Origin of the sequence: Treponema lecithinolyticum ATCC 700332 (assembly GCA_000468055.1) — a bacterium.
GTDB lineage: Bacteria > Spirochaetota > Spirochaetia > Treponematales > Treponemataceae > Treponema_C > Treponema_C lecithinolyticum.
The window spans coordinates 1-57,671 of record KI260569.1; the positions used below are offsets into that span (position 1 = coordinate 1).

General features: G+C 42.2%; 44 protein-coding genes and 2 tRNA genes (1 of these 46 running past the window's edge). 10 read left to right on the plus strand and 36 right to left on the minus strand.

The genetic code is table 11. The features are described 5' to 3' along the window. Positions 1 to 384 precede the first annotated feature (384 nt). Genes HMPREF9193_RS08205 through HMPREF9193_RS08220 form a run of 4 tightly spaced genes read right to left on the minus strand, consistent with a single transcriptional unit; the run spans position 385 to position 8,677 of the window. A complete protein-coding gene (locus HMPREF9193_RS08205) occupies positions 385 to 699 on the minus strand; it encodes a hypothetical protein (RefSeq protein ID WP_021687649.1) in 315 nt (104 codons plus the stop codon). A gap of 15 nt (positions 700 to 714) precedes the next feature. Next, positions 715 to 5,670 carry a SpoIIE family protein phosphatase gene (locus tag HMPREF9193_RS08210; RefSeq protein ID WP_021687650.1) on the minus strand — a complete coding sequence of 1,652 codons (4,956 nt, stop codon included), beginning with the start codon at positions 5,668 to 5,670 and terminating at the stop codon, positions 715 to 717. A 2-nt stretch (positions 5,671 to 5,672) separates the two neighbouring features. After that, complete coding sequence (locus HMPREF9193_RS08215) at positions 5,673 to 8,087, minus strand: hypothetical protein (RefSeq protein WP_021687651.1); 2,415 nt, start codon at positions 8,085 to 8,087, stop codon at positions 5,673 to 5,675. Then, positions 8,069 to 8,677, minus strand: coding sequence for a hypothetical protein (locus HMPREF9193_RS08220; protein ID WP_021687652.1), 609 nt, complete (start codon positions 8,675 to 8,677; stop codon positions 8,069 to 8,071). The genes HMPREF9193_RS08215 and HMPREF9193_RS08220 overlap by 19 nt, the downstream gene beginning before the upstream one ends. Positions 8,678 to 8,853: 176 nt before the next feature. On the opposite strand from HMPREF9193_RS08220, the gene HMPREF9193_RS08225 reads away from it, so the two are divergent. Further along, the gene (locus HMPREF9193_RS08225) at positions 8,854 to 10,167 is read left to right on the plus strand and encodes a UPF0164 family protein (RefSeq protein ID WP_040848026.1); all 1,314 of its coding nucleotides are present in this window, start codon (positions 8,854 to 8,856) and stop codon (positions 10,165 to 10,167) included. 74 nt (positions 10,168 to 10,241) lie between these two features. Here the strand turns inward: HMPREF9193_RS08225 and HMPREF9193_RS08230 are convergent, their stop codons facing one another. From HMPREF9193_RS08230 to HMPREF9193_RS08240, 3 genes are read right to left on the minus strand one after another with little or no spacing between them, the layout of a single operon-like run. Beyond that, positions 10,242 to 11,825 carry a 1,4-alpha-glucan branching protein domain-containing protein gene (locus HMPREF9193_RS08230; protein WP_021687654.1) on the minus strand — a complete coding sequence of 528 codons (1,584 nt, stop codon included), beginning with the start codon at positions 11,823 to 11,825 and terminating at the stop codon, positions 10,242 to 10,244. Positions 11,826 to 11,828: 3 nt separating this feature from the next. Continuing rightward, complete coding sequence (locus HMPREF9193_RS08235) at positions 11,829 to 12,503, minus strand: DUF4912 domain-containing protein (RefSeq protein ID WP_021687655.1); 675 nt, start codon at positions 12,501 to 12,503, stop codon at positions 11,829 to 11,831. A gap of 56 nt (positions 12,504 to 12,559) precedes the next feature. Then, positions 12,560 to 13,309, minus strand: a complete 750-nt coding sequence (locus HMPREF9193_RS08240) for an RluA family pseudouridine synthase (RefSeq protein WP_021687656.1) — start codon at positions 13,307 to 13,309, stop codon at positions 12,560 to 12,562. Positions 13,310 to 13,396: 87 nt separating this feature from the next. Between HMPREF9193_RS08240 and HMPREF9193_RS08245 the strand changes: the two genes are divergently transcribed. Then, a complete protein-coding gene (locus tag HMPREF9193_RS08245; protein ID WP_021687658.1) occupies positions 13,397 to 14,668 on the plus strand; it encodes a hypothetical protein in 1,272 nt (423 codons plus the stop codon). Here HMPREF9193_RS08245 and HMPREF9193_RS08250 read toward each other — a convergent pair. Then, on the minus strand, positions 14,665 to 15,360 hold the full coding sequence (locus tag HMPREF9193_RS08250; RefSeq protein WP_021687659.1) for a PTS sugar transporter subunit IIA: 696 nt from the start codon (positions 15,358 to 15,360) through the stop codon (positions 14,665 to 14,667). The two genes, HMPREF9193_RS08245 and HMPREF9193_RS08250, sit on opposite strands and share 4 nt — an antisense overlap. A gap of 177 nt (positions 15,361 to 15,537) precedes the next feature. Continuing rightward, the gene (gene ppdK, locus HMPREF9193_RS08255) at positions 15,538 to 18,210 is read right to left on the minus strand and encodes a pyruvate, phosphate dikinase (protein WP_021687660.1); all 2,673 of its coding nucleotides are present in this window, start codon (positions 18,208 to 18,210) and stop codon (positions 15,538 to 15,540) included. Between the two features lie 84 nt (positions 18,211 to 18,294). Here ppdK and HMPREF9193_RS08260 point away from each other — a divergent pair, with 84 nt between their 5' ends. Together HMPREF9193_RS08260 and HMPREF9193_RS08265 are read left to right on the plus strand one after the other, a co-directional pair. Beyond that, complete coding sequence (locus tag HMPREF9193_RS08260) at positions 18,295 to 19,500, plus strand: CapA family protein (RefSeq protein ID WP_021687661.1); 1,206 nt, start codon at positions 18,295 to 18,297, stop codon at positions 19,498 to 19,500. Further along, entirely contained in the window at positions 19,488 to 22,100 is a 2,613-nt protein-coding gene (locus HMPREF9193_RS08265; RefSeq protein WP_021687662.1) for a helicase-related protein, read from the plus strand. The genes HMPREF9193_RS08260 and HMPREF9193_RS08265 overlap by 13 nt, the downstream gene beginning before the upstream one ends. Before the next feature lies 1 nt (position 22,101). Here the strand turns inward: HMPREF9193_RS08265 and HMPREF9193_RS08270 are convergent, their stop codons facing one another. Together HMPREF9193_RS08270 and lepB are read right to left on the minus strand one after the other, a co-directional pair. Then, the gene (locus HMPREF9193_RS08270; protein ID WP_021687663.1) at positions 22,102 to 23,349 is read right to left on the minus strand and encodes a coproporphyrinogen-III oxidase family protein; all 1,248 of its coding nucleotides are present in this window, start codon (positions 23,347 to 23,349) and stop codon (positions 22,102 to 22,104) included. Continuing rightward, complete coding sequence (lepB, locus tag HMPREF9193_RS08275; protein WP_169720461.1) at positions 23,349 to 24,080, minus strand: signal peptidase I; 732 nt, start codon at positions 24,078 to 24,080, stop codon at positions 23,349 to 23,351. The genes HMPREF9193_RS08270 and lepB overlap by 1 nt, the downstream gene beginning before the upstream one ends. 114 nt (positions 24,081 to 24,194) lie before the next feature. Here lepB and HMPREF9193_RS08280 point away from each other — a divergent pair, with 114 nt between their 5' ends. Further along, complete coding sequence (locus tag HMPREF9193_RS08280) at positions 24,195 to 25,466, plus strand: glucose-1-phosphate adenylyltransferase (RefSeq protein WP_040848028.1); 1,272 nt, start codon at positions 24,195 to 24,197, stop codon at positions 25,464 to 25,466. 16 nt (positions 25,467 to 25,482) lie between these two features. Here the strand turns inward: HMPREF9193_RS08280 and HMPREF9193_RS08285 are convergent, their stop codons facing one another. Next, positions 25,483 to 26,706 carry an SPOR domain-containing protein gene (locus HMPREF9193_RS08285; RefSeq protein WP_021687666.1) on the minus strand — a complete coding sequence of 408 codons (1,224 nt, stop codon included), beginning with the start codon at positions 26,704 to 26,706 and terminating at the stop codon, positions 25,483 to 25,485. Continuing rightward, positions 26,703 to 27,233, minus strand: coding sequence for a hypothetical protein (locus tag HMPREF9193_RS08290; protein WP_040848030.1), 531 nt, complete (start codon positions 27,231 to 27,233; stop codon positions 26,703 to 26,705). Before HMPREF9193_RS08290 ends, HMPREF9193_RS08285 begins: the two co-directional genes overlap by 4 nt. 130 nt (positions 27,234 to 27,363) lie before the next feature. On the opposite strand from HMPREF9193_RS08290, the gene HMPREF9193_RS08295 reads away from it, so the two are divergent. Continuing rightward, a tRNA-Val gene (locus HMPREF9193_RS08295) sits at positions 27,364 to 27,437 on the plus strand. 38 nt (positions 27,438 to 27,475) lie between these two features. Here the strand turns inward: HMPREF9193_RS08295 and HMPREF9193_RS08300 are convergent. The 7 genes from HMPREF9193_RS08300 to HMPREF9193_RS08330 all read right to left on the minus strand — a co-directional run bounded on the left by HMPREF9193_RS08300 (position 27,476) and on the right by HMPREF9193_RS08330 (position 34,714). After that, entirely contained in the window at positions 27,476 to 27,793 is a 318-nt protein-coding gene (locus HMPREF9193_RS08300; RefSeq protein WP_021687668.1) for an addiction module antidote protein, read from the minus strand. Beyond that, positions 27,780 to 28,085: a type II toxin-antitoxin system RelE/ParE family toxin gene (locus HMPREF9193_RS08305; protein WP_021687669.1), complete on the minus strand. Its 306-nt coding sequence runs from the start codon at positions 28,083 to 28,085 to the stop codon at positions 27,780 to 27,782. Before HMPREF9193_RS08305 ends, HMPREF9193_RS08300 begins: the two co-directional genes overlap by 14 nt. 133 nt (positions 28,086 to 28,218) lie before the next feature. After that, on the minus strand, positions 28,219 to 29,265 hold the full coding sequence (locus HMPREF9193_RS08310; protein WP_021687671.1) for a LacI family DNA-binding transcriptional regulator: 1,047 nt from the start codon (positions 29,263 to 29,265) through the stop codon (positions 28,219 to 28,221). 5 nt (positions 29,266 to 29,270) lie between these two features. Next, on the minus strand, positions 29,271 to 30,800 hold the full coding sequence (locus tag HMPREF9193_RS08315; RefSeq protein WP_021687672.1) for a sulfatase-like hydrolase/transferase: 1,530 nt from the start codon (positions 30,798 to 30,800) through the stop codon (positions 29,271 to 29,273). 167 nt (positions 30,801 to 30,967) lie between these two features. Beyond that, the gene (locus HMPREF9193_RS08320) at positions 30,968 to 32,401 is read right to left on the minus strand and encodes an FAD-dependent oxidoreductase (protein WP_040848032.1); all 1,434 of its coding nucleotides are present in this window, start codon (positions 32,399 to 32,401) and stop codon (positions 30,968 to 30,970) included. Further along, a complete protein-coding gene (locus HMPREF9193_RS08325; RefSeq protein WP_021687674.1) occupies positions 32,398 to 33,396 on the minus strand; it encodes a cation diffusion facilitator family transporter in 999 nt (332 codons plus the stop codon). Before HMPREF9193_RS08325 ends, HMPREF9193_RS08320 begins: the two co-directional genes overlap by 4 nt. 121 nt (positions 33,397 to 33,517) lie before the next feature. Next, on the minus strand, positions 33,518 to 34,714 hold the full coding sequence (locus HMPREF9193_RS08330) for an MFS transporter (RefSeq protein ID WP_021687675.1): 1,197 nt from the start codon (positions 34,712 to 34,714) through the stop codon (positions 33,518 to 33,520). 91 nt (positions 34,715 to 34,805) lie between these two features. On the opposite strand from HMPREF9193_RS08330, the gene HMPREF9193_RS08335 reads away from it, so the two are divergent. Then, a tRNA-Leu gene (locus HMPREF9193_RS08335) sits at positions 34,806 to 34,887 on the plus strand. 98 nt (positions 34,888 to 34,985) lie between these two features. On the opposite strand, the gene fusA is transcribed toward HMPREF9193_RS08335, so the two are convergent. From fusA to HMPREF9193_RS08395, 12 genes are all read right to left on the minus strand, one after another. Further along, complete coding sequence (gene fusA / locus HMPREF9193_RS08340) at positions 34,986 to 37,043, minus strand: elongation factor G (RefSeq protein WP_021687676.1); 2,058 nt, start codon at positions 37,041 to 37,043, stop codon at positions 34,986 to 34,988. 24 nt (positions 37,044 to 37,067) lie between these two features. Then, complete coding sequence (locus tag HMPREF9193_RS10900) at positions 37,068 to 38,759, minus strand: helix-turn-helix domain-containing protein (RefSeq protein WP_051306050.1); 1,692 nt, start codon at positions 38,757 to 38,759, stop codon at positions 37,068 to 37,070. 154 nt (positions 38,760 to 38,913) lie between these two features. Further along, complete coding sequence (locus tag HMPREF9193_RS08350; RefSeq protein ID WP_021687678.1) at positions 38,914 to 40,596, minus strand: ABC transporter substrate-binding protein; 1,683 nt, start codon at positions 40,594 to 40,596, stop codon at positions 38,914 to 38,916. Positions 40,597 to 40,653: 57 nt separating this feature from the next. After that, positions 40,654 to 41,577 (minus strand): carbohydrate ABC transporter permease, encoded by a 924-nt coding sequence (locus tag HMPREF9193_RS08355; RefSeq protein WP_021687679.1) that lies wholly within the window; start codon positions 41,575 to 41,577, stop codon positions 40,654 to 40,656. Next, a complete protein-coding gene (locus HMPREF9193_RS08360; RefSeq protein ID WP_021687680.1) occupies positions 41,571 to 42,485 on the minus strand; it encodes an ABC transporter permease in 915 nt (304 codons plus the stop codon). The genes HMPREF9193_RS08355 and HMPREF9193_RS08360 overlap by 7 nt, the downstream gene beginning before the upstream one ends. Positions 42,486 to 42,620: 135 nt before the next feature. Further along, positions 42,621 to 43,595, minus strand: coding sequence for an ABC transporter ATP-binding protein (locus tag HMPREF9193_RS08365; protein WP_021687681.1), 975 nt, complete (start codon positions 43,593 to 43,595; stop codon positions 42,621 to 42,623). A 1-nt stretch (position 43,596) separates the two neighbouring features. Continuing rightward, positions 43,597 to 44,385 carry an ABC transporter permease gene (locus HMPREF9193_RS08370; RefSeq protein WP_040848035.1) on the minus strand — a complete coding sequence of 263 codons (789 nt, stop codon included), beginning with the start codon at positions 44,383 to 44,385 and terminating at the stop codon, positions 43,597 to 43,599. 1 nt (position 44,386) lies between these two features. After that, positions 44,387 to 45,019 carry a hypothetical protein gene (locus HMPREF9193_RS08375; RefSeq protein WP_156882488.1) on the minus strand — a complete coding sequence of 211 codons (633 nt, stop codon included), beginning with the start codon at positions 45,017 to 45,019 and terminating at the stop codon, positions 44,387 to 44,389. Between the two features lie 149 nt (positions 45,020 to 45,168). Continuing rightward, positions 45,169 to 46,269: a hypothetical protein gene (locus HMPREF9193_RS08380; protein WP_021687684.1), complete on the minus strand. Its 1,101-nt coding sequence runs from the start codon at positions 46,267 to 46,269 to the stop codon at positions 45,169 to 45,171. After that, on the minus strand, positions 46,263 to 46,892 hold the full coding sequence (locus HMPREF9193_RS08385) for an HAD family hydrolase (protein ID WP_169720462.1): 630 nt from the start codon (positions 46,890 to 46,892) through the stop codon (positions 46,263 to 46,265). Before HMPREF9193_RS08385 ends, HMPREF9193_RS08380 begins: the two co-directional genes overlap by 7 nt. 4 nt (positions 46,893 to 46,896) lie before the next feature. Then, positions 46,897 to 49,137 (minus strand): phosphoketolase family protein, encoded by a 2,241-nt coding sequence (locus HMPREF9193_RS08390; RefSeq protein WP_021687686.1) that lies wholly within the window; start codon positions 49,135 to 49,137, stop codon positions 46,897 to 46,899. Beyond that, complete coding sequence (locus HMPREF9193_RS08395; protein ID WP_021687687.1) at positions 49,134 to 50,183, minus strand: hypothetical protein; 1,050 nt, start codon at positions 50,181 to 50,183, stop codon at positions 49,134 to 49,136. The genes HMPREF9193_RS08390 and HMPREF9193_RS08395 overlap by 4 nt, the downstream gene beginning before the upstream one ends. A 188-nt stretch (positions 50,184 to 50,371) precedes the next feature. On the opposite strand from HMPREF9193_RS08395, the gene HMPREF9193_RS08400 reads away from it, so the two are divergent. Together HMPREF9193_RS08400 and HMPREF9193_RS08405 are read left to right on the plus strand one after the other, a co-directional pair. Beyond that, positions 50,372 to 51,838 carry an alpha-L-fucosidase gene (locus HMPREF9193_RS08400; protein WP_021687688.1) on the plus strand — a complete coding sequence of 489 codons (1,467 nt, stop codon included), beginning with the start codon at positions 50,372 to 50,374 and terminating at the stop codon, positions 51,836 to 51,838. An 84-nt stretch (positions 51,839 to 51,922) separates the two neighbouring features. Continuing rightward, the gene (locus HMPREF9193_RS08405) at positions 51,923 to 52,720 is read left to right on the plus strand and encodes a helix-turn-helix domain-containing protein (protein ID WP_021687689.1); all 798 of its coding nucleotides are present in this window, start codon (positions 51,923 to 51,925) and stop codon (positions 52,718 to 52,720) included. Positions 52,721 to 52,760: 40 nt separating this feature from the next. Here HMPREF9193_RS08405 and HMPREF9193_RS08410 read toward each other — a convergent pair whose 3' ends face one another. The 4 genes from HMPREF9193_RS08410 to HMPREF9193_RS08425 form a co-directional block, all read right to left on the minus strand. Then, a complete protein-coding gene (locus tag HMPREF9193_RS08410) occupies positions 52,761 to 54,242 on the minus strand; it encodes a M81 family metallopeptidase (RefSeq protein ID WP_021687690.1) in 1,482 nt (493 codons plus the stop codon). 9 nt (positions 54,243 to 54,251) lie between these two features. Continuing rightward, positions 54,252 to 55,097 (minus strand): carbohydrate ABC transporter permease, encoded by an 846-nt coding sequence (locus HMPREF9193_RS08415; protein ID WP_021687691.1) that lies wholly within the window; start codon positions 55,095 to 55,097, stop codon positions 54,252 to 54,254. A gap of 9 nt (positions 55,098 to 55,106) precedes the next feature. After that, complete coding sequence (locus HMPREF9193_RS08420) at positions 55,107 to 55,847, minus strand: carbohydrate ABC transporter permease (protein ID WP_503465791.1); 741 nt, start codon at positions 55,845 to 55,847, stop codon at positions 55,107 to 55,109. A 159-nt stretch (positions 55,848 to 56,006) separates the two neighbouring features. Continuing rightward, positions 56,007 to 57,317 (minus strand): ABC transporter substrate-binding protein, encoded by a 1,311-nt coding sequence (locus HMPREF9193_RS08425; protein ID WP_040848039.1) that lies wholly within the window; start codon positions 57,315 to 57,317, stop codon positions 56,007 to 56,009. A 270-nt stretch (positions 57,318 to 57,587) separates the two neighbouring features. Here HMPREF9193_RS08425 and aspA point away from each other — a divergent pair, with 270 nt between their 5' ends. Next, positions 57,588 to 57,671, plus strand: partial view of an aspartate ammonia-lyase gene (aspA, locus tag HMPREF9193_RS08430; protein ID WP_021687694.1) — the beginning only. The gene runs 1,308 nt beyond the window's last position; only the first 84 of its 1,392 coding nucleotides appear in the window; its start codon is at positions 57,588 to 57,590; its stop codon lies beyond the right edge, outside the window.

Genomic DNA, 57,671 nt, shown 5'->3' on the forward strand with positions numbered 1-57,671 from the left:
CCATCTTAAAAAAAAAGACAAAATAAAAAAAAAGACGTATTGTTTTATCGATTATCCTGTACGTCGTCAGCGTTTTCACGCATAACGATATTGAACCTCTTTGCTGTTTTTATACAATTTACATTGCATAAAAGCGGTAAAACACATTGCTGTTTTTTACCGCAGCTTTCTTTTCCGTCCCTATTTATTTCAAATTACCCTGTGCTTTACGCACATATTTTACGGGAAACGCTGTGTAAGCGCACCGTCCGCCCGTAAGGGCGAGTGGGATGACTATAGCATATTACTTTATTTTATGTCAAGCACTTTATCGCTCTTTTTCATAAATTTATCGATTTTTTTTCGCTATGCTCATGCTACAGTCCGCAAGGCAAAGCAAAAATTTCAGTTTCCGGTTTCTTTAACGGAACGTTTATCTATTTCCGCTTTTAAACGCGTAATTTCCGCAACAAGGGGCACAACATCGGTATTTTTTGCACTTACCGACGCTTTTTGCTGCAAAGCAAATAAATCGTACACCAATAATCCCAAATGAGCGATTTCTTTTTTCATCTGATGTTCAAGGCGGCTTAATTCGATTTTTGTTACGCCTTTATCGCCCAATTCTTGAACTTTAGTGCCCGCTTTAAGCAGAGCATCCTGCGAAACGTCGATACCTTTATCGAGCCAGCCTTTCATTTTATTAAAAAAATCATTCATAGTAATCTAAATATACTACTTTTTTTTAATTGCGACTAGCGTAAGATCGTCGAATTGTTCATCTTCTTTTACATCTGTGTATATCATATATTCAGTGCGTAAAGCAGGCTGCGGATGTTCGCTTTGATGCGCACAATACACGGGATATTGCTTAAAATGCTTTTTTAAAAACGCATCGACTTTTTTATCAACTGACGCATGATCGTAAGAACCGGCAAGCGGGTCTTTGTACAAGCGGAACACTTTTTCCACCGCTACAAGCGCCATAACGGCATCTTCCGGAGAGCTCTCGCAATTTGAAAAATCAAAATCGAATCCGTAATCCTGATACGTTTCCGGATCGCTTTTTTTAACCAAAGAATATATGCCTTTTTTAAACACAGCTTCAATAACGGCGTTTACCCGTTCGGCGGACATTTCTTCTCCGTCAACAACGCTCGCTCCTCTAGTATGCATATACATAATGTAATCGTACAAAGCGTTATCCATTTTACCAATAAAGCTCAGCATTTTTTCAGGACAGGTTAAATCGATAAAGCGTTTAACTGACGAAATAATATGGGCGCGGTATTTTTTTTCTTGCGGAAAAAGCCGCACATATTCGCTTGCCGCCTTTTGAGGCTTTTTGCAAAAATCGGCATATAAGTGCGGGTCTGCAATCAGCCGCGCTTTTTTTAATAAAAACTCTTTTAGATCGGCGCTCAAGGTTTTTTCAAAATCCGTATAATGTGTACTTGAACGCAAATCCCGGCTTAGCGAAGTCAGTTTTAAGTATTCGCTATAGCCTGCTTCCTGCTCTTTGCTAACGGCTATATTTGTTCCGTCGCGGAATCTGAGCGTTTTGCCGTTTTTGTCGCGGTACAAGCGCTTTGCTTCTTCAATACCGTCGGTATACAAAAATAATACGTCTCCTTTATCCACGTGCAGTTTTTCAATCGGATAGCCGCCTTTCATTTCAACCAAGTCCGAAGAAAACACCCCTGCGGTAGGAGTACTGGGCAATACGATTGTCTTTTTTTGTTTACTTGAAGCATCGTAAACGTGAATTAAATTATCGCCGGCATTGCAAAAATAAAAATCTCCGGCAACACTGTCAAACACGGCTAAGGTAAAGGCTGCGAATTTGCCGAACAAATTTCTGTTTACCAAGTGGTCGTTTATTTTATATACGAGAGGCGCCAAATTCGTTCCGTTTTTTTGAAAGTTCCAATCATTAAAATATTCGGTAAATAAAGCGGCAACTTCCGCCATAATAAGGGCTGCAGGAGAACCTTTACCCGATACGTCGACTTTTATAACGGCGTAGTGGCGATCGTCCAATTTGCGGAAATCGAAGTAGTCTCCGGAAACGCCTTTTGCTCCTTCGTAGTATCCGAAAAACTGCGCATTTTCAGTGTCTAAATGACCGACCGATTGTTTTATTTTTTTACCGTCAACCACAACTTCATCAAGCGGCAAAAAAGCTCTTTGCACTTCCTTACCACCGAGAAGCATATTTTCATTTACCGCAGCTTCCACCAATGCGCGGGTCATATCGTTTACATTTTCTCCCAGCAAACCGATTTCATCTCGTGTTAAAACTTCCAATTCCTTTTGGGCTAAAACCGTTTTATCTCCGGTATCGCGTATCATTGCTACGTGAAAAGCTATGCGGCGGATCGGATTTATAATAACCGTTGCAAGCACTAAAGAACCGGCAATTCCCATAACGATGGCTATAAAAGTTATAATCGCGGCAGTAAAAATAACGGTAAATGTAGCTTTACGCATAGATTCTATAAGCTGTTCGGTGCTTATTCTCATCAGCACAACAGATCGCACGTACACGCGCTCGGTCCCTTTGCGGTACAATACCGGTTTATAAAACAAATAATCGCTTACATCGGTGTCCAAACGGATATTATTAAACCGGGGCATGGAACCGGCGCCTTTATCCGACAGTTTGCTCAATTTATCCGTAAGCGTTTGCGTAAGGGCTGCGTTTGCCGTTTGAATGTCGGTGCGCCGTGCAATCGATACAGGATCCGTTTTTAAAGCAAGGGCAATACCTTCTGCAGTTAAAGAAGCAATGTCATTGGTAATTACACTCACTTGATCTTCAGCTTCGGCATTCAATTCAGCAATTTTTTGCAATATGGGAAGCACTCCGGCATCGGTAAAACGCGAAGAACCGAGCGTAAGGGTGCTGCTGTCTATTTTTTTTTCGATATCCGGATCATTTGATGCCCACACATAATTGACGTTTGTGTTTGTACCGTCCGCAGGCAATCCTAAAATAGTTGCATAGCGTATTTCTTTCATCGATTGAATTTGATTTAATAAAAGTCCCAATTCAAGGACGTTTTGACCGGGCATATAATTTTTTACACCGGAAGAAAAACTTTCCATAAGGACGGCTACCCGCTCTTCCAATCCTTTTGCAAGCGTCGTTTCTTGCGTGCGCACAAACACAAAGCCCAAGGGGATTGAAACCGCAGCGGCAATCAGTAAAACCAATATCGAAATAAAGTACATCATTTTATATTTTAAACTTATTCCGCGCTGTTTTAATTCAATAGCTTTTTGTTTTTGTTCCGTCGACATAACATCTCCTGTAATCAAAAGCCGCACTTCCCGTCCGACCAGCAGAGTATCTTTAAGTAGCGCAAGCAAACCGCGAAGTGTAAAAAAAAGTCCTGCAAGTGTAAATACAAATATCGTCCACAATACGATATCGCTCATTTGAACTGTATACCGGTAAAACGATATATACTCTTTCCAAGCCGGTATAAAGCGGTACGTATAATTTCCCGTTTTTACCGTTCCCGTTTGAGTAATTGTTACCAAGGGGTCGGACACATACAAACCGCGCTGCGGATGACGTAACAGTATGCGGTATGTACCGCTGTCCAAATCAAAAAATTGAATGTCTTCTATTTTTCTGTCCGAAACGACTTTAAAATCGCCGGCGTTCAAATCAAACACTTTATCGTAAGGAGCTTTTCCGTCTTGATCCAAATAAACGGCTGTAATCGTACCGCCTGCGGTAAAGCCTTTGCCTAAAATATCGAGCGCAACACGTCCGTATGAATCGGTTTGGGTATATGCAGCCGTAATTGCGGTAAACGGTATGTATTTATTCAAATAAACGGGTATACGGGATACTTTACCGATATTTCCTGCCGTATCGACTGCCGCAACCGAAAAAAGGTATATGCCGTTTTCATGATTTTTCCAATCCGCCCTCGGATATACACTCATAATTTTTGAAGGAAGTTTTTCCGAATATGCGCCCAATGCGCTTTCGGTATAAGATTTGGGGCGCTTTCGGTAATCCTGCAGCGACGCAATGTACTGCAAAGAATATGTATAGCCTGCAATTACATCGTCGTCGTCCGCCGCTGTCCAGTCTATATGAAAACTGTTCGACTTAACATAGCCTTTATCGTCCAAATCGGGTGCGGTTATCTGCGGCGCTTCCGGCGGTGTAGTATCGCGGTAATAAGTTAACAAAGCGCTTTTTGACCAGTTTCCCGCATTGTCCGCTATTTTTACTTTTAAGTACCACAATCCGTCTTCGCCGGCAAGAGCAACAACATTCGGATGCAGTAAAAAATTCATAATTTGTTCAGGCGGCTCTTCTTTCGGATCTTTACTCATCAGCCATGAATAGCCGGCAATACCGGAAGAATCTTCAGGTACGCTGATATGGGCACTGATTTTTTCGCCGGGAGCGCGCTCTGCGTTTTTAAAAGACAGCGGCGTTAACGACGGCGGCAAAACCGAATGATCCGCCGAAAGACGGGCGACTCTATAGCCGCGCGGCATTTTTTGCTCCCAAAAAATATGCAATTCCCTACCCTTATCAGTAACGAGCGGACAGCCGAAAGCGGAAGATACTCCGTTTAACGAAATGGGTGATTCTTCCCACAGCATACCGTTTTGGCGGGCAAGATAAATCTTTTCAACACCGCGCCGCGTGTCTCCCCATAAAGCAAACAGTTCGTTTCGGTAAGAAAACAAAACAGGCTGGTGCGAAGCGACATTATCGGGAGAAAGCTGTTGAATCTTTCCGCTTATGCGACCTTCTTTTGTCAGCTCCGCCAAAACGATAACCGATTTATCAGATAAAGGTTTTGAGCGCTCCCATATTAAATAGGTTTTGCCGTCAAACACGTACAAAAACGGACGCTGGTTTGTATACCCGCTTAAGGGAACATCGGACGAAGAGTCCGCTGTAACCAACACCGGTTCGCTCCATCGAAAACCTCCGTTGTCCGTATACGAAGAATACAGCTGATAGGTAATGCGGTTATTTGCAGTATAGGTAGATTGAAACACAATCATTTCCCGTTTTCCGGAAACGGAACTAAAATGCGGAACAAACGAATTGGGTAAATTTTTGGACGGTGCAAAAGCTTGCAATTCCGACCATGTTTTACCGTCGGCAGATAAAGCGAACTTTAACGAAAAGTTTTGTTCGTTTCCCTGCGCTGCAAACAGCATAAAATCGCCCGAAACGGTACTGAAAACGCGCGGTGCAACAACAGAAGGTCCGCTTTGTTCAAACTGCGTTTCAACAAAATTTTGCCCCAAATTGTCCGATGTAAATACCGAAATGCTTTTACTGCCCGAAAGCGCACATACACAAATACGCCCCTTGCGCCCTACGGCAACGGAAAATAAATTGGGAACTTTGCCGGTATAGGGAAAAGGACCTGCAAAACGCGGCCTCATAACCCATTGCAAAGCAGAGCCGTCTACCGAAACGCATGCGGAAAGCCATATTTCGCCTTTATTGCCGCCCGTTTCCTGAACTTCTTGCCACACCACAACGGACACGCCTTCGTTTTCCGCCGCCGCGGGAAAACGTCCCGCAGACGAACCAAGCGGCACAGGGCTTTCCCAATACAATTCTTGCGCGCTTAAAGGCAACAGCAATGAAAAAAATAAAACAATATATAAAACCGTTTTAAAAAACGAAGCACGCATGTTCACAGCAGTGAATCCACCTTTTGTTTTAAATCGATAATTTTTGCCGAGCGGCGCAATTTGGGGTCCTGCCACAAAGCACCGACTATAGCGGCAGCAGTAATGGTATTGCCTTTGGAAAGTTCCAATATCGCTTGCTGGTACATTTCTTCTTTTTCCGCCGTAAGAACAACAAGTGATTGCCCGCCCATCGCCGTTTTAATCCGGTCTGCCAAAACCATCGCATCGGTATTTTCCGGATTCAGCGAAAGCGCTTCGGTTAAGCGGCTTAAAGCATCGTTTAATGCAATTTCATCGCGCGCTTTTGTTTGATACAAACGCCGCGCTTCGTTTACCAATTGATTCGACCTCTCAAGCTTGTTTTTGTCCGGCGGCGGAATAACGATTCCCAAATCCACTTCTATATCGTAAATCAGTTTTTTAAGATTCGGATACGCCGGATTGATTTCGTATAAATCTTTTAAATCCGCATACGCTTTGTATATGTCTTTTTTACTTGTATACTCGTTGCGTGCCGTATTAAAGCGCTGCGCAAAGTGAATTTTAAAAGAATCCGGATCGGTTAATTGATCTATGCGCAATGTTAAAAGGCTTGCTTCTTTATTAAGCGGGTATAAAACCTGTACGTCTTTTATTTTTTCACGTGCGGTTTTAAGATCCGCAATACCGTTTGAACGTGAACCTTTTTTCAAATTTTGGCTGCCTTTATCAAAGTATTGATGTGCAATAAGCAGCGTTTGACTCATTTCAGGATACAGCGGGTCGGTTTCGGGAATGGTTCTTCCCGTTTGTATGGACAGCGCGTTTCCGATAAGAGCTTTTAAATTCATCAATTCGGAGTTCGGATCGACGTTTGTAGTCGACCAACGGCTTTCCGCTTGCAATACCAATTCTTCGGCTTGTTCAAAATTACCGTTATAATACTGCAAGCGCGATTCGGTAATCAAGCGCCGCACGTCGCGGATAACTTTTTCGTTTTCTCGCCGTACGATTTCAAGACCGAGCTCATCAAGTTTTCGGTCGGTACGCAAGCGTAACTCTGCCGAATCTTGGTACAAAAGCGATTCGTTGTATTTACTGCGCGCCTTTTCCAATGCGCGTTTGCCGGAAGTAAAGTCTTCTCGCTTAAGGGCGGCTTGAGCTTGCTCATATTTTAAGTCGGCATCCGTTTTTGCTTGCTGCGCCATTAAAGTACGCATTTGAGCTGTTTCGGCTGATTTAATCAAGCGGTTTTGCAAATCGCTTAAATAGGCTATATCGGAAGAAGAAGAACTTACTTGCAAAGCATAAACATCGGAGCCTGGATTGCGCCGTACCGGAACCGCAGGTGCGTCGGCAAGCACTTTAAAACGCGCTTTTAATATATCGATATCCGAGGCCAAGTCTTTTTTTATAGTATTTAAAGCAATTAAAGCTTCGGCAGGGCGCGAAACTGTATTTCTGTCTAAACTTTCGTTTATAAGTGCAACAGCGTCGTTATAAGAGTTTGTATATTTTTCTTTAACCAAAGCCGAAGAACCGGCATAAAACGAAGATAAATTTTCCCACGCGGCAACGGTTTGCGCTTTATTTTCGGCGGAAACGGCGGTAAAATCGCCGATAAGCGCTAAATACAAATCTTCCCACGGAGGAGCTGTAAAATCGACGGAAGCAAGATGTTGCGAATCAGCAAAAGATACGGTAAATATTTCACGCGTTTTGCGCAGTTTTGCAGTAGACACTTCAGTACTTTGTAAAGACTTTAACCTTTTTTCGCCGTATCTACTCACCGTTTGAGCATACGCATTGTCCGCTCCTTTGGCAACGGATGTTGCCGGCGATGGCACAGGAACAGCTTCATAGCGCTTTTTATCGGCAACAAAACTGCGGCTTTCGGTAAACACATGCTCGGCTTCAACGATTAACTCTTTATGATAATCCAAAGAAGCAATATAGGTTTGCACGGTAGTTTTGCCGGCAGCTTTTGAGCCGGTAAGCAAATCATATAAAGAGGCAAAACTTTTGCCCATTTCGTCAACTTGCACCAATCTTTGCAAGCGGTTAAAAGTACTGTCCGAAAGAGAGGCTATGTGTTCCGGAGTTTTTTGCGCAAGATCGGCGGCCGAATCGTTTGTGTATTTTTCTATCATCGCCGTTAAAAGCGATTGGGAGCGTGAACACAGCTGCTCCCACTGTATATCCATTGCGGTAACGATTCCCGTATTGGCATTGGTTTCGCGCCCCAACAGCAAGCGGTATGCAAAGGGTAAAAAAGAAGCTTCGGTTAATTCAGGCTGTTTTTTTTGCATATCCAAAAAAACATCCCGAAAATAGGTTCCCGCTTGCATGTGCACATTACGCATTGCCGCATATTTTTTTAAAAGTTCTTCAAGCGTTTTATATGAATTGAGCGAAGAACCTATATCGTAAGCACGCAAATCGGAATTAAAACGTTCAAAGGCATTGGACAGCGCATTTTTATGCTTTCATATTCATTCAATGCGCTAAATATATTTTGCAGTTTGTTTTTTACTTCTTTGCCCAGTTCACTGTCTTGATGTTTTTCAAAAAACTCCGCTTGATAAATGGTAAACCCGTCGGCAAAGCGGCGCGCAGCGGCGGTATAGCGTTTTTGTGTTAAAAGCCGGGCACCATCATCCATAATACCGTCAAATACGGCGCGGTAATAGGTAAACTGCGCAGCTGTTTTTGTTTCTTTAATAAAACGCAGCTCTTCTTCCCCCAAAGCTTTTTCACGGCTTTCGAGGCGTGCGATAAGAAACAGTTTTTTTTCGTCGTTAAGCGGTTCGTCAACAATAACACGCAATAAATCTTCGGTAAGACCGATATAATCACCGCGCATTTTTAAAATTCTTTTTATTTTCCGTTGCGCGCCGTCAAAATCTTTGGGATTTTTTTGTATGTACGCACTTATTATCGTAAGCGCTTCGTCCAAACGCCCCTCTTCAATAAGCGCATCAACGCCCGACAAACCGCCCTCGCTTTTTGTACGCGGCGATATATTCAAAGCGACGAGAAAAATAAAAATAACGGCTGCTGTTCGTTTTTTAATACACGGCTCCCATTTGTTTTATTATAACACAAATCCACAATATTTAAAAGTATCCATTTTCTGTATTATTTTCGGTTTCTTTTAGATAAAAAGTAGTGAAAAAATTCCGAAAATAGAGTATGCTTAATGTAATGACTGTACGCATGTATATGCACATAAAAAAAATATTTTTTTGCATACTCGGCTTTTGTACGTTCGCATCAGCTTTTTTAAGCGCAGCTGAAAACGGCACAGTCCATGAATCGATTATTAAAGCATTCGGTTTATTAAAAGATCCGAACGCCGCTCTTACCTCGTTCCGCTCACTGCACATCCCCTACGGCGGTCGCTGCGAAGCAATGGGAAGCGCTTTTACCGCTATGGCAGACGACGTATCGTTTTTTGAATACAACCCTGCAGCAAGCTGTGTACTTGAACACACCGAAGCAGCGCTTTTTCACAATTTTTGGATTGCAGACTCCGCCGTAGATACTGCAGCTTTTACACGGCGCAACGGAAACTTCGGCTGGGGCAGCGCTTTAAAAAGTTTTTACGTACCCTTTACCGAATACAATATTTTCGGCGGGCGCGCCTCAAAAGGATATTATTCGGAAACCACGGCAGCTTTTAACGGATCGTATAATTTTTTAGCCGGTTACACGTTTAAAGGAATTGCGCTCGGTACCAACCTTAAAACTTCATTTAGGGGCGTACCCGACTACAGCGATAATCTTACCGGTCATATTATAAGCGACAGCGGTCTTGTGCAATCGGGACTCGCTTTGATGGCGGACGTTGGAGTATTGCTCCGCTTTAACATAGGAAAACTATACACTTCACGCGATCCGAACTTTAATATCGGTTTTGCAATGCACAATGCGGGATGTTCGTGGACAGGCTTTGGAAAAAAAGTTGTGTTGGACGATCCGCTGCCGACTGATTTTTCCGCCGGTATTGCATACAGGATAATCGAAAATCTTGTTTTTACTGCAGATTTCCGCCAGCCGCTTAATATGTATAATCCCAAAAAATCAGAACGCTGGAGTATTGCAGCGGGAACGGAAGTAAACATCACCGATTTTTTTGCTTTGCAAGCGGGCATACTGTTAAAAGGCGCAAATCCTAAAATAAGCTTCGGCTCATCTTTAGCTTGGAAAAAACTGAGCTTTAACGCAACATATTCGCTTGATTTAACTTCGTCTTTAAATCCGATAAACAAACTGAGTTTGGCGGTAAAAATGGATTTCGGCGACGGAGGAAGAAAAGTATTGCAAAACCGTGCCGACAAACTCTACATTGAAGGCATAGATTACTACACCCAAGGCGAATTTGAAAAAGCAATTGAAAAATGGAAAGAAGTACTTGTATTATTTCCGCGCTTTGACCCTGCAAAACAGGGAATTACAACGGCACAAAATTCAATTGCTTTAAGAAAAAAAATACGCGATGTGCAAAAACTGTACTAAGCGCACAAAGATTGTATTTTGTGCCGGTTTTGCAAAAGCGCTCGTATCTCTGCTGCTTTGTCGGTGGGGTGTTTTTAGCGCTTTTTACCGAATATCCGGTAGTTTATCCAAGGAAAAAACGGATAATCTTTTTCAGTAGTGGTAAGCCATTCGGTACTGATACAATTTGCTCCCAAAGAATCATATACTGTAGAAAAGCCGAGCACGGCGTGTTTGAAAATTCTTGCCGCATAGTCCGCATGCATATTTTCGTGCACCATGCGCGGCCAATCGGAACTTTGAGCAACAAAGATTTGCCGTGCCGCCAAATTAAGCGAGCGCTCTTTTAATCCGGTATCTTTCGGAAAACGTCCTGCCAAATCAATCATACGCTCGGCAGCCTTTAAAGCGTAGCGGAACATATTGCTGTTCGAGCGGTCCAATAAATTTTCGGCAAAACCGGAACCTTCGGCAGCGCTCATAAACGGCCGTATTTTTTGCACTTCTTCGGAATCTTTTAAAAGATGCACGCACTGCTTGCATGTAATGTCGGTGCACTCGGCTGCCGCTCTAAATACTTGTTCCAGCCACTTTATGCCCTCGTACCAATTTTGCCCCAAAGAACGGGCACGTACGGTGCACACTAAAGAAACATCTGTTCCCAATTGTACGGCAGCCTTTTCCAAACGCTGTACTTTTTCGTCTAAAAACGAGCGGGCGTCGCACAGTGTTTGTTTGTCCGCCGCATGCAAATTGTAAACGCTGTCCCGGTCTTTTTGCGACCAGTATTTTAAACCGGTAGCGCAGCGCTTTTTACGTCCTGCCCAAAATCCGTTTAAAGCGGCTGCAGACGCTTCAAAGCCGATATCCCTGTTTTGATTGCGGTACACCGGATTTGACGCAAAAGCTTCGGCTATATCAAAAGGCGTTTTAGGATCGCGCCCGAAAACGTTAAGAGAATTCGCACATTGCGCAGGGGCAAATATCCCCTTTTGCGGCAAGGGGTCGGCAAATAAAAAACCGTGGGAATCGAGCACAGTGTATGCAAAACCGTATTTACGGATATTTTTTTCCAAACCGTTGGTATAGCCCATAGACGGCAGCCAAAAACCTTCCGCCCGCGCGCCGAAATAGTTGCGGTGCGATATTAAGCCCGCTTCAATTTGAGCATCTATCGCTTCAGGAATACTTGCATAGTGCGGTAAAAAGCAAAACGAAGCTGCCGTCGCAAGCAGTTCTATGTATCCCGATGAAGCAAATTGCGCAAACTGCGGTAAAAGCATTCCCTGACACAGGTCAGCAAAAAAATGCTTTTTGTCTTTTAATTGCTTAACATAATTTTTTGCCAACGAAGCCAGCGTCCGCTCGTCTTTTACGCGCTCAATTTCCCGCTCGCCTATGTCAATCAATTTATCCAAATACAAAGCGTATTCTTCTTGAACGAGCGGATCGTCCAACAACGCACAAAGCGGGGGGCTGATTACCAACGAAAAATGAAAAGGTATTTTATCTTTTTCCAGATTTTTCATCATGCGCAGCAGCGGAATATAGGTATCGGTAATCGCGGGAAAAAGCGTATTATTCCATATATCGGGAATATCCTGCTTAAGGCAGCGGGTATAGGGTTGATGAGCAACCAATACAAAAGCTAAAGATTTTTTCAGTTTTCGTTTTTGCATATGTTATACGCCGAAAAGCAAAGATTGACGGTGTTCGTTGTAATGAAAACGAAGTAAATCGGGCAAACCGGACAAAACAAATACCGGATCAAAGTCCTGATAAATTGAATCGGCATCGATGCTGCCGTGCCGCCGGGGAAGTAAAATTAAGTCGGAACAAGCAAGCTGCATATCCGTATGTTTTTTTATTTTTGCCCGCAAAGCAATACGGATTGCACTCGCACAAAATGACAGCAAAACATACTGTTCTCTGTCTTTATTTGCAACCGATATATCGAATTCGTCCGCAGGTTTTTTATCCGAAGTATCGGTAAAACAAAACACATGCAGCACAAAACCGTCGAACGACGGCATTTTAGCTATTTTATGGAAATCGGAATTTTTAATATCCCAACATACATAACACCACACCGGATTGCAAAGCACGGCGTACACTTTGTTTTCGTTGTACGAAGCGGGCAGTTCCGTTTGTTGTGCTTTGTCCGCTTTTTTTTCACTTTCCTGTAAATCGGGAATGGGAGGTTTGTCGTATTCGGCAGCCGCTTCCAAAAGTTCGGAAATAACAAAGCGCCGATTTAAATCTTCCGGCATATCGATACCGTAATCATCCGCTAAATTGTTTAAATCCTCAGACGACAGAGTTTCAAGATATGAGCGGGTAATGTTGATCCTCTCCATAATTATTCCATGTTATATGTTTTCGCCGATTCTATCAAGAGGAAATACACATTCTTCTAAAAAAGCGACAGCGTATGTACTATGTGATCGGGAAGCGGTATATCGATACGAGGCGGCACCTTACCTGCAGCTTCGCTAAAGCGCAAACATACGGCGGCAAGGTGCAGTTTTTTTATGCCGAAAGCGCTGCGCAGCACACGGTTTAATTTAAAATCTCCGTATTTATCGTCGCCGGCAATAGGCGCTCCTTGTGCGGCAAGGTGAATACGTAATTGATGCATACGTCCGGTTCCCAGCGTTAAACGGACTAAAGAAAGCCGGACGGCGGATCCGTCCGTAAAAACGCCGCCGCTCGCAGTTTCGGCTGCAGGCGCGCCGAACGCTTTAAGCGAGCTAAACGATTCGGGTGCACTGGGCGCTCCGCTCAAACACACATCGGCAGATTTTTCTACCGTAAAATACGTCAGCGCGCTTTTTTGCTTTTTTTTATATTCAACTGCCGAATCGATAGTGCCGGAGCGCTTAAAAAAACTTCCGGCACACACAGCGTAATATTCTTTTGTTACCGCTTTCGACGCTATCAAATTCGTCCACTTTGAAGCTGCCGCAGGATTTTTTGCCGTAATCAAAAGACCGGCGGTATCCTTATCCAAACGGTGTACAAGGTACACTTTGCTTTTTGTTTGTTCGGCAAGCACGGTATCTACCGAAAAGCTCACCCCTGAGCCGCCTTGAACCGCAAGACCGGAAGGTTTATTTATAATACGAATTTCATTATTTTCATATATAATCGGCAATAAAATCATCCGAAAAAGTATATGGAATAAATTGATTTGCCGCAAGGGTATGCTTTATTATTACACCTATTACACCGCGCTGCAAAAGGATGTAAAATGAATTCAATACGTAAAAATGCCGCAAAAGCGGCGCTGCTCAGTATTCTTTTAATCGCATGTGCTACAGCTGCAGTATATGCAGAACAACTGCATTCTCCCACCTGGGGCTACTACATAGACATTCCCGAAGGCTTTGAACTGAGCGCCAAACAGGGAAAAGAAAACTATCAATTTGTGCACAGCCTTTTTCCGGCGACACTCGTTATTCAATCGTGGAAAAAAGGACGCTATGCAAACACCGAAGAAGCAGTCAAAACATCTTTACAAAAGCTAAAGGCATCAGGCGACATAGAAAAAATACACTGGCGCTCAAACGAATGTGCCCTTTCCCTTTTTGATATGCAGCTTGCAGGCGTTAGCTACCGAGGTTGGGCTGCGTGCACACCGCTTGAAGCAAACAAAGGTTTAACCCTGCTTTTATGTTATTGTCCGAGCCAAAACTTTGAAGCGCTGCAGCAATTGATTGTTTCCGCAATCGACGCTTTTTCTCCGGACGCCGGCGCTCTGCACGAAATCGGTATTCTTACTTCATACGCATACCCCAAACAAGGCGATATGCCCGTTACACTCAAAATCGGCGGTAAAAACATACAAACAGCTATCGACAGCTCGGACATTGAAGCAAGCGAATTTGTAATTGAACGCGAATACGCGGTTTTGAAAGCCTTTGCCTCAAGTCCGCTGTGGAAAAAAGCGTGGCAGCGCTATTACCGCATGGTATATCGCGATTCATACAAACGGCTCGAAAAAACCGCCTTTTGTGTATACAACGCACTCGGCACGGCAAGCACGGGAAACACAGGTGCGAGCAAAACCGGTGCAGAAAACATCGGCAAGACCGGTACGGGCAGCAGCTCCGGAACAGGAAACTCCGGTTCCGGCAGCACAAAAGCGCAAGAAGATGCCGACAGAGCTTTGGCACAAACCCTTCTCAGCTGGGTTCAAAACTTCCCATACGAAAGAGAACAAAATTCGAGCGATTTTACCGCACTTCCTGCAATCCTTACGGGAAAAGCTTCCGATTGCGACAGCCGTGCGCTTTTACTCGCAGTCCTAATGTCGCAGATGAATTACAAAACAATGATGTTTGTGTCCGCCGAATACAGCCATGCTTTGTTCGGTATAGACATACCGGGAAAAGGCGCGCGCCTCGAAGAAAACGGTATCCGCTATTTATTGGGAGAAACAACCGGAAAAGTGGACATCGGCTTAGTGCCGCAAGATATGAGCGATATGTCCAAATGGATAGCAATAAGCGGACTTTTTTAGCTCATCAATGCGGCAGCTAAAACGGAACTTGCCGAATTCCAATCTTCCTGCGTAAGCAATTTATATGCTTCGGAAGCCGAAGAAGATTTGAGTAACCCGTTGCGTAAATCCTGATTTTTTAATTTAGTGCTAAAAAACGACAATGTTTGCAAATAATACGCATGCTGATTGTATGCTGCGGCAATCATAAACAAAAGTCGCACGGGCATATCGTCTATCGTTTGAAAATCAATAATATCGACTTTACTGATACCGACAGACATAACAAGGTCGGTAACGGATGCCAAGCGCACGTGGGGAATGGCAATGGAACAGCCGATAGCGGTAGACATTAATTCTTCGCGCTTTAAAATTTCGCTCGATAATTCCTGCGCATCTTTTACTTGCGGAGCGGTAGTTAAATTCTCTGCAAGTTCAATGAGTGCATCGTGTTTTGTAGAATGATTTAAAAAAATTATTCTATCCGGAGAAAGAATATTTTTTACCTGAATGCGGTTCCCCGATGAAGCCGGTTTAGTACCGCCGGAAAGGCGTTCGTTTACCCAATTTTCAATTTCCGATTTTTTAAAGCGCCATACGGTTCCTATTTTACCCGAAGGGATTTCCCCCTTTTGCGCCCAGTCGTACACGGTTCGTTCCGAAACCCTCAAATATTTTGCAACTTCTTCTATTGTGAGAATATCGTCTTTCACCGCAAACTCCTCGTGTACACGAATACTTTTGTATTATTTTGCATTGTTTGCGTTCCTTTGTCAACCCTTGCCCATATCTGTCAACCTTATGCCGACAGTACGGTACGGCGGCAAACCGTCAAAAAAAGTGCTCAGCTTTTAAAACGGACAATCAGCCGCCGTAGCCGGCAAAAAAGTTTAACCGTTGCGGATAACCGCTTGAGCGGCAGCCAAACGAGCGATTGGAACGCGGTACGGAGAGCAAGACACGTAGTTTAAGCCGGCTCGGTAGCAAAAATCGATGGTATCCGGATCTCCTCCGTGTTCGCCGCAAATCCCCAGCTTTAACTCGGGCTTTACGCTCCGCGATTTTCGGCGGGCAATGTTTATCAGTTCGCCTACCCCTTCTTCATCAAGGGTTTTAAACGGATCGTTCATCAATACGTCTTTTACCAAGTACGAAGTAAGGAATTTTCCCGCATCGTCGCGGCTGAACGCAAAGGTCATTTGGGTTAAGTCGTTTGTGCCGAAACTGAAAAAATCCGCATATTCGGCAAGTTTATCGGCAAGCAGCGCCGCACGCGGAACTTCAATCATCGTACCGATTTTTATGTCGAACTTTACTTTTTCTTCTTCAAAAATACGGTTGATAATCGCTTGCGCTTGTCCGCGTATAATACTCAATTCGTCGTTGTCGCAGACAATCGGAATCATAATTTCGCACTGTACGGCAATTTTGCGTTTAATGCAGTCCGCGGCGGCGCGCGTAATAGCTTCAACTTGCATTTCATAAATTTCAGGATAGGTAATCGCCAAACGGCAGCCACGATGACCGAGCATGGGGTTCATTTCGTGTAACGCATCCAATTTTGCCGACAATTTTTGACAATCGATGTGCATAATGTCGGCAAGCTCTTCGCGTTCCGTTTGCGTGTGCGGAATAAATTCGTGAAGCGGCGGATCCAAAAGGCGCACGGTTACCGGACGTCCGTTCATAGCTTCAAAAATACCCACAAAATCCTTTTTTTGCAGCGGTAAAATATTCGATAAAGCTTCGCGGCGCTGTTCTTCCGTATCCGAAGCAATCATCGCGCGGAAGTGTATTAACTTATCGCGGTCAAAAAACATGTGTTCGGTGCGGCACAGCCCTATACCTTCGGCGCCGAAATCGAACGCGTGCTTGGCATCGGAAGGCTGGTCGGCATTTGCACGCACGCTAAAACCTTTTATGGCATTACCATCGGTACCGGTGCGCAACGAAGCATTGCGCACTTCATCGCACCAGCCGAGGAAGGTGTTTAATCTGTCCGAAATTTCGGCATCGGTAAGCGGCAGTTGACCTTCGTACACACAGCCGGTAGAACCGTCTATAGTAATAAAATCTCCGCGCTGAAAACTTTTACCGTTTATAAACACTTCCGCGCCTGAAAAAAGCACTTCCGAAGCGCCGCATACGCAGGGAGTTCCCATACCGCGCGCAACGACGGCGGCATGGCTGGTCATACCGCCGGTAGCGGTTAATACACCTTCGGATACCGCCATACCGGTAATATCTTCGGGGCTGGTATCTTTGCGCACCAAAATAACTTTGTGTCCTTTTTGTACCCACGAATCCGCTTCGTCTGCCGTGTATACAATTTGACCGCATGCAGCCCCCGGCGAAGCGTTTAAACCTTTGGTAAGCGGTTGTACTTTTTTTACCGCAGCGGGGTCTATCATGGGGTGCAAAAGCTGATCGAGCTGTTCAGGAGACACACGCATAACGGCAGTCTTTTTATCTATAAGCTTTTCTTCGACCATATCGACAGCGCATTTTACCGCCGCTTGTCCGGTACGTTTACCGCTTCTCGTTTGCAAAATAAACAATTTGCCCTGCTGTACGGTAAATTCCATATCCTGCATATCGCGGTAGTGTTTTTCGAGCCGGTCCCGTATGGCAACCAGCTCGGCATACACTTCTTTGTTTTCTCCGGCAAGCTTATCGATTGTTTCAGGGGTGCGGATTCCGGCTACAACGTCTTCGCCTTGCGCATTCATTAAATATTCGCCGTAAAATTTATTTTCGCCGGTAGACGGGTCGCGGCTAAAACAAACACCGGTACCCGAATCGTTTCCGAAGTTACCGAATACCATTGATTGAATATTTACCGCAGTTCCGGCAAGTCCGCGGATACTGTTTAAAGCGCGGTATTTTATAGCGCGTTCGTTCATCCACGAACCGAATACGGCATTGATTGCGCCCCACATTTGGTCAACCGGATTTTGAGGAAAATCGTTGCCTGTATGTTTTTTATACACGGCTTTATACTGCGCAACCACTTGTTTTAAGTCTTCGCTGTCAAGCTCTGTATCCAGTTTTACACCTTTTGAAGTTTTTACATCGGTTAAAATATTTTCAAACTCTTCTGCAGGGACTCCCATTGCAACGTCGCCGAACATTTGAATAAAACGCCGATATGCATCCCATGCAAAGCGGGGATTTTTTGTTTTTGCCGACAATCCTTCAACAGCTTTGTCGTTCATTCCCAAATTCAAAATAGTGTCCATCATACCGGGCATGGACAAGGCAGCACCGGAACGCACCGAAACCAACAAGGGATCTTCGGCATCTCCGAGTTTTTTACCCATCAATTTTTCCAAACGCTGTAAGTGCTCGCTTACTTCCGCATTGAGCGTTTCAGGATATTTTTTCCCATTTTCGTAGTATAATTTACAAACTTCGGTTGAAATGGTAAAACCGGGCGGTACCGGAATACCCAAATTAGTCATTTCGGCAAGATTTGCCCCCTTTCCGCCGAGCGCATCTTTCATAGACGCATCGCCTTCGGCTTTTCCGCTGCCGAAAAAATAGACAAACTTTGTCTTTGTCATTCAGTGCTCCTTAATAAATTCCTCATTAGTATCCTGAGTATATTACATTGAAAAAAAAACGCTGTCAATGTATAATAAAAATCTATGATACAATCGGCACATACAAAGGCGCTCGCAGCTGTTTTTACCCTGCTGTATTTTTTTATTTCATGCCGTTCGATAAATCCCGAGCGACTCACCGCCTTTCCGGACAAAGCACAACAATCGCAAAAAGGAAAAAACACGCGCTCGGAGCTGTCTGCGCCGAAAAAAAAGCCGCTTAACTTAAGCTTTGCAGGCGATATTATGGCACACAATGTAAATTTCCGCATGAAAAACTACGCACTTATTTACGAAGATATTGCGCCGCTTTTAAAAGAAAACGATGTATGCTTTGCCAACCTTGAAACTCCAGTATGCGAAACACGTGAATACCAAAGCTATCCGTGTTTTAACGTACACGCCGAATACGTACAAGCGGCAATCGATGCGGGATTTAACGTATTTTCGCTTGCAAACAACCATACCAACGATCAAGGAAAAGAAGGTATAGAAGGCAGCGCCGCTTTTTTTGCACACGTACGCGGGCAAAAGGTATACAGTGCCGGACTTAAACAACCGGGCAGCGCCGAGCTCAGCTATGAAGTAATCGAATGCCGAGGATGGAAAATTCTATTTGCTGCAGTTACCCAATTGGTAAACCAAAACGCGTACACTTCTTTATTCGATTTTTACCCCGACACAAAAGAGGGAACGGCGCGCCTTATCGAGCAAATACGGCTTTTAAAAGAAAAACAACCGTGCGACCTTTTTGTACTTAGCGTTCACACAAACGACAGCGAATATGTACTTGAAATAAGCGAAAAACGAAAAAAACAATTGCACGAATTGCTCGACGCCGGAGCCGATATCGTGTGGGCAAACCACGCACACGTAAGCAAAAGTTGGGAATCCGTATACGATACCAATGGAAAAAAAACAAAGCTGATTATGTACGGGCTCGGAAATACGATTTCGGGGCAAAATCCGGTATACAATTTTGAAAATCCCGAACACCCTTACGAATATACGGGAACCGGTTTTATTATAAACGTAACAGTAGATTCCGATACTTCGGATAAACAAGGAATTATAGTTTCGGCTATCAATCCGGTTATTATTGCAACTCACATAGACGGAAACTACAACTTTATTATCAAGCGTTTAACCGCTGATTTTATCGCTTCGCAAAACGCCAAGCTTTCGCGTTACTACACAGCGCGGCTGAATTTAATGAAAAAGATACAGGACATAGGCGAATGCAAAAAATAGACTATCGCTTACTTCCCGTTTACGAGCAAAAAGACCGCATACTTAAAGCGCTTGAAGAACACCAAGCAGTTGTTGTGCAAAGTCCGACCGGTTCGGGAAAAACAACACAGCTTCCCGTTATTTTGTATGAAGCATCTTATGCGCACACGGGCATGATTGCGGTAACGCAGCCGCGAAGAATTGCAGCTCTTTCGGTAAGCGAATTTATTGCAAAACAATTGAATACAACGTACCCCGGTTTGGTCGGCTATAAAATGCGCTTTGAAGACAAAACCGATTTTTCCACAAAAATAAAAATAATGACCGACGGTATTTTATTGCAGGAAATGAAACTCGATCCGTGGCTTTCGCGCTATTCGGTTGTTATGGTAGACGAAGCGCACGAGCGCAGTTTAAACATAGACTTTGTATTGGGACTTTTAAAACGCGTGCTTGCCGAACGCAAAGATTTTAAAGTTATCATCTCTTCGGCAACAATGAACGCACAAGCGTTTTCCGATTATTTTAACGCTTGTCCGGTAGTAACCATAGATACGATTACCTACCCCGTTACTTTGGTATACGACCCGCCTGCAATACCGGCAAGCACGGCAAGCCCGAGCGCAGCCGAAAGCCTTTTGTTAAAAATAGAACAAACGGTTGAACGCGTATTGGACAGTAAATACCAAGGGGATATGCTGTGTTTTTTGCCGGGTGAAAAAATCATAAAAGACTGCATACGGCGTTTAAGTCATGCTTCATTTTCCCGGCGCATTCATTTAGTGCCCTTGTACGGACGGCTGGCAAAAGAAGAACAAGAGCGCGTATTCGACAACGCTCCGTTTGCTCGGAAAAAACTGGTTGTTGCCACCAATATAGCGGAAACCAGTTTAACCATTCCCGGCATTACCACGGTTATAGACACGGGGCTTGCAAAGTTAAACTATTACAATCCGCGCACGTTTACTTCCAGCTTAAACGAAACCGCTGTTTCCAAAGCTTCGTGCAACCAGCGCAAAGGCAGAGCCGGCAGAACGCAAAGCGGCGTTTGCTACCGTTTGTATTCCAGAAAAGATTACGACAGCCGCAGTTTATACACGCTCGAAGAAATTTACCGTACTGACCTTTCCGAAGTGGTATTACGTATGGCTGAATTGGGTATAAGCGATTTTGAGCACTTTGATTTTATTTCTCCGCCGGGAACCGAAGGGCTTATAGGCGGCATGGAAACGCTTAATTTACTCGGCGCGCTCGAAAAAGACCGCAGTTTATCGAAGATAGGCAAATTGATGGTTGAATTTCCGCTTATGCCGCGCCAAAGCCGCATTATCGTAGAAGCCATCTTAAACTATCCCGATGTTATGGACGAAGTGCTTACTGCCGCTGCATTTTTATCGGCGCAAAGCCCCTTTGTACTTCCCGGCGGCGAAGAAACGGATGCGCGGCGAGCCCACCACGAATTCCGCGATATGCGCGGCGATTTTATGTCTTACGTAAAAATTTTAAACTTGTACGAACAGGCAAAAAACAAAAGCCGCTTTTGTACCAAAAACTATTTGGACGAAAGAGTAATGGCTGAAATCGTAAACATAAAAGAACAGCTGTCTCAAATAGTCGGAAGCATGGGCATTCCCGTTACCGGCGGCGGCAAGACCGACGATTATTTAACGTGTATTGCCGCAGGAATGATTCAATTTATCTGTATCCGCGAGGGAAAAGAAAACTACCGCAGCCTTACTGCCGAGCACATACAAATTCATCCGGGTTCCTGTATGTTCAGAAGCGATCCGCTGTACATCGTTGCAGGAGAAATCGTACGCACATCGAGGATGTTTGCAATGTCGGTTTCGCCGCTTACCCGCTCCGTTTTGTCGCGCTTGGATGATACCATTATTGAACGCCTTGAACGCGTAGTCAGCCGCAAACGGAGCGGCAAAACTGAACGTACCGCTACCGGCTGCACCGCCGGGCAGCGCAGCGCAAAACGCGGCGGCGGAGAAAAAACGCGCGCGGCAGCAGACAGCCGCAGACAATCAGGTAAAAACCAAGACAAAGCCGGCGACACAAAAGCCGAAAGTATAACGATAGGCGGCATTTCTTTTGCCTTACAAAAAATAAAAGGGAAAAAACACGTCGTTATGCCCTTTGATTTATTAAAAAAAGCTGCATACGCCGAAGAAAATCCGGGACGCCTTGCGCAAGCCGGAAAACTGAAAGTAAAAGTGCAATACGGGTCCTACACTGTACTGTGCGGAGAAAAACTTAGTCTTGCGCTGCGCCTTGCCAAAGAGCTCGACTTTAAACCGCTCAGCGAAACGGAGTGGAAGCGCAGCGCTAATTTTACATGCGGGGCGCAAAACGACAATTTAACAGCTTCCTTACAGTGCGTACTGAAAACAGCACCGCTTAAAACCAAAGGTAAAGAATTGGGATTTGTGTGTTTGTTTACGGACGGCAAGGGCACGTATTGGTTTAAAGTATGTAAAAATTTTACAAGCGCGCTGAATGAAAGTTTATCGAGTTTGGAAGTGCTTGCCGACGAATGTACAAACGATATGGCTGAAGAAAAAAAAGAAATTATCAACCGTTTGTACCGCACATTGAGCGGTTTGTATGAATAAACTATATAAATGCGTCGAGCGCTTCACACAAAAAGCGATTTAAAAACAGCATTCCTTTTTCGTTTAAGCGGTAAAAACCGCCGGACCGTTCGGCTAATTCTTTATCCTGCCATCTTTTAAATACTGCACCTAAGACGTTTTCAATCGGAAAACCGAACCGTTTAAAAAACTCTTTTGCGCTTACGCCTTCAAACAAACGAAAGCCCATCATTAAAAACTCGGCAATACGCGTTTTGGTATCGAGTATTTCCGTATGCATAATATCGCTCGGAATATCTTGCAGCCGATGCAATTTTTGTACGCCGGAACCGAGCCAATATGCAATGTATGCGTCTATATGTTCGGTTCCGGTAAACCGGACGCCGCCTACCGTTCCCGAAGCGGCAACTCCCAAACCGATATAATCGTTCATATGCCAATACGCGCTGTTGTGTATGCTTTGGCAGCCGTCAAGCGCAAAATTGGAAACTTCGTAGTGGCGGTAACCTGCTTGTATAAGCATTTTACTTCCGGCTATCCACTGCCGGTCGGCTTTATCTTCGTCCCAATCGAGCGTTCCGTTTTGTATACTCCGTTGTAACGGCGTACCATCTTCTATGCTCAGCGCATACAATGAAAGATGGTCGGGCTTATATAAAAGCACTTCGTTTAAACCGCCGACAAAAGAGTCCATGCTTAAAAGCGGTAAACCGGCGATAAGGTCGCATGAAAACCGGCGGCGGCTTTGTTGTCCGCTGCTGCTTTGCGCTCTGTTAGCGCCGCATTTGCTATGCAAACGCCATTCGCACAAGTTTTCTAAAGCTTTGCGCACTTGCAGCGCATTGCTTCGCCGTCCTATACACAAAAGCACCCTATCGTCAAGCGTTTGAACACCTGCGGAAATACGGTTAACACCTGCACCCGCGGCGGCGGCAAGGTACGGGTTTATGCCGTGTCCATCACGTAATTGAATATCGGCACAGTTAACTTCAAGAGTAGTTTCCGCAGCTGAATCTAAAGGGCACAAAGCGGTTAAACCGCTGATAAGCGTGTGTAATTGTTTTTCGCTTAATAAACCGGGGGTGCCGCCGCCGATGTATATACTGTTCCATACGCCGAAACCGTACAAACGCTGCATAAAAGCGGCTTGTGCAAGCAGCGCGTGCACATATTCATCGGGTACCGGATACTTTCCTAAAACGCTCTTTGAATAAAACGCACAGTATGTACATTTTGAGCGGCAAAAAGGTATGTGTATATAAGCATACATCAGTACAGTTTTTTTATTTTATTAAGAGGATAATATTGCAGCAATGCTTTGCCGCTTATGCGATCTTGTGTGAGCACGCCGAACAAACGCGAATCTGCCGAAGATACTCTGTTATCGCTTAATACAAAGTATTCGTTTTCGCGTAATACAATACTGTCGGTAGAACTTTGAATTCCCATAGCACTGTCCCATACGGCAGGCACACCTTCGGCGGTAATGGTGTAATCCGTTTCGGAAAGTTCAAATTCGGTTAAAAAATGGACGCTCCCGTAGGGCTTTATGTACGCAACGGAGTCTTTAATATACAAGGTATCTTTAGGAAGTCCGATTAAGCGGAATATCCCTTGTGCAGGATAGACGGCAAGCGACTTTTCAAATAACTGCACTTTTTGAAAACTAATCATACGCACGACAAGGGCAAGCGCTTTTTTTAAAAAATTCAATTTAGGCGGTTCTGAAAGCAGCCATACGCGAACGATTTCGCCCCGTTTTGCACTCGCTACATTAAGCATTTCCATTTTGCTTTGAAACAGCGGCTGCACAAATACCGCAGCGTTTTTAGATACCGCAGGTTCCATTCCGGAAGACAACACAACAACGGGACATATAATAAAACGGAAAATCAATTGCAAACACAATAAAATCGCCATAAATATAAGTACGATAAACAAAATCTTTTTTTTCAATTCCCGTTTACGCGTAAAAACAAAATCGTATGAAGTTTCCGTCATAAAAACAGCATAACATATAGCGCTTTTCATTACAATCCGAATTTTCAAAAAAAAATTGTCTTTTTTTTAAACAAGGTGTATAATACGTTAATCGAGTTTACAGAGGAGTTTTGTGTGGTTAAAGTATTATCGATTATTCTCGGCGGGGGCAAAGGTACCAGATTGTACCCGCTTACCAAAGAGCGTTCAAAACCTGCCGTCCCTTTCGGCGGCAAACACCGCATCGTAGATATTCCCATTTCAAATTGTATTAATTCAGGTTTTAAGCAAATCTATCTTTTAACCCAATTTAATTCAGCGTCGCTTCACATGCACATAGCTTCTGCGTACAACTTTGACCGATTTTCGCACGGTTTTGTAGAAATATTGGCAGCAGAGCAAACCCTTGAACATTCAGGATGGTATGAGGGAACCGCAGACGCTGTGCGCAAAAACTTTATTCACTTTAAAACGCAGCGTCCTACACATTATATCATTCTTTCCGGCGACCAATTATACCAAATGGATTTGAATGCATACTTAAATTACCACATACAAAATTCCGCCCAAATAACCATAGCTACAACTGCGGTAAACCGCCAAGACGCTTCCGGTTTCGGCATTATGAAAGTGGATAAAAACTGTGCTATAACAGCTTTTATGGAAAAACCGGCTCCCGAAACGGATATAAGCGACTGGATAATTCCCGACGAAAGCAGAACTCCCGGAGCAAGGGATGGCAAAGACTATCTTGCTTCTATGGGTATTTATATTTTTGACGCACAGGTTTTGGAAGAAGCGTTAAACAACAACTATACCGATTTCGGCAAAGAAGTTATTCCCATGGCTATAAAAAAATACAAAGTGTTTTCATACATTTACGACGGCTATTGGGAAGATATCGGTACTATAAAAAGTTTTTATGACGCAACGATAGACTTGGCTTCGGTAACGCCTAAATTCAATTTCTACGATGAAAACAAACCGATTTTTACCAAACCGAGAAATCTTCCGCCGTCCAAAACAAACCATGCAGTTATGACCCGTTCAACAGCAAGCGAGGGCTGCGTTATAACCGAAGCTACCATTACGGATTCGGTTATAGGGATTCGCAGCGTTATAGAAAGTAATTCCGTTTTAGAAGGCGTGGTATGCATGGGCGCCGACTTTTACGAAACCGAGGAACAAAAACGTCACAACCGCAGCAAAGGCATTCCCGACATCGGTATCGGACGCAACACCCGTATACGGCGCGCCATTATCGATAAAAATGCCCGTATCGGCAACAACTGTACAATCGGCTGCAGCGCCCCGCTTGCGGATGGCGAAACGGAACAGTATTCAGTTGCCGACGGCATTATCGTTATAAAGAAAAATGCCGTCATACCGGATAATACCGTTATTTAATTTTAGCACGTTACGCTTAACGCACGCGGCGCAAAAATGCGTCTTTAAAGCCCCATGCAATAAAGCGTTTTAATACAACGGGATACTCGTCTTTATTAAGCGGTCCGATAAGCACTTGATAAGCGCCGCTGATTTTTTCCGACGCTGCAAGACGCACCGGATATTTGTCGGCAAACCGATCCAAGACACGGGCAATATTTGCCGCATCTTTGTACGCGGCAAGCTGGACACAGTACGCTCCCGTACCAAACTCGCGTATATCGTTGATAACGTATTTTCGTATATCGGCATAATTAAAGCCTGCCGTTTCTTCAATCGGCGGTTTTTCTTCGCTTTCACTGCCGAACATCGCGGAATCCGGTTCAACGGCGCTTTCATTTTGCATAGCCGTATCGTCAAAAGTCGGCGGCGGATTTTCATCGGCAGGAAGCAATACGTTCGGTACCGACTCGGCGGCGCTTGTTTCGCTTACATTTTTGCTTGCAACATCATCCGGTACAACATCATCAGCGCTTGTTTCCGTTTTTGTAACAACGAGATTTTCCTGTTCAGTCATGCTGTTTTTTTCCGGCAATACCGTTTCCGGCATAGGCTCGTCGGATACCAAAGAACTTTGTTCCGCCGCGCCGTCCATAACGCTAGGTACATCATCGTATTCGGGAATATTGATTTTATCCGGCTGTGCAGCACTTTCCGTTTTTGTGCTTTGTGCACTTGAAGGTGCCGCATCAGCAAAAGGCGTAAAGACTTTATCGTTTGCTCCGTCGGCAGGTTCGTCTACCATTGCAACAGCGTTATTTTCGTCGGCAGCATTCATATTGTACTGTTCACCGTCATCCGGCAGCGGCTGTTCGGTTAATTGATTTTCATAAGCGGAATTCATCGCTTTGGATAAAACCGACAATTCCATGTCGCCGCCGTTTTTTGTTATTTGTACGACGCTGTTGGAATCTTTTTCGATAAACAAGCGTTTTGCCGTTTCTTGCGACAGCACTGCAGCAATCCCTTCGGAAGTGCTGAATGTGGAAAAAACCATAGCTTCAACGCTTACCTTTGCCGACGGATTGGTAATGATTACCGAATCGCCGGGTAAAAAAGCCGCAGCTTTTATATACAATCCGGGTGGCAGTTCGCCTGAAGCGGCTACCAACGCTCTGCCGTCCAAAGACGGTTTTGAAGCCGATGTAAACAGTACTACCGCTGCCATACACACGGCGCTTAGTATAATATGTTTTTTCATCTTGTTACTCCCCTCTCGTCGTAACGACGTATCGCAGTTTCAATATCCGAACCGAGTTCTCCGGCAAAACGCTTAAGCGCTCGCACGTCGGTTTCTGCTTCGTATTTAACGGGCACGATATTTTTTTTATCGGCAATAACGCCGGCATTTTTCAAACGCACAATGCGCCATTCTATACTTTTTATATCGTCAAAAATAACTCCGGCAGGATTTTCAGGTACCGTAGTCGTATAATTTACGGTAACTTGCACTAAATATTCAAAAAAGCCTTCTTTACCGTTTTTCAGTGCTTGTTTAAAAGCTTCGTTTACATCATTAGGATTTTGAACGCCGGCTTCGCTTGACACAATATAGCCGCGGTCGAATAAAATACCGAGAATCCCGCTTTCCAAAATAAAAGTCGTTTCCCTTAAAGTTTCCACCGCGCTGTCGTTTTGGCACATAAAAACGCTTACCGAAGAAGCAAAGGTATAAAAAGGCACACATAAAAACAGCAAAAAAAACAAGCCGCACGGCTTTTTATTCATGATATAACTCCCGTTTTTATTGTCGGTTTTTTTTTACCTTAACTAAAGCATTCATTATTGTTTTAAAACATGTAAAAAACTATACAACGGCTATTGACGCATAAAACGATTTTTGATATTATACGCAAAAGGGCGCTTAGCTCAGCTGGTACGAGCGTTTGGTTTACACCCAAAATGTCGGCGGTTCGATCCCGTCAGCGCCCAATATAATTGCTTGTGGTGTGTTTATTGAGCCGTAAGATTTATGCTATTGCAGGGGGTTCTGTTTGTTTTATTTGTGCAGGTGTTTTTTGTGCCGATAAAACAATACCCATTGAGCGCAATACGTTAAGAACCGTTATAAATGACGGGTTACCCTTTTCGGATAAAGAAGTATAAAGCGCTTCGCGTGTAACCCCTATTTCTTTTGCAAGTTTTGTCATTCCTTTAGAACGGGCGATTGCACCTATTACATTGATAACGTCAACGGGTTCCCCTTCTTCGAGGGCGGTAGACAAATAGAGTATAACATCTTCGGGGGTTTTTATATAATCCGCCATGTCCCAATCAGTTACTTTCATTTTTTACAACCTCCATTGCTATTTTATATGCCTGTTGTATATCTTTTTCTTGTGTCGATTTGTCGCCGGCACAAAGCAAAATGATAATCTCTCGGTTTTGTTTTTTATAGTAAATACGAAACCCTTTGCTATAATGAATTCGTAATTCAGAGATACCTTTTCCGACAGGTTTACAATCACAGCTATAGCCTTTTGAAAGACGGTCTACGTGCATGTTTATAATGGCTTGTGTTTTATTATCTTTTATTTTTGTAAGCCATGTTTCAAATATTTGCGTTTTCCGTATCTTCATTACAATCAAATTGTAATATATAAATTACAATTTTGTCAAGTCAATATATGTATATGTTACTGATTTATTTTCTCTAGCTATGCTGCCGGGCGTATATTCTTGCGAAAAAAATATCAGTGCGTTACAAAGCAGCTTATAAACTTTCACGTGCAATAAACCGAGTTGAAAGTTCTGCATGTAGCGGAAAAACTGTGTCTTCGGGAAAATCGTTTTTCATCAGTTTATCCAGCAATTCCACCGCATACGCACCCGCTTGTGCTCTTTCTATTTTAACGCTGGAAAGCTGTGGAAACGTATAAGAGCACAAACGCGAATTGTCAAATCCGATAATCGACACGTCATGCGGTATCGTCCGCCCCGCACGTTTTATGCCTTCCATAACCGCACACGCAATTATGTCCGTTATGCAAAACACGCCGTCGGGAACAGCAACATCAGCAGACGATAGCGAAAAACGTTTTTGAATGCACGCAATCAGTTCATCTTCGCCGGCACACTGCGATATAACGGAAGCATCGGTAAGCGGTAAACCGTATTCGGCACATTGATCAGCAAAACCGCGGTAGCGCTCATCGCTTTGCAGCGCGTATTGACTGGTATTATAATTTCCAAAGCGGTCGACAAACAGCAATTTTTTTCTTCCGCGTTCGTACAAAGCTCTCACGCACGAGCGCGCCCCTTCATATAATCCGGTATGAATACATGCATAGCGTCCTTTTAAATGCTCATAATGCCGTATAGCAAACAGTACCAGAGGTATTCCCGTTTGTATCAGTTTTTGTATGTTTTTTTCGGCAAAGGATGCAGAAGCAACAACAATTCCGTCAAAAAAACGCTCGTAAATACGGCGCACAAAAAAATCGTCGTTGTGGTCTGAACATAATGAAATAAAATAACCTTTGCCGTACGCCGTGCGGTCCATGGCGCTGATAATTTCTCCGAAGTGTTCACTTCCGATATCATCGGCTATAAATAAAATATGATTTGTTTTTTTGCCTTTAAGCGCACGGGCAAAAGTATTCGGACTGTAATGCAGCTTGGCGACGGCTTTTTCAACGGCGCGGCGTTTTTCGGCGGCTACGTAGCGGTTAGCGTTTATAACGTATGATACGATTGTTTCGCTCACCCCGGCTTCTTTTGCAACATCGGCACGGCTTGAGCGCCCGCGCTTTTTTTCCATATACGTTATATTTGACCGGCAGGCTTTTTTGCCTTGTTTTTATAGCGCACAAACTCTTTAATTTCCAAGCCGGTATCGTAATCAAGCTGACGGTTTTCTCCGGGACCTTCGGGTCTTTGACGGGTATAGCCGTCCACTTCCCATTCGGGTGCGGTATACTCTTTGTTCCAAGGGCGAACTTTCCACTGATAACCGCGATAAGGGTCGCGCGTATCGTTCATAAAATCCAAAATGCGCCGGTGAAGCTCGTCTCTGATTTGCTCGCAGCCTTTTGTTTTAATAAGATTTTTTAGTTCTGCTCTGTCATGCACCGTATCGTACAGTTCATCGGTATCGTCCAAAAGATGAAGCGCCATTTTATGCGTATCGGTAACGGCTGCTCTCATAAATTGCAAACCGCCGAACCCGTCGTGATCGACTTCGTAGCGGTGAAATTCAACAAATACCGTATCTTTAAAAGGCGTGTTCGGCTTTTCAATTATAGGTCGCATAGTTTTTCCCTGCAAAACGGGCGGAATATCACAGTCGAAATAATCGAGCAAAGTCGGCAATATATCGATATGGCTTGTTACTCCGTGATGAACCGCTCCTTTGGGAGAGCGGCAGTATGCACCGCCTTTTATAATCATAGGAATATGAGCGATTTCTTCGTATACGGAAGGTCCTTTTTGGGTTAACGAATGTGCACCGAGTGCTTCGCCGTGATCGGATGTAAATATAATCATAGCGTCAGGTGCCAAGCGTTCGACAGCCTTTATAATTTTTCCTATTTCGTAATCGGCAAAAGAATTACAGCCTAAAAAAAGGCGCGGTTTTATATGCACGTTTTGTTTGTCTTCGTGTAAAGTTTTACCCGCCCACAGCTTTTGATAAAACGGTTTTTCTTCAAGCGTATCGTAAAAGTTTTCGCCTTTTGGCATTTCGTAATCTTTGTACATGGAAGCATAGGGTTCGGGACATAAATAAGGCTGGTGCGGCTCGTCAAAAGATACGGTTAAAAAAAAGTCTTCGCTGCCGTGTTTATTCAAAAAAGAAAGGGCACGTTCGGTACAGCGGTGTGCAAAGGTAAAGCTTTCGTCTATACCTTCCAAAGAAGACGCTTCTTTTCGTGAATATTCGCGCAATTCGGGCGATAATTCTTCCAAATAGCAGCGCATGTCGTACCAATAGTCGCTGTCGTAACCGGCAGGGCATATACCGTTTCCAAAATAGTCGCCGCCGTCTAAATGCCATTTTCCGATATATGCGCTATGAACGCCGGCTTGCTGCAAGTACTCTCCTGCCGTTTTTATACCGGCGCCTAAGGGCATACAGTTTGAAATACTGCCGTTTGAATGCGGAAACAGTCCGGTAAAAATCGCACTGCGTGCAGGACCGCATACCGGCTGACATGAATAAGTTTTTTCAAAACGGACGCCTTTGGAAGCAAGGTCGTCCAAACAAGGCGTTTTCATAGCGGGAAAACCGTAACAGCCGACCATGTCGAACCGGGTCGTATCGGTCATAATAAAAACAACTTGTTTTTTAGGTGTCATACACAGCCTCCGCACAGTTTTTTGTACACTGCTGTGTATAATTATAAATTCTAAATATACGGCTGTCAAGTTTTTTTGCAAGAGAGGGTCTAAAACTTTTAAGTTTTTGCCCTCCCCTTGCGCTTAACAGCCGTTTGAATTTTTTATACTTTCTTTATTTTTCCGTTTTATTTTTCCGCATTAATGGTATCGGAAGCTATTTTTGCCCCGTAAACCGCTGCGGACAATACCGTACCGGTTGTAGGATATTCATTGTTTACAAAGTTTCCGATTATCAATTCGCCTACGGCATACAAATTGGGAATGGGATTTCCCGCTTCATTTACAACTTGCGCGTATTCGTTTACTTTTAAACCTTTTATCGTACCGATAACCGTCGGTTTGACCGGTACCGCATAAAAAGGAGCTTGCAAAATCGGCGTCATTTGTTTATTTTTAAGACCGAATTCGGCATTTTCTCCTTTTGAATATGCGCTGTTGTATTTTTCAACCGTTTGTATAAGGTTGTTTTTGTCGACGCCGAGTTTTTCCGCTAAAAGTTCAATCGTATCGGCTTTTGTACACAGATTTTCTTCAACAGCTTTTTCCAAATTTGCATTGATGTCGCTGCGGGACGAATCAAATAAGCCGTATGCGGTTTTATCTTGAATTTTATTTAATTCTTGATGCACTTCAGCGTAATAGCGTTTTTCGTTTACAAAACGGCTGCCGTCTTTATTGATATAAAAGGCAGTTAATCTTACCAAACTGCCAATATTGCCGACATAGCCGTAGTTTTCGTTTAATCCCCAAATGCCGAGTACGCCGTTACCGGTAAGCTGTGCTCCTGTTTTTAATGCCATTTCAATGCCGTCTCCGGTTGTCCCCAAACCGCTAAAGCGCACGTTATCGGCAAAATCGGGATTGTACTCTTTCATCATTGATTCGTTTCTGGTAAACCCGCCGGTTGCCAAAATCGTTTTTTTTGCTTTTATTGTAAAGCGTTTACCCTTGCTTTCTGCCGTTACGCCGACTACGTTTGCATTTTCAACGATTAAGTCGATTGCACGGGTATTAAACATAATCTCCACGTTTTTCGACTTTAAAAGTTCAGCAAATTTGGCAATCATTGCAGGACCTTCGCCGTCAATGGTCAAACATACCAGTTCAGGGTAGTTCGGAGTTCCGCCGATAAGTCTTTCATTGCTGAACGGCATACCGTACGAAATCAGCTGGTCAACCGTTTTTCCCGATACGGCAATAAGATTTTTCAAAAGTTTTTCGTTAAAATCCTGTGAACGGTCTTTTTCTCTGTAATAAGCCAAGAGTTTTTCGGCGCTTAAACCTTTTCCCGTAGCTTTATTAATTGAAGAATCGACTGCCCACAAAAAGCCCTTTGCACGGATAGACGTACCGCCGAGCGCAGGCATTTTTTCAAGCAAAACAACTTTACCCTGAGAGCTAAGTTCCAAAGCACTCATTAAACCGCCTGCTCCGCCGCCGACTACCACATAATCGGCATTCACCGAACCTGAATGCGCCGTTTTAGTGCACGACGCCGCACCCACTGCCAGTGCGCACACACAAGATACGCACAAAACCGTTGTCAGTACTTTTTTCAAAATACATCCCTCCTGTTTGCTTCAGTAGAATATATATCGGCTTCACACAAGCCGAAACCCTCTTGAGGGTATTTTTCTCCTAAACCTTTCGGTTCAACATGAATAACAATGTCGTACACGTTGGCAATACTTTTTCTTACCGCATTTCCCACCTCTTCGGCTTTTTTATGAGCGTCCAGCACTGACATATCGGGCGGCAATTCAATATCCAAATCGATATCCCAGCACGAAGCTATTTTTCGTATTCTGGCACGGTGCGGGTTGGTTACACCGTCTACCGAGCGGACGGCGTCAAAAAGCTGGCGGTACAAAAGCTTGTCGGTGTTACCGTCCATCAATTCCGTATTCATTTCCAAAAAAATAGCTATACCGTTTTTCATAATCCACACACCCACAAAAAAAGCGGCAACAGGATCGAGTACGGGAAACTTAAATATCAGTGCGCACAAAATACCGGTAAACACGGATACGGAAATAACCACATCCGAAAGCATATTTTTAGCATTTGCCGATATCATAGCACTGTTAGCTTTTTTTCCCAAAACATATTGCGAATAGGTTAAGGCTAATTTTCCGCCAATCGATACAAACGATACGATTACTGCGGAAACCGGCGGAAGCGCTGTTTCGGGCACAGTCCGGAAAAAAGCAAACAAGCTTTTAGCGGCGGCAAGCGTTAATTGAGCGCCTGCAAAAAAAATAACAAAGGACAACACCATGGTGCCGGTAGTTTCCGCCCTGCCGTGCCCCCACGGGTGCTCTTTATCCGACGGGCGCGAAATTATAAAACTTACGGCAAGCGTCATACACGAAATTGCAACATCTCCGGCTGAATCCAAACCGTCCGCCAATACGGCAAGCGTTCCGGTAAGCGCGCCGACAATCAATTTTAAACTGCTTAAAACCAAATTGCCTGCAAGCGCCGTAATGCTTGCCAAGCGGATAAGCTTAAGGCGTTTTGTATCGATATTCGGCTGAAGGGGGATGTTTTCCATAGGCTTAACTATATACTATACGGCGCATAAAATCCAGAGTACGGCGCGCGGCGCAATAGTGCGGCATAACGCAAAACGTCCGGTTTCACACCACGGTACGGTACCGGAGTACTTACAAGTATTACCGAGCGCTTCGGCATTTTTTGTACAAAAGGCGGAACAACAGCAAACCTACAAGCGGAAAAACGGCATAGGAAGCAAACAGCACTTGATAGCCGAATTTATCGACTGTAATACCGCCGAGCGCATTACCCAGCACTTTTGCAAGACCTGCAACGCCGACCGAATACAGCACTTGAGCCAAAACGCCGTGTTCTTTTTTATTTGCGTGTTCTGCCGCAAACATAACGGCTGCAGGATGAAACAAACCGAAGGTAAAACTGTTAAGCGTTTGAGCCGCTGCGGCACCGGCAACAGTAGGAAAAAGAATGTATAGTATATTGCGCAGTGAAGCCACTGCAGCGCATACCAGTATTAAAGGAACGCTGCCGTAGCGGCGGATAAAGCGGTTCGAAAAAAACATAAAAGGTATTTCGCTGGATGCGGAAATTACCCACAACAGTGCTGCCGAATCGCTGTGAAGATATTCGCGCACGTACAGCGAAAAAAAGTTATTTACGGGAACTTGTCCGAGCAAAGTAAAAAATATAACCGCTAAAACGAGCCAATAATACGGCGAAAAAGCCGATAATAAAAAAGCCGTGCGCTTACCCTCTTTTTCTTTTTGAATTTTCGGCTCCCGGTTTTCGCTTGCATTTGCATTGCCGTATGCTCCGTGTGCAGGCTTCATAACTCCCGGAGAAACAAGCAGCGAAAGCATAAACAAAAGAGCGGGAACGCTCATCCAAGCGATTGTTTGAGCGCTGTCAATCGTTTCTATGTGAATAAAGCGCTGCATAATCAAATTGGCAACAACAAAGCCTAAAGAACCTACCGCACGAATACGCCCATATACTTCACGATTGCCGCCTAACTGTAAACTGATATAAGAATCGGAAACGGGAACAGCCCCTCTGACGCTTGCCGCATATATTCCCAAGCACAAAGCGGTAACCGTAAAAATATGGACCGAAAATAAAGCAAAAGGAACAAGCGCTAAAATTGCGGCGCTGATACATAAAAACAGACCGTATCGCCCGTTTTTAACGGGAATGTTTCCGGTAAAAAACGGAAGTGTAACGCCGAAAATCTCAAAAATGGAAAGCAATAAACCTATATCGGTTACCGAATAGCCCATATTGCGCAAAAACAGCGGCAGCCATACGTTTACGCAAGCATATACGGTAAAAAGAAAAAAAGACGGTACAGTCATATTCATACGCTATTCCAGTCGGGATTGACAGTGCTTCCCGTTTTTGTTATACTATTTTTCGTTGCGCCGCAAAACAACAATTGCAATGCAACATATTGCGGGGGTGGTGGAATTGGTAGACACGCTAGCTTGAGGTGCTAGTGGCGCGAGCTGTGCCAGTTCAAGTCTGGTCCTCCGCACAATCCCGTATCGGTTATGCCGTATGCGGGATTTTTTTTGCGCCCTGCCCCTTACACCCGGCATCCTGCAGTTTAACGCAATTCAAGCTTTACGCGTATCACGCATTTAATCCGCCTGCCTTTACTTGGAAGCGACAAAATTCCATACTAAATGAAGCTCTCCCCTGCGTAACCGAACGAAGCGCCGTTGAAAAACCGAACATTTTTGCCATAGGAGCTTGCGCATGTACAAGTTCGCCGGACAGTTTCGATTCCAAACTGTTGATAAGCCCACCGCGTTGAGTAACTAAACTCATCGCTTCTCCGACAAAATCTTTCGGACATACGATATCGACGTTCATAACCGGCTCAAGAATTTGAGGGTCGGCTTTTTCGCATGCATTTTCAAAAGCTAAAGCTGCACATGCTTCAAAAGCAAAAGGTGTGGAAGTAAGTTCACTGTAGTCAAAACCGCTTACGGTTACCGAAACACCCGCACAAGGATAACCATAGCGTATACCGGCTGCAAAAGAATTGCGTATACCGTTTTCTACAGCTTCAAAAATCTCGTCGGGCACACTGCCCTTTTTAACGGTACACACATAGCTGTTGCCGTTTTCAGCGTTTTGTCCGTCGCCTAAAGCCGGCTCTACGCGCAAGCTGATGCCTGCCGTATTTTCTTTACCGCCGAGTACTTTGTCGTACTGTTCGGTATGTTCGGCACTCGTTCCCACCGATTCACGATAAGTTACTTGCGGTTTTCCTACCCGTGCGGCGACTTTAAAATCGTCTTTCATACGGGTAACCAGCACTTCCAAATGCAATTCGCCCATACCTGAAATAAGTAATTGACCGGTTTCCGAATCTTCGCGGAAAGTAAAAGTGGGGTCTTCTTTAGATAAAATTTCAAGCGTTTCTTTTAGCTTATCGCGGTCGGATAAAGTTTCCGGCTCGACAGCAACCGAAATAACAGGTTCGGGAAAGTGCAGGTTTTCAAGCACAATAGGAAAAGCTTCGTTTCCGAGCGTATCGCCGGTTTGAGCAAACTTTAAACCGATACACACGGCAATATCGCCTGCACTGACGCTGTCAAGCGGATCGCTTTTATTGGAATGCATGCGCAAAATACGGTTAACCCGTTCACGCTTTTTTTTGCCGACATTGTACACTTGCTCGCCCGTTTTTATTTTTCCGGAATACACGCGCACATAACACAAACTGCCGGCTTCACGGTCATATTGTATTTTAAATACCAGTGCGCTTAAAGCGCCGTTTTCCGTACATGGCAGCGGTACCGTTTCCTGTTTTTTTAAATGAAAGCCCGAAACTTCGGGAACTTCATCGGGCGCAGGCAAATAATCTACGATTGCATCTATAAGCGGTTGAACGGCGCAATTTTTGCGCGCCGAACCGCACAAAAAAGGAACAAAATCGCGGGCAATCGTTCCGCGTCTGATTTCTTCCTTTAATTTTGCTTCGCTGATTTCGGCGCCGGATAAAAATAATTCGGCTATTTCATCGCTGTACGAAGCGGTTTCATCTATAATTTTTTCTCGCCATTTTTTCGCTTCTTCAAGCCGGCTCGGCTCTATGTCGCTTTCGATAATAGTTTCGCCCTCGTCGGCAGGATCAAAGCGGTATTCTTTCATACGCAATAAATCGATTACCCCTTCAAAACCGCTTTCCGAACCGATGGGTAATTGCAAAACAAGCGGCTGTGCACCGAACTTTTGCTTTACATCTTCCATTGCCGCAAAAAAATCGGCGCCGCTTCTGTCCATTTTATTTACAAAGCACAGACGCGGAACACGATATTCGTCGGCTTGACGCCACACCGTTTCCGTTTGCGGCTGCACGCCGCCTACTGCGCATATAACCGCTACCGCACCGTCGAGCACGCGAAGAGAGCGCTCCACTTCAGCCGTAAAGTCTACGTGACCGGGAGTGTCTATAATATTTATTTGGCAATCGCGCCAATACGTAGTTGTCGCCGCACTTTGAATCGTAATGCCGCGCTCTTGTTCTTGCGTCATCCAATCCATCGTCGCCGCACCGTCGTCTATTTCGCCTATGCGGTGAATTTTTCCCGTATAATACAAAATCCGTTCGGTCGTCGTCGTTTTTCCCGCATCGATGTGCGCCATAATACCGATATTTCTCATGTTTTTAAGCGACATAAATAACCTCAAAAAGCGAGTATATCACAGTTCGTTTGATGTGGCAAACACTTGCTGTTTAAATTCGGAAGGAGTAAGTCCGTACTTTTTTTTGAACGCGCGACGGAAAGTTTGCGGATTTGCATAACCGCATTGACCGGCAAGTACGTTAACGCATGCTTTCATATCGGTTTGAAAAACGGAACGTGCATTTTCCAAACGAAAGTCTTCCAAATAGCAGGCAAAGCTTTTATTCATGCGGCTTTTAAAAAAGTGATATAAAAAGCTTTCTTTTGTGCCGAAATCTTGAGCCATTTGCGAAATATTTAAAAGCTGATTGGAATAATTTTTTTGAATATATGCACTTACCCGTTTTGCCATAGCTGTATCTGTTTCGGTATCGTAAACGTTTTCGGCTGACTTTTTTTCGGCAGAGTTCGCCGTTTTTTCAGCGGCACCAACAAAGTATGCCGTTTCCTTAGTATCAGCAACAGCGGCGGCAACAGAGGTTGCCGTTTTTTCAGCACCGGTAACGGCGGCAGCATAATCTCTTGAGGATGTATAAAATGCGGCGGAGGTACCGGCTGCTTCTCCAATATTTGCAGTGTTTTCAAGCAAATTGCACGCGTCATTACCGTTTACGTTTTGCTTGCGTTCAAAGGCTATAGAACTTAAAGCCTTTGTTTTGCCGGAAAAGTTTATGTTTTGTGCCGCTGCCGAATTAAAAACGGTATAAAATAAAAATTTAAGTATACACAGCGCGCATGCAAAAAGCAAAAGCGGCACTAAAGCAAAAACAATAAAACGCACATCCTGCAATCCCTTTAAAAAAGAAAAACCGGGAATCCCTGCGGCAAAATAAGCGCCGGAAACGGTAAGCGGATAGATAAAAACCGTATACATACGCTTATTTATTTTTTTGCGACACACAAAGCCCACCGCGTTTTGTCCGCTTAAAGTTTCCCCCTTAAGTGCGCGGCGGCATGTTTCAAAAACGGAACGATCAAGCGGTACTAACGCGCAAGTACATAAATCGTTTGCGTTATCGTTAAAAACTGCCGCCCATCCTCCTGCGGCAAAATCGGAAAAAAGCGGGTCTATAAGAGATTGCAAATATGTTTTTTTCAAAAGCACTATTAACTTTCCTATGTTTGCCGAAGCGTTTTGTAAAGGAAAAGTTTGTGCAAAAACCGCGGCAGCGCATTTTCTGCCGTTTACGGACACAACCGTTTCGTTTAACCATTCGTTTGCATGCACGGGACGCAAATAGCGTGTTCTCCACTGCCCGCTGTTTAATCCTTCAAAAGCAAAAAGCGAATTATACATACGGTCTATGTCGAAAAAAGCATTTCCTGCAGTCAATAAATAATCGCTGTTTTTTGCATACACATACACATCTTCTACTGCAGGATGAATTGATTTTACATAAGACAAATGGCGCTGGGCGTCTATAAGCGTTTGTATGTCGGAAGAACCGGTACCGACGCTTGACTGTACCACAAAGCGCAATAAATCGCTGTTTATTAAAAGCAATTGAGATAAACGCTGAATTTCATGTACGGTAAAATCAAGCGTATCAGCTGTTTTTAAAGCCGCCGTTTTATATTCGTTTTTTGTATCCGAAATTTTGCGATAAAATATCAAGTATTCTGCAATGCACACAGAAACAAAACATACACACAAGAGAGCACAAAACAGTAAAAATCGGGATCTTTTTTTTATATACCCGTACAGCATAAAAGTAATTATAGCATAAACTTACAAAAAAAGCCACCGGAACGAACAGGTAAGTTTTAAAACGGCAAGTTTAAAATCAAAGAGGCTACCCAAAAACCGAAGTTTCCGGGTAGCCTTTTTTTTTACTTTTTGTTAACCGTAATTTTACATCCCGTTATTTGTACTGACGGTCATACGCTTTTTGCATATTTGCAAGAACGGCATTCAACTGCAATTTGTCAAGGTTTTTAAGATAGGTGTCCCAATCTTTGTCGCTGTTTACGTCAAGCGTACCTACCATAAACTTAACGGCGCTTTGGCGGATATAGTTTGCCAACTCTTGCTTAATCGTCGAAAATTTTTCTATTTCTTCACCGGTGTATTTTAACGACGGCACTTCTTTTTTTACATTCGCATAGGGTTTGTATAAATTATGCGTTTCGTCGTACAGCACTTTTTCCAAGTTTTTCGGCGCATAGTAATCGCCGGTTACATCGGCAGCTTGTCCCAAACGGAAAGCGGAAGTTTCGGCAATGGTATAACCTTGTATAAAGGTAACGTTTTGCGGGTCTTTATCATTCCACGGTTTAAGCTGTTTCCATAAAGCCTTTTTGCCGTCAAGACCGACGTCGGAAGCGGAAGCCCATGCCCATGCGTCTCCTTCGTTACCGTATTTTTGTTTAAGCGTACCTTCGGTGCTGTACATATAGTCGAAATAGCGCAAAATAGCTTCAGCATAGGGAGTTTTTGCAGACAGCACTAAAATACCGGTTTGCGGTTCCGATAAAAAGTTTACCGCTTCGCGCACACCTTGCGGACCTTTTAAAGGAGCAATGGCTTGGAAGTGTAAAAAGCGCTCGCCGCTTAAAGAAGAAAACTGACCTCTCCAACCGCCGGCGGCAAAACCGACAACCGGCTGTGCGGCGCTTTCAACCAATTGAGTAAGCTGACTGGAATCTTGCGTAAAAGAACCGTTGTAAATAAGCCCTTCTTTATACAAGCGGTTTATGTATTTAAGCGCTTCGCGGTAAGCGGCTTTATTTACAGCAGTGTCGATTTTTTTGCCGTTTAACATATAACCGACATTGGCTTCGTATGAAGCGTTTGTATTTGTGTCCAAATCGCAGTAAATAAAAGAGTTAATAAGAAAGCGTTCAACTTGGTCGTTCCAACCGATAATCGAACCGGCAAGAGGTATTTCGTCTTTTTTACCGTTTCCGTTCGGATCTTTATCACGGATGGCAACAAGTGTGTTGTAAAATTCTTCGGTTGTTTGAGGTACTTTTAAGCCAAGCTTATCGAGGAAGGGTTTATATACGAACATCTTTGCGGCATTGGTGCAGTGGTAGCACACTTCCAGCCGAGGCAAAGAATAAATATTGCCGTCCGTAATAGTCATAAAGCCCATTGCACCGGAAAAGTCTTCCAACGCTTTGGTTAAATTGGGCAGCGTGCCGTCTTTGTAATATTTATTGAGCGGCATAAGCAGTTTTTCTTCAGCACCGTAGGTGGTTTCCTGTTCAAAACTTAATGCAAAGCCTAAAAAAGCGTCCGGATAATCGCCGCTTGCTAAAGTTAAAGCCAATTTTTCTTTAGCCGCTTGTTCGGGAACCATTATCCAGTTTACTTTTACGCCCGTTTTTGCTTCCATAAATTTGGAAAACTCGTTTGTATTGTAGTTTTCCACGCAGGGCGGTTGAGCTACCATAATGTTTACCGTTATCGGTTCGGATACGATAGGGTACGTTCCCTTAGACGTATACTTTACGCCTGCCGCATTTCCCATGTCTTTGCCGCCGGCTGCAAACAAGCAGACGGACAAAGCCGACAAAAACAAAAGCTGCATCAATTTTTTCATAATTTCCTCCGTAAAAATCTTTTATTACACCGCACTGTAAGCGCGGGAGTATGCACACTAGCCCTTTACCGAGCCTATCATAACGCCTTTTACAAAGTATTTTTGTACAAAGGGATACAAAACCAAAAGCGGAACGCTCGCTACCACAATTAAAGCATACTTTATCGTTTCAGCCAATCCTTGTGCGCGCGAAGCGGCTTCCACATCAGACATCATACTCGGGTCGGTTTTGTTTATAATTAAAATATTACGTAAAATAATTTGCAAAGGATACAGCTTTTTATCCTGCAAAAATACCAACGCATCAAAATAGCTGTTCCACAGTACAACTGCATAAAACAAAGCAAGCACGGCAATGATTGCCCCCGACAAAGGAATTACCACCGAAAAGAAAAAGCGCAAATCCGAACAACCGTCTATTTGAGCTGCATCGTACAATTCATTGGTAATCGTTTCCTGCAAAAAAGTACGGGCAATAATAACGTTCCATACATTTACCGCATTCGGCACAACGATTGCCCAGCGCGTATTATACAAGCCCATATTTTTTACTACAAAATACAGGGGAATAAGTCCGCCGGAAAACAGCATGGTTACCATAATAAATTGAGTAACGAATTTTCTTCCCGTAAATTCTTTCCGCGACAGCGGATATGCAAGCAAAAGCGAAAGCGACACGCTTATAGTCGTTCCCATCGCTACGTAGATAATCGAATTCATATAGCCTAAAGCAATGTCTTTGTTTGCAAATACTGCTTTATAGCTGACCGTATCGAAGCGCACGGGAAAAAGCCATACTTCATGTGCAATAACGGCTTGAGGAGAACTGAAAGAGCAAGCAACAATGTAAAGTAAGGGGTATAAAACTACGGCAAAACAAAAAAGCAAAAATACATTGTTTATAAAATTAAAAATACGGTCGGCACGGATTTCTTTTATTTTTACCGCATGGTATGCCGTTGGCAAACTGAATTTTACCATAATCCGCCTCCAATATGTTTTGACTTTGCCAAACGGTTGAACAGTAAAATAAGACATACGTTGATAAGCGAATTGACAACTCCGATAGCCGTTGAATAACTGAAATCGTTGTTTACCAAACCCATTTTATACACATAGGTAGACATAATTTCCGCCGTTTCCAAATTGAGCGGATTTTGCATTAAAAATGCTTTTTCAAAACCCAAGCTCATAACAAAGCCCATGTTCAAAATAAACATAATGATGATGGTGTTTTTTATGCTCGGTAAATCCACGTACCATATTTTTTGTAATTTGTTTACGCCGTCTACACGGGCAGCTTCGTACAATTCGGGGTTAATTGCGGTTAAAGCCGCAAGGTAAATGATGGCATTGTAACCGGTATTTTGCCATAACGCCGACCACACGTAAATATGGCGGAACAGTTTTGCTTCTCCCATAAAGTTAATGGACTGCTGCCCGAAGAACGCGCGGATTGCATTAAACACTCCTAGGGCAGGATCGGTAAACTGCATTAAAATCGAAACCATAACAACGGTCGATATAAAATAAGGAGCATAGGTTACCATCTGTACCGATTTTCGCCACAGCTTGTTTTGCGTTTCATTTAGAGCAAGGGCTAAAATAACGGCAAGCGGAATGGATGCAAACAAAGCATACATGCTTAAGCTGAACGTATTCCACATAATTTGCAGTGCAGACGGATTGCTGAAAAACTTGATAAACTGATTTAATCCGACCCAGGGGCTGCCCCAAATACCTTTGGATACGCGGTACTTTTTAAACGCAAGCAAAATACCGTACATCGGCACGTATTTAAACAAAACAAAATACAATATCGGCGGAGCTACGATAAGGTAAAACTGCCAATGTGCTTGTAAATCCCGCTTTAATTTTTTATTTAACATACACATAGTATTGCATTCAATATTCAATTTTGAAAGCGTCGATATTTTAAAATACGGGATATGAATATAAAAACAGGGGGCATTTTTATAAAAAGAGGGCGTTTTTTTAATTTATTATCTTAATAACAACTGAAACTATGTCTTTAATAATTGTTTTACAATATCGGCAAATTCTGTCTCCTGTACATTGAATTTTTCTATGACAGCACCTCCATGACGTATTTTTTCCAAGAGAGCGTAAGCTTCTTCATAATCTTTAACATCAAATTCATACATTTCTGCACTTTGACGATAGGGTACATCAAAATTTTCAAATTTTATTTTGTAATCCTGCAATGTAACATAGAGTTTTTTTGTTTTTGAGAATAATTGTTTTAAACGGGAGATTGCTCCATCATATATAATCTGTCCGGCATGAATAACTATTACCCTATTACAAATTTTTTCAATATCGTCCAAATCATGTGAAGATAAAAACACTGTGGTATTGAATTCATCATGTAAACGATTGATTATTATACGCATATTTTCTTTTGCAAACACATCCAAACCTATTGTAGGTTCATCCAAAAAAAGAAGTTTTGGATTATGAATCAGTGAACATACAAGTGTCGCTGTCATACGTTGCCCCAAACTTAACTGTCTCACGGGAATACGCAAAACATTTTCCATATCTGCTATCTGAGACAAACGTTTTAATGATTTATTAAATTGCTCATCTGAAAGTTCATATACACTTTTTAACATATATAGTGTATCCATTACCGGCAAATCCCAATATAATGGAGAACGTTGACCGAATACCGTACCTATTTTTGCCGTATGTATAATTCTCTTTTTATACGGAACAATCCCGTCGATAATAACTTCTCCTGTCGTTGGGAATAAAATTCCCGACAATATTTTTATTGTTGTAGATTTCCCCGATCCGTTTACTCCCAAATATGCAACTTTTTCTCCTTTTTCGATCGAAAAAGAAATATCATTCAGCGCAATAATGTCCGAAGAGGCATCCAATGTAAACACGGATTTTACCGCTTCAAAAAAACTTTTGTGATACTTTTTTCTTTTATATATTTTAGTCAGATTTGTAGCTCGGATAAAAGCCATATCACCCTCCTGTACTCTGATAGTGTTTTGATGCCATGTGCCAAAGAACAATACTTAGAATACATAAAACTATACCGACAGGCAAGGTAAGATATTCCAGTATCAAAGGCATATTTTCGGATTTTGAAAAAATATGAATAGCCGGATAATAATTAATAAAACCGAGAGGTATAACATAAGTAAAGAATTTCCGTATAAATCCGCCGTATATATTCAACGGATAATTGCAAAAAAAACGTAATCCCATATACACACTTCTAAAATTGTCAGACTTTACAATAAAAAAATTGGGTATGGCAAATGCAATAAAAAAAGCGGATTGTATAAGAATAGAACCTAAAATTGATAAAATTATATATAAGCATAAACGAAAACTGCATTGCAGAGCTGCCGTATAAAACGCAATAATTATTATCAAAACCGATAATATTATTCTTGAAAGATATGTAAGATTTATACCTTTTAATACATAAAAAATAAACGGATTTACCGGCAATAACAATACTTGGTCGTATCCGCCGTATATCATCTCTTCGGAAAATTGAGCACAAAAAGCAAAAACAGATGCAGTAACCGTATAACTTAATGTACTGAACCCATATAAAAAAGCAATTTCATATGTGCGCCAACCGGCAATTCCATTAAAACGGGTAAATAACACAACAAGCATGATAGCATCAGCAAGGTATCCCATAATGAGAAAAAAACTCTTAAGCCAAAAAGATGATTTATATTCCAACTGTATACGTATTGTATTTTGGGTAATACATTTTGCTAAAGATACATACACCCTAACCTCCTTGAATGGTAACCGTCAAAGACGTTTTGATATATATTAATTTATTAAACCATATCAATAGTATGAACCAAAATATTTGATACATAATATGAAGATAAGTTTCCATCGGATTTAACTTTCCCAAATATATGGAAATAGGAACAGAATAAAATAAATGAAACGGTAAGCACTTCGTTATGACGAGTAAAACACGCGGGTATAGCCAATACGGCATATAGCGACCGCCAAAAATAGCTGTCAATGTCCAAAAAGCAAAAGCAGTAACATCTCGATTTTTCGTATATAACATAACTTGTGCAAGTAAGAAATTCATTTCCAAAGCAAGGCAAAAACCGAATATCTGGGCAATAATATACAGGCAGCCTCCTTGCAGATCTATAGGTTTCACAATACCCCACAAAAGGAGCGCAACAATAACGGTGGGAATTGTTGATAAAAAAAAATGTCCCACCCCTTTTCCTATGGATACACACAGCATATATTTTTTGAATGAAATGGGTAATAAAAAATCTGCACTGATAGATCCGGAACGTATTTTGTATGCAAAAACACTTTGTAGATTATCATTTACAAAAATGGACGCAACAGATACAAGTATAAGGTAAGTTATCATTGTTTTTTGCATTAGTATATTTTCAGAATATAAAGAACGCCAAATCATAACACTGACAAATAAATACAACAAAGATGAAAAAAAATTCATAAAAGCATCAGCTCTGTAATACAACGTATTTTTTAGTTCAATTCTTATTATACTAAAAATTTTATTACATATCATGACTGGGCAACCTTATATAAATAATTTTCATTTTCCAACAAAGTTTTTGCAATCTTATTATTTGATACTGCAATTTCAGATAATTCTGTATAAAACTGTTTTAATTCACTATTTGTAATTTTTGTTTTATTACTGCTTAGCCTATTTAATAACAAGCTAGTCAGTTTTTTTCCTCGAAGGAATTGCGCATCTTTCAAAAGGATAGTTTCCTCAATAATTTCGTTTTTTATCTTTGCATGTTCCATTACTCTCATTACGATATGGCTAATAGATAAATCAGGTAAAAGCATAAAACGATTAATCGAATTAACAATTCCTTCTAAAACATATGGCAAATATTGAGGTTTATTATTTTGAATCTCTTTTATATGTATTATAATTTTCTCTACAAACGATTCTTTTCTAAGATTTGCAAAGACAATCGGTAAAAATTCTTGATATACAATTTTATTTTGGAAATCTTTAGATGAAATTAATACTAGTTTATTAAAAGATTTTACATTTTTTTCATAGCTTTCAATTAAAATTTCATTGGGTACAAAATAACTATTAAGAAAACATCTGGAATCAATTACTTCAACGCCATAATCATTTTGGTTAATAATCAAAAGGCAATGCGCAACTCCTTCCTTTAATTTCGGCGAGTTATAAAGAGGTGAACATTTATTATAAAATTCATTTAAATTTATAATCACAAATTTTTTTTGTCTAATATTTTGTTTAATAAAGTTAAGCAATTTTGAACTATGAATATAATAGTCATTCACAATTACATCAATATTAAACCATGTTTTGAAATACTTACTGATACGATATAGGTAAATCTCTTTATTATGCCTATAATCATGTATCATATTACCATAATCATCTTTATAAGAAAAAAAGAGAGGGGAATATGCGTAAGGAGTAATTCCATTTGAAATAAAAAACTCTGTATTTAATTCTCTATAAGAAGGAATAGAATTTCCAATGAAAAACAAAAAATCATTTATTGAATTTTGTGTACAAATAGAATTATATGCGTAAAAAATAGAAGCAGTATAACAACTTGTTGCAGGAAAAAAAGGTTCTTTTTCTAGCGGTTTTAATGTCAACATAAAAAAAACTCCTTTATTCGCTCTAGGGTATCAATAGATTTATTTTGCGGAGAAAAAAGCCCTTGACGATTTAGATATAATGCATTCCAACCCGCAGAAAGTGCTCCAAGAAAATCCATTTCATAGTGATCACCAACATACAATAAATTATTTCCTTCATACCCCGTTAGTTTTTTTGCGATATTAAAAATCTCTAAATCTGGTTTAGCATAGCCGACTTCAAAAGAATATATTTTATATTTTATATAAAAATTTAATCCAAGACTATCAAGTCCATGAGATTCAAATTCAGAACAATTTGAAATAATACCAATTGCAATCGCACTCTTCTTAAGAAACTCAAAGATAGGTTTGACATCTTTATATAAATCAGGAATTATAGCTTCTGTAAAAACATAATTATATATTTCAGGAGTTATAGTCATTGAATACTCTTTTAAGAAATACTTAAGAGTAAAATAATATGGTTTATTTACTGTGCGAAAATATTTGTTTACATTTTCTTGAAAAAAAGGTGTTTTATCTCGAACTACATTTTGCAACTTAGATGTCAAATTATTTTTATTATCAACTTTTATCAGAGTATTTCCTACATCAAAAAAAATCACTTTTAGATCATTCATAAACTTATACATAAGGACTCAAGTTAAGATAATCTTCTTCAGTCATATCCTGACATTCCTGCATATCATATATAGACAATTTTTTTGATAATACATGATTATATTTATTATCTGGGTCTAATTGATCCCAAATTCTCTTCGCAATACTATAACGACTAATTTGACTTTTTAACATTAACAAATACTGATTAGTTGTTAAATAACTATTAGAGTAACCTAAAAACACAAAACGTTCTGGGTTAGGGTAATCAAGCATTAATGTTTTAATATCACAAGGATACCCAATATAACTAAAAATTACAGTTTTTGATGTCGTAAAAATCGATACAAATTCATCATTGCTACAGCAAGATTCATTTTTCTTATCAAATCTAAATAAATCTATCAGTGAAACAAGTTTTATTTTATAACTTTTATATTTTGTTACGATATCTATAGCAAATTGGCACTCAGTAGTATTTATATCTCCTACACTACATAATATAATATCAGCTTCTTCATCTATTTTTTGATGTCGCCAATATTCTTTCATTAAGTACCCACATGTTTTGAGTTTTTTTGCAGCGGATAAGCTGAAAACTGTCCGTATATTAGTTTTTGAAATAGATATTATATTTACAGTATTCTTTTTCTCTAGAATTTTTTCAAAGACTACATTCAAAACATTACTATCTGCTGGGAAAAAAATATGTACAAAATTAAATCCTTTTTGAATAAAATCAGTATAAAAACTTGGTTGCTGATGTGAAAAAGTATTCCTCCAACCTAAACTTGTAGATACAATAATCATCGGAGCAATATCAAATTTAAATACAGAATAATTCATTTGCAACAAGTACTTCATATATTGAATGATCATAGAAGATATAATGGGCAGAAAGGCTTCATAAGAAACAAATATCCCCATGCCACCACCAATTAAAAGTCCTTGTAAAAGACCTTGACAAACATTTTCACTTAATATTTCAATGATTTGTCCAGGTTTTACATCATAATGCAATTTTTTTGAACCACAAATTTTCTTTGAAACAAGACATGTTTCAATTAAGCCATTAGATTCTGCTTCATCAGGAGAAAATATAAAGAAATTATTTTTATGTAATATTATCGATGCTAAAATATTATCAAGTTGGTTACTAGTTTTTGTTATTGCTGAAACATTATTCTCTATAACTTCACTACTTTTAAAAATATTATTACAAACGCTTGGTAATAAAAAATCTCTTTGAAAACCTATCCTAAATTGTTTTTCTGGTAATATCTTCAAAACATCATCAGAAAACCAATTATTTTTAAATATTTTAGATGGTTGATAATGTCTAAACCACTTCTCTAAAACAGAAATATTATCATTAAAATAATAATTACAGTTAGGCGGTTTATGTGAATAAAAGGAACCTACAAATGGAAGTCCATTCATTTGTTGAGGACCAGTCATACCTTTTGGTGATTTTAAAATAATAATTGGATAAAAATTTGAGTTTAATTTTGCATTTGATATAAACATTTTATCAATTTTAGCTACTGTATTTATCATTTCAACATGATTAGCAGAAATGATAAATACAGTAAAACCTTGTGATGAAAAATAATCACATAACTCTTTATCGGTCATTAATGATAATAAAGAAGCTGATTTCATTTTATTACCATTAAGATGAAGTATAGTAACTAGTTTACCGTGATTTCGTTGCCTCAAAAGCATAGGCAACCTAAACGAAGCTGCCATAGCTCCTGTTTCAGCTTCTCCATCACCTACAATACAAAAAATATAATGTGAAATTAATTGTAATGATAGTCCAAAAGCAACTGAAAGAGAATAACCTAATTCCCCTCCTTGGTGGAATATAGCAGGAATATAAGGATTTGCTTCTGTTTGAGAAATTTGAGTCTGTCCAAATTTTTTAACTAATAAAAACAATCCATCAGGACTATAAGAAATATCTGGATAATAATAGCTCAAAGAACTATCAACAAAAGAATTGGCTAAAATAGCGGCAGCTCCATGACCAGGACCACAAAGCAATAAAGCATGTTGTTTTTTTTGTTTCAAAAAAAAATTAATATGTGTATAAATAAAATTAATACCAGGTACAGTTCCCCAATGCCCGACGGATGTCTGTTTTAAATCTCCAGTTTCTAATTTTCGAGTTAGAAAAATATTATCGTTTAAATATAACTGTGCTAAACTCAAATAATTGACAGCATTCAAATATGTATCTAGACAAGAACAATCATACTTCATATCTCTGCATACCATAAACTACGATAATTCTCCCAAGCTTTGAAAACTAAGTTTCTTTCTTGAAAGTATTTCATTAAATTCTTACGAAGTTTCATAAAATAATCAAAGTCTAACGAATCATGATGTCTTAATGCAGAATGTTCTTTAATATAATTTTGAAAGATCTGAATAATAGGTATATCAGTAACAAATGGTAACATTTCTTTATTTTTTTCTATAGCAACCCGATAAGAATCTAATCCAGCAATATATGTATAACGAGTATTTACCCCAAGAGAGTGTGCCATTTTTAAAATATTTTTTACTTTATCTATGGGAACATTTTTATTACTCCTGAGCAAAAGATCTCTACGTTCAAAACATTCTAGAGTAAATATATAATCAAAACTTGGAATTATTTTCATTAATGAAGATAATGCGTTATAGGACTGTAGTTGGAAACCTAAATATCCAATAGTACCTGAGAAATTCAAAGATTCTAAAGCTTTATGAAGTTGCATCAAATGACTCACAACTGCTTCTTCATTAGGAAAACAACCTGTTACAATTGTAACATAATCTATCCCAGAAAAATCATTTTGATTAATAGAAGTAATACAATCTTTTAAATGCCTTTTTAATGAAGAATAACCATTTAGATTATAAACATCATCAGGAATTAAACTATAGGTTCCACAAAAATTACACCCAACACAAGTACTTCTAGAATTAGAATTTAAAGTCAGAGCCGTATTATTTTTTCTAAAATAAGAATTAGTACATGTATCTTCTTCTAAATCAGTAATTCTACCTATAACTCTTTCATCAAACATTACTTCATTTGATTTTATTGAAAAAGGAGTATCTGTAGTATTTACACAAACAGCAAGGAAAGTTCTTATACCTGAGTTTAACAAGATATTAAATCTTATACGCGAACAACTAACATCTGCTTCAACACCCAGTAAATTAATCAACAATATGAAGATTTCATCAATAGGAATATTATATTCCTGTGATTTGTATTTAACATAATCAAAAGTATATGCACTAAAAAAACTATTCATAGTTAAAACGATATTATATTATATATATTCTGTAAACAGTCATTTTTTTAAAAACCAGAAAAATAAAGGTATTTTTTAGAAAAATAAGTCATTTTTTTATTTTTTTTGCCTCTTGCCATTCATTATGAACAGATATACAATACTAACATTAAAAAGATATAGTTAGTTATAAAATCAGGAGAATATAAATGAAAGAAAGCTTATTTTCACAGGGAAAACAAAAAATAATAACAAATTGGCAAAAATTGCAATTCGGTATGTTTATTCACTTCGGTCTCTATTCCTTACAAGGTGGGTTATGGAATAATGTACCTGTTGTGAATGAATATTGCGAACAAATACTTTCGCACGGCAATATTCCGCAAGCCGATTACGAAGCGCTTGTACATGAATTCCGTGTTCCGCATTTTAACGCGGAACTCATAGCCGAAACGGCAAAAAAAGCGGGCATGCGTTATTTGGTGATTACCTCAAAGCACCACGACGGATTTTGCCTGTTCGATACCAAAACGACCGATTACAACAGCGTCCGCTCGGCATGCAAACGCGACATTGTCGCAGAGCTTGCCGGCGCGTGCAAAAAAAACGGACTCGCCTTCGGCGTATACTTTTCACTCATCGACTGGCACTGTCCGTGGGCGCTCCCGATCAGCAGTCACAATTCCGACCGTATTCCGGAAAAACACCACGCATACAATTTAGCGCAGCTTACCGAATTGATGACGAATTACGGCGACATCTGCGAGCTGTGGCTCGACATGGGGCACCCGACGAGACAACAATCGCAGGAAATGTACGATTTGGTACACGGTTTGCAAAAAAACATTATGATAAACGGCAGGATTTGGAACGACAAAGGCGACTTTGCAACCATGGCTGACAACGAAATGCCCGAACTGCCCTTGAACGAATACGAATTGAATGTGCCGTGGCAAACCCCCGCTTCGATTTATAAGGAAACCTGGGGCTATAAAAGCTGGCAGGAAAGAACGGATGCACAGGGAAAAATCCGCAATTTGACGGAAAGTTTGCGCCGCGTCGTATCGCACGGCGGCAATTATTTATTGAACATAGGACCGGACAACGAAGGAAATATCGTGCCGTTTGAAAAAGAAGTCCTTGAAGGAATAGGTCGCTCTTTAAAAGACGCTCCCCTTCCCGTCCGCGATTTTACCGCTTCCAAATCCGACTATGAAGCACGGCACCTTCCCCTTATTAAGGCCGAAAAAGACGGCTCCTTTATACTGAATACATGCACAAAACTGTTCCGCTATACGGGCGAAGAATACTACGATTTGCGCCCGATTGTAACCGGTAAGCGCTGGCGCTTGGAAACACCGCCCGAAAACGGCGAGCGCCGTTCCTATATTTTGGGCTGGGCGTGCGTTTCTCCGCTTAAAGAAGACGTTAAACTGTGCTTTGAAGACGACAACCAACGGCTATACTTTTCGCTGCGCAAAGGAAAAACGAGGGGCGTCATCAGCACAAACTACCGGCTGCCGGAGCCGGCTGCGCACCGCGGCGAAAACTCCGGTGCCGGTATACAGTGCGCAGTCCTTGAACTTTCCACCGTCGGAAATCCCTTGGAACGCCCGGAACTTCCCGTAAGCGGCATACGGCTGACGCTGGATGCAGCCGATGCAACCGCAGGTTGACATATTGCGCGCTGCGGTTGGTAGCGCAGCCGGATAAAACCGTGTAAAATTCTACGCATCTTATATATGAGAACGAGGTGTTTTATGAATTATGCGAAAATTTTTGCGGAAAATCTTATTTTGCAGCGCAAGCAGCGGGGACTGTCGCAAGAGCAATTTGCCGAAGAGCTCGACGTGTCGCGCCAAGCGGTCAGTAAATGGGAAGCCGGAATCAATATGCCCGATATTCCGAAGCTTATAGCCATAGCCGACAAATTCGGCATTACGATCGATTCTTTGCTGCGTTCGGAATCTTCAAATTCAAAAGAAAAAATCGGCGATATAAACCGAAACGAAGCGTCGATCAATATTATAAGCGAAGGCAAAACCTTTCAGGTAAAAACGGGCTCAACCGTATACATAAAAAACGAATACGAATATATAAGCAAAATAAAAATAGCCGGAATTCCGCTCGTACACATCCATACGGGACGAAGTCATCAATGCGCACGCGGCATCATCGCGATCGGAAACAACGCGTTCGGCGTCATAGCGATAGGAGGCTTTGCGGCAGGCTTGCTGAGCTTCGGCGGTATGTCGCTCGGCCTTTTGTTCGCATTCGGCGGAATTGCCGTAGGCTCAGTCAGTTTCGGCGGTTTTTCCGTAGGCGCTTTGGCATTCGGCGGCTGTGCCGTAGGCATGCTGGCGGCCGGCGGTCTTGCCGTCGGAAAGGAATTCGCGATAGGCGGAACTTCAATCGCTCCCGTTTCCATCGGCACAAATATTGAAGCTTCATTCAGAGTAACGCAGGATACGGCCGCAGAAACGATAAACCGGTACATAGAGGAAAACGCTCCCTACATACCGGCTTTTTTGCGCAGGATTTTTTGCCTGTTCAAATAAATGAACGGACGGTTTTATACATTACTCGATATAAAACCGCTTAACGTGAGGCTTTGCCCGGACTCCAACACATGTCTTTGTCAAACGGATACATCGGGCGGGGAAGTTCCTTGTATTCCAAGCGCGTAAATATTTCGTTTGTGCTGCCGTCGGTAAGAACGAGCATGGAGCGTTTTGCGATCGCACGGATTTCAGGCTCAAGGTAGCCGAGCTTGACGACGATAACTTTCAGTTTTTCGGGTTCGACGCCCAATGCCCGCATCATTTCGGGATCGTAACAGCCGACGTGTTTGCTCGTAACGACAACATCGACGCCCTGCACGTCCAAAAGCGCCATATCGCTGTTTTGAGCGCCGGCCCATGCTTTGCACAGTTTTTTAACCTTCGCGTTGACGGGGATCGGAGAACTTTTTATTTTATCAAAGGCGGCGCCCAATGTGCCGCTTACCGTATTGCCCTCGCCCGCTTTAAAGGCCGCTTCCACAAGTTTGGGGTCGTAAAACGCTTGATAGCACAGGGGCGGTTCGAGCGACGACAGCACCGGATCGGCGATAATCATCTTTAAAAAATTCGTTACGTCTTGCGAAGATCCTGCCGTCGGATTGTCGCCCGAATCCGAAAGCACAACGGGACAGGTTCCTTCCTTGACGGCAACTTTCGTTTGTTCCAAAGCGTCGGCGCATTCGCGCGTTTCGTTGTAAAAGCAAAACTCGCTTCTCGTATCCCAAAACAGTTGGGCAAGCTCCTGCGCTTTTTTGCGCGCAAGTTCTCTGTCGCCGTCGGCAACAACCATAGCCGTAACACCGTTGTCCGCAGTATCTGCCCACGGAAAGCCGAGCAGATAAGAAGCAGCCATAATGCCCCTTTCTTTTTCAACTTCGCGCAGCACGGCAATCAGTTTTTTCATCGGCTGCACGCTCGTTTCGGATTGTTCGCCCGCAATTAAAAAGGGAATTTTTACCGCTTCCAAAACCGGTTTTGCGCCTTTTTCAAGCGTTTGAATCGTCATATTCGCCGCGTGAACGCCGGTTTCGTAAGTGTCGGTGTGCGGCGCGCATTTATAGCCCACATAGCCGTCAACGTATTTGAGCATTCTGTCGGATATGGTTGCGTGCATATCGAGCGAGGATAAGATGGGAATGTCGGGGCATATTTTGCGTATGTCTTCCAAAAGGTCGCCTTCGGCTTCTCCGATTCCCCGCACACGCATGGAACCGTGCAGCGAAAGACACAGCGCATCCAAAGGCAGCGCGTCTTTTATTGCCTGCAAAAACTCGCCCTTAAGCTTTAAATAATAGTCTTTGTCCCACTCGCCGTTCGGCACTGCGCGCGCGATAAGGGCGGGAAACACTTCGTAGCCGGCACTTTTAAGCGTTGCAATCGCCCCGCATACCGAACTTTGCCCCTTCGATTCAAGCAATTCTTTTGCGCGCAATACCCAAATATCATCAACACCGGTTGTAATGGGATTAAAGGTATCGGATTCGTGGTGCATGCCGCCCACGAGAACTCTTTTTTTCATATATAACTCCTATTCTTTTAGCGCTCCTTCGCCGAAGCCGCGTATAAGCTGGGCGTGGAACACTATGTAAAATAAAATCATCGGCAGCACGCCTACCACCAGCGAAGCATACTGCAAGCCGTAATCTATATTCATCCTTCCGGCAAACTGCGTAATCGCAACCGGAAGGCTTTTTAAAGCGAGTTTTGTCGTAAACACAAATACAAATAAGAATTCGTTCCAGTGGCGCAAAAACGATAAGATAACCATCGTTGCGATAACGGGAACGGACAGGGGCATAATCATCATCCAAAATACGTAGCGGTATTTTGCGCCGTCTATTTCCGCCGATTCGATAATCGCATTCGGAATACCGCGTACATAGGAAACGGCAATCATAACCGAAAGCGGCAAGTCAAAAGCGATATAGGGAATGATAACTCCCAGGCGGGTGTTCGTAATTCCCAATTTTGCTTCCAGCTGAAACAACGGAATAATAACGGCATGGACGCTGATCATTAAACCTAAGGCAAAAGCCGAGGTAAAAAACTTAGCCGATTTAAAAGAAAATTTGGTTAAACCGAATGCTGCAGCCATTGCAAGAAGCATTGTGGATACCGTCGCGCTTATCGTATAAATAAAACTGTTTATCAAAGCCGTTCCCAAATGCCCCTTTGCCCATGATTCGGTATAGTTATAAAACGTGGGAGAGCGGGGAAAGCCCAGCGGGTGCAAAACGATTTCCGCATTCAATTTGAATGACGAATACAAAAGCCATATCAGCGGAAAAACAGTTAAAATTGCAAAGACAAACATTAAAATATATGCGCCGATTTTCCATTTAAGCGGCGCACGTTTGAGCGTATTTTCGTTCACCTGTATCCCCTAATAGTCAAAACGTTTGGTAACCGCACGGCTTATAAGCAAAGCAATAACGGTAAACACGATGATAATTACGGCAAGCGCGCTGCCGTATCCGTAGTTTTGGAACACAAAGGTTGTATTGTACATGTACACGGCAATCACTTCGGTAAAATGCGCAGGACCGCCGCCGGTCATTGAATAAACCAAATCGAAGCTTTTAAAACTTCCGGAAACAGCAAGAATGGTATTGATAAAGATAACATGTGCGAGCATAGGGGCAATAAGGCGGGTAAACACGGTACCCTCTTTTGCGCCTTCCAATTGCGCCGCTTCAATTACACTGTACGGAATACGCTGTAAGTTCGCCAAAAAAATAACCATATACAAACTCGTATGCTGCCACAAAAGCACAAATAAAATAGGCACAATGGCAAAATACTTGTGTTCAAATATAGTCATAATATAATCGGGGTTTCCGGTAACGACTTTAACTACGGCAGGAACAATGCCTACCGGCGAAAAAATGCGGTTCCACAATTGTGCAACGATAACCGACGAAATGGTTATCGGCAAAAAGATAAGCACTTCAAACGCATTCGCCGCTTTTACCATTTTCCGGTACAGCATGTAGGCAAGCAAAAGCCCCAGCGGTATTTGACCGAACACCGATATGCACACTACCAAAATATTGTTGCGCAATCCGATGTAAAACACGGGGTCGGTAAACATCCGTATATAATTGCCCAACCCAATAAATTCCATTTTCCCGTACCCTTTCCATTCGGTAAAGCTTAAATAAAAGCTGAATAATACGGGAAAAATAATAATACCAATGTAGATAATAAAAGCGGGCAAGACAAATGAAAAGTAACTTACCCGCTTTTGCCCTATATAGGTCATTGCAAAAGGTCCGTGAGCAGTTTATTTTTTTCTGTGACTGTCGTTTTTGGCAACCCACGCTTCGTATTCGGCGGCAAGCTGTTCGGGCGTTTTTTGTCCAATCATAACCGCTTGAATACCGGGGTTAAGCAAATTGTTTACGCCTTCACTGTCCATTTTATCGTCGATAACGTAGCCCATGGTTTGATTGCTGATCAATTCGGCATATTGCTTGCTCAATTGATCGATATTCAATTCGTCCATGTTGAATTTATAGGTACTGATGGTGCCGTATTCGGTAAGAATTTTGGAAGCTTCTTTACCGGACACAAATGAAATGAATTTCCACGCGGCATCGGCTTTTGCGCCTTTAAGCTTGGCGTTCATACCGAAGTTTTCACCGAGCGCGGCAGCGCTGGAACCTTTGGTAACTTCGCCGGCAACGGCAGGAAATGCTATTACTTTGTACTGATTAAAATCTTCCGGCTTTGCAGCTTTGTGCAGAGCAGAGATTCTCCATCCCGCATCGAGCAGGTACACGGCTTTGTCGGCAATAAAGTCGCCCCAAGCTTGAGGACCTTCAAGTTGGTTTACCCCGGCAGGAAAAAGCTTTGCATCGGTCATCTTCTTTATAACGGCAATGGCATCAACAAACTGTTTGTCCGAAAATTTGGCTTTACCGACCATCGCTTTATCGAACCACGCTTTTCCTGCCATACGGTCGGTGAGCATGGAAAGCAAAAGCGATTGCGCTTGCCACTGACCTTTATTTGCAAAAGCAAGCGGCGTTAAACCGGCGGCGCGGATAGCCGGAACTTGTTCGATCATTTCATCGAGGGTTTTAGGCGTGGAAAGTCCCAATTTTTTTTGCAATTTAGGGTTAACGTAGATAACCGTACACACAGCCATATTGTTGGCGATAATGTAAATTTCGCCGTTCGGCCCCTGAGGATTCCATATTGCCGGCGAATACTGATTCTTAAATTCATCGGTTAAGTAAGGACGCAAATCTTTTACCATACCGCGGTTAATGACATAGCCGGAACGCGCACCCGCATAAGTGGTAAACACATCGGGAATATCGCCGGAAGCCGCCATTATTTGAAATTTATCGTGAAAGGCTTCACCGCTGACATATTCAAATTCCAATTTGATGTTAGGATACTTTTTTTGGAACGCTTCAACAGTTACAGGCCAATAAGCTGACTGCGGATTCGCCAAATCCTGCTGCATATATACGGAAAGCGTTACTTCAGCATCCGAATCCGTCATCATGTCATCTTTTTTTCCGTTGGCAAACGCAAAAAAAGCAATGCTGCAGCATAAAAGCATAAAAGCTGCAATTTTTTTCATTTTTTTTCCTCCGTTAGTTTTGTACCGTGCCGGTACGGTAAAGTGGATGCGCACACACGGCATTTTTTAAAGTCCGAATCCGCCATCCGTAAAAAAAGTATAACATCCTTTTTCTTATACTGCCAGTAGCATTATTTAAAAAATATGCGTCAAATATTAAAAAAAGGGGCAAATTTTAAATATTTGAAAAAGCGCTTAACGCAAAAAGAAAATAAATGCCTCTAGCCAATTAAAAAACTTTGCCGTACAATTTAATTCAGCGAGGCACTTATGAGAATTGAACATGATTTACTCGGAGAACGCGAAATCCCCGACAACGCTTACTACGGCATTCAAACATTGCGCGCGGTTGAA

What these genes read in the sequence shown, in the direction of transcription:
- HMPREF9193_RS08205 (WP_021687649.1), bottom strand. Translation starts at nt 699, where the DNA reads ATGAATGATTTTTTTAATAAAATGAAAGGCTGGCTCGATAAAGGTATC.
- HMPREF9193_RS08210 (WP_021687650.1), bottom strand. Translation starts at nt 5,670, where the DNA reads ATGCGTGCTTCGTTTTTTAAAACGGTTTTATATATTGTTTTATTTTTT.
- HMPREF9193_RS08225 (WP_040848026.1), top strand. Translation starts at nt 8,854, where the DNA reads ATGACTGTACGCATGTATATGCACATAAAAAAAATATTTTTTTGCATA.
- HMPREF9193_RS08230 (WP_021687654.1), bottom strand. Translation starts at nt 11,825, where the DNA reads ATGCAAAAACGAAAACTGAAAAAATCTTTAGCTTTTGTATTGGTTGCT.
- HMPREF9193_RS08235 (WP_021687655.1), bottom strand. Translation starts at nt 12,503, where the DNA reads ATGGAGAGGATCAACATTACCCGCTCATATCTTGAAACTCTGTCGTCT.
- HMPREF9193_RS08240 (WP_021687656.1), bottom strand. Translation starts at nt 13,309, where the DNA reads ATGATTTTATTGCCGATTATATATGAAAATAATGAAATTCGTATTATA.
- HMPREF9193_RS08245 (WP_021687658.1), top strand. Translation starts at nt 13,397, where the DNA reads ATGAATTCAATACGTAAAAATGCCGCAAAAGCGGCGCTGCTCAGTATT.
- ppdK (WP_021687660.1), bottom strand. Translation starts at nt 18,210, where the DNA reads ATGACAAAGACAAAGTTTGTCTATTTTTTCGGCAGCGGAAAAGCCGAA.
- HMPREF9193_RS08260 (WP_021687661.1), top strand. Translation starts at nt 18,295, where the DNA reads ATGATACAATCGGCACATACAAAGGCGCTCGCAGCTGTTTTTACCCTG.
- HMPREF9193_RS08265 (WP_021687662.1), top strand. Translation starts at nt 19,488, where the DNA reads ATGCAAAAAATAGACTATCGCTTACTTCCCGTTTACGAGCAAAAAGAC.
- HMPREF9193_RS08270 (WP_021687663.1), bottom strand. Translation starts at nt 23,349, where the DNA reads ATGTATGCTTATATACACATACCTTTTTGCCGCTCAAAATGTACATAC.
- lepB (WP_169720461.1), bottom strand. Translation starts at nt 24,080, where the DNA reads ATGACGGAAACTTCATACGATTTTGTTTTTACGCGTAAACGGGAATTG.
- HMPREF9193_RS08285 (WP_021687666.1), bottom strand. Translation starts at nt 26,706, where the DNA reads ATGAAAAAACATATTATACTAAGCGCCGTGTGTATGGCAGCGGTAGTA.
- HMPREF9193_RS08290 (WP_040848030.1), bottom strand. Translation starts at nt 27,233, where the DNA reads ATGAATAAAAAGCCGTGCGGCTTGTTTTTTTTGCTGTTTTTATGTGTG.
- HMPREF9193_RS08300 (WP_021687668.1), bottom strand. Translation starts at nt 27,793, where the DNA reads ATGAAAGTAACTGATTGGGACATGGCGGATTATATAAAAACCCCCGAA.
- HMPREF9193_RS08305 (WP_021687669.1), bottom strand. Translation starts at nt 28,085, where the DNA reads ATGAAGATACGGAAAACGCAAATATTTGAAACATGGCTTACAAAAATA.
- HMPREF9193_RS08310 (WP_021687671.1), bottom strand. Translation starts at nt 29,265, where the DNA reads ATGGAAAAAAAGCGCGGGCGCTCAAGCCGTGCCGATGTTGCAAAAGAA.
- HMPREF9193_RS08315 (WP_021687672.1), bottom strand. Translation starts at nt 30,800, where the DNA reads ATGACACCTAAAAAACAAGTTGTTTTTATTATGACCGATACGACCCGG.
- HMPREF9193_RS08325 (WP_021687674.1), bottom strand. Translation starts at nt 33,396, where the DNA reads ATGGAAAACATCCCCCTTCAGCCGAATATCGATACAAAACGCCTTAAG.
- HMPREF9193_RS08330 (WP_021687675.1), bottom strand. Translation starts at nt 34,714, where the DNA reads ATGAATATGACTGTACCGTCTTTTTTTCTTTTTACCGTATATGCTTGC.
- fusA (WP_021687676.1), bottom strand. Translation starts at nt 37,043, where the DNA reads ATGTCGCTTAAAAACATGAGAAATATCGGTATTATGGCGCACATCGAT.
- HMPREF9193_RS10900 (WP_051306050.1), bottom strand. Translation starts at nt 38,759, where the DNA reads ATGCTGTACGGGTATATAAAAAAAAGATCCCGATTTTTACTGTTTTGT.
- HMPREF9193_RS08350 (WP_021687678.1), bottom strand. Translation starts at nt 40,596, where the DNA reads ATGAAAAAATTGATGCAGCTTTTGTTTTTGTCGGCTTTGTCCGTCTGC.
- HMPREF9193_RS08355 (WP_021687679.1), bottom strand. Translation starts at nt 41,577, where the DNA reads ATGGTAAAATTCAGTTTGCCAACGGCATACCATGCGGTAAAAATAAAA.
- HMPREF9193_RS08360 (WP_021687680.1), bottom strand. Translation starts at nt 42,485, where the DNA reads ATGTTAAATAAAAAATTAAAGCGGGATTTACAAGCACATTGGCAGTTT.
- HMPREF9193_RS08365 (WP_021687681.1), bottom strand. Translation starts at nt 43,595, where the DNA reads ATGGCTTTTATCCGAGCTACAAATCTGACTAAAATATATAAAAGAAAA.
- HMPREF9193_RS08375 (WP_156882488.1), bottom strand. Translation starts at nt 45,019, where the DNA reads ATGCAAAAAACAATGATAACTTACCTTATACTTGTATCTGTTGCGTCC.
- HMPREF9193_RS08380 (WP_021687684.1), bottom strand. Translation starts at nt 46,269, where the DNA reads ATGTTGACATTAAAACCGCTAGAAAAAGAACCTTTTTTTCCTGCAACA.
- HMPREF9193_RS08385 (WP_169720462.1), bottom strand. Translation starts at nt 46,892, where the DNA reads ATGAATGATCTAAAAGTGATTTTTTTTGATGTAGGAAATACTCTGATA.
- HMPREF9193_RS08390 (WP_021687686.1), bottom strand. Translation starts at nt 49,137, where the DNA reads ATGAAGTATGATTGTTCTTGTCTAGATACATATTTGAATGCTGTCAAT.
- HMPREF9193_RS08395 (WP_021687687.1), bottom strand. Translation starts at nt 50,183, where the DNA reads ATGAATAGTTTTTTTAGTGCATATACTTTTGATTATGTTAAATACAAA.
- HMPREF9193_RS08400 (WP_021687688.1), top strand. Translation starts at nt 50,372, where the DNA reads ATGAAAGAAAGCTTATTTTCACAGGGAAAACAAAAAATAATAACAAAT.
- HMPREF9193_RS08405 (WP_021687689.1), top strand. Translation starts at nt 51,923, where the DNA reads ATGAATTATGCGAAAATTTTTGCGGAAAATCTTATTTTGCAGCGCAAG.
- HMPREF9193_RS08410 (WP_021687690.1), bottom strand. Translation starts at nt 54,242, where the DNA reads ATGAAAAAAAGAGTTCTCGTGGGCGGCATGCACCACGAATCCGATACC.
- HMPREF9193_RS08420 (WP_503465791.1), bottom strand. Translation starts at nt 55,847, where the DNA reads ATGGAATTTATTGGGTTGGGCAATTATATACGGATGTTTACCGACCCC.
- HMPREF9193_RS08425 (WP_040848039.1), bottom strand. Translation starts at nt 57,317, where the DNA reads ATGAAAAAAATTGCAGCTTTTATGCTTTTATGCTGCAGCATTGCTTTT.